At 65.0% G+C, this 55463-nt stretch carries 56 protein-coding genes and 1 riboswitch (1 of these 57 running past the window's edge); of the genes, 39 read left to right on the top strand and 17 right to left on the bottom strand.

The window, feature by feature from the left end:
- The 4 genes from BLT66_RS17060 to ssuD all read right to left on the bottom strand — a co-directional run.
- Positions 1–12, bottom strand: partial view of a carbohydrate ABC transporter permease gene (locus tag BLT66_RS17060; protein ID WP_092759304.1) — the start only. Its footprint begins 885 nt before the window's first position; the window shows 12 of its 897 coding nt (coding positions 1–12); the start codon lies at positions 10–12; the stop codon falls past the left edge of the window.
- 4 nt (positions 13–16) lie between these two features.
- On the bottom strand, positions 17–1384 hold the full coding sequence (locus BLT66_RS17055; protein WP_092759897.1) for an ABC transporter substrate-binding protein: 1368 nt from the start codon (positions 1382–1384) through the stop codon (positions 17–19).
- Positions 1385–1642: 258 nt separating this feature from the next.
- On the bottom strand, positions 1643–2848 hold the full coding sequence (locus BLT66_RS17050; RefSeq protein WP_092759302.1) for an acyl-CoA dehydrogenase family protein: 1206 nt from the start codon (positions 2846–2848) through the stop codon (positions 1643–1645).
- Positions 2845–4017, bottom strand: coding sequence for an FMNH2-dependent alkanesulfonate monooxygenase (gene ssuD / locus BLT66_RS17045; RefSeq protein WP_092759300.1), 1173 nt, complete (start codon positions 4015–4017; stop codon positions 2845–2847). The genes BLT66_RS17050 and ssuD overlap by 4 nt, the downstream gene beginning before the upstream one ends.
- Before the next feature lie 276 nt (positions 4018–4293).
- Between ssuD and BLT66_RS17040 the strand changes: the two genes are divergently transcribed.
- Together BLT66_RS17040 and BLT66_RS17035 are read left to right on the top strand one after the other, a co-directional pair.
- Positions 4294–5517: an acyl-CoA dehydrogenase family protein gene (locus BLT66_RS17040; RefSeq protein WP_369821610.1), complete on the top strand. Its 1224-nt coding sequence runs from the start codon at positions 4294–4296 to the stop codon at positions 5515–5517.
- A complete protein-coding gene (locus BLT66_RS17035) occupies positions 5514–6635 on the top strand; it encodes a sigma-54 interaction domain-containing protein (protein ID WP_092759296.1) in 1122 nt (373 codons plus the stop codon). Before BLT66_RS17040 ends, BLT66_RS17035 begins: the two co-directional genes overlap by 4 nt.
- Here the strand turns inward: BLT66_RS17035 and BLT66_RS17030 are convergent.
- Positions 6628–7110 (bottom strand): low molecular weight protein-tyrosine-phosphatase, encoded by a 483-nt coding sequence (locus BLT66_RS17030; RefSeq protein WP_092759895.1) that lies wholly within the window; start codon positions 7108–7110, stop codon positions 6628–6630. The two genes, BLT66_RS17035 and BLT66_RS17030, sit on opposite strands and share 8 nt — an antisense overlap.
- Positions 7111–7242: 132 nt before the next feature.
- Between BLT66_RS17030 and BLT66_RS17025 the strand changes: the two genes are divergently transcribed.
- Positions 7243–7569, top strand: coding sequence for a hypothetical protein (locus tag BLT66_RS17025; RefSeq protein WP_255406970.1), 327 nt, complete (start codon positions 7243–7245; stop codon positions 7567–7569).
- The gene (locus BLT66_RS26820; protein ID WP_176955077.1) at positions 7553–7897 is read left to right on the top strand and encodes a hypothetical protein; all 345 of its coding nucleotides are present in this window, start codon (positions 7553–7555) and stop codon (positions 7895–7897) included. Before BLT66_RS17025 ends, BLT66_RS26820 begins: the two co-directional genes overlap by 17 nt.
- Before the next feature lie 130 nt (positions 7898–8027).
- On the opposite strand, the gene BLT66_RS17015 is transcribed toward BLT66_RS26820, so the two are convergent.
- Together BLT66_RS17015 and BLT66_RS17010 are read right to left on the bottom strand one after the other, a co-directional pair.
- A complete protein-coding gene (locus tag BLT66_RS17015) occupies positions 8028–9026 on the bottom strand; it encodes a Bug family tripartite tricarboxylate transporter substrate binding protein (RefSeq protein WP_092759290.1) in 999 nt (332 codons plus the stop codon).
- A 48-nt stretch (positions 9027–9074) separates the two neighbouring features.
- Entirely contained in the window at positions 9075–9971 is an 897-nt protein-coding gene (locus BLT66_RS17010; RefSeq protein ID WP_092759288.1) for a DUF1932 domain-containing protein, read from the bottom strand.
- Positions 9972–10179: 208 nt separating this feature from the next.
- Here BLT66_RS17010 and BLT66_RS17005 point away from each other — a divergent pair, with 208 nt between their 5' ends.
- Positions 10180–11370 carry a LysR family transcriptional regulator gene (locus BLT66_RS17005; protein WP_092759286.1) on the top strand — a complete coding sequence of 397 codons (1191 nt, stop codon included), beginning with the start codon at positions 10180–10182 and terminating at the stop codon, positions 11368–11370.
- A 57-nt stretch (positions 11371–11427) separates the two neighbouring features.
- Here BLT66_RS17005 and BLT66_RS17000 read toward each other — a convergent pair whose 3' ends face one another.
- Both BLT66_RS17000 and BLT66_RS16995 read right to left on the bottom strand, forming a co-directional pair.
- Positions 11428–11769 (bottom strand): SMR family transporter, encoded by a 342-nt coding sequence (locus BLT66_RS17000; RefSeq protein ID WP_092759284.1) that lies wholly within the window; start codon positions 11767–11769, stop codon positions 11428–11430.
- Entirely contained in the window at positions 11766–12341 is a 576-nt protein-coding gene (locus tag BLT66_RS16995) for a TetR/AcrR family transcriptional regulator (protein WP_092759282.1), read from the bottom strand. Before BLT66_RS16995 ends, BLT66_RS17000 begins: the two co-directional genes overlap by 4 nt.
- A gap of 114 nt (positions 12342–12455) precedes the next feature.
- Between BLT66_RS16995 and BLT66_RS16990 the strand changes: the two genes are divergently transcribed.
- The 4 genes from BLT66_RS16990 (at position 12456) to BLT66_RS16975 (ending at position 17277) form a co-directional block, all read left to right on the top strand.
- Entirely contained in the window at positions 12456–12788 is a 333-nt protein-coding gene (locus BLT66_RS16990) for a FlxA-like family protein (RefSeq protein ID WP_092759280.1), read from the top strand.
- Positions 12789–13046: 258 nt separating this feature from the next.
- Positions 13047–13997 (top strand): ABC transporter substrate-binding protein, encoded by a 951-nt coding sequence (locus BLT66_RS16985; RefSeq protein WP_176955076.1) that lies wholly within the window; start codon positions 13047–13049, stop codon positions 13995–13997.
- A gap of 5 nt (positions 13998–14002) precedes the next feature.
- A complete protein-coding gene (locus BLT66_RS16980) occupies positions 14003–16219 on the top strand; it encodes a PAS domain S-box protein (RefSeq protein ID WP_092759276.1) in 2217 nt (738 codons plus the stop codon).
- Between the two features lie 116 nt (positions 16220–16335).
- Entirely contained in the window at positions 16336–17277 is a 942-nt protein-coding gene (locus BLT66_RS16975) for an ABC transporter substrate-binding protein (RefSeq protein ID WP_176955075.1), read from the top strand.
- A 106-nt stretch (positions 17278–17383) separates the two neighbouring features.
- Here BLT66_RS16975 and BLT66_RS16970 read toward each other — a convergent pair whose 3' ends face one another.
- Positions 17384–18280 carry a LysR family transcriptional regulator gene (locus BLT66_RS16970; protein ID WP_092759272.1) on the bottom strand — a complete coding sequence of 299 codons (897 nt, stop codon included), beginning with the start codon at positions 18278–18280 and terminating at the stop codon, positions 17384–17386.
- A gap of 133 nt (positions 18281–18413) precedes the next feature.
- Between BLT66_RS16970 and speB the strand changes: the two genes are divergently transcribed.
- The 4 genes from speB to BLT66_RS16950 are packed head-to-tail and all read left to right on the top strand — an operon-like array spanning position 18414 to position 22177.
- The gene (gene speB, locus BLT66_RS16965; protein WP_218922621.1) at positions 18414–19367 is read left to right on the top strand and encodes an agmatinase; all 954 of its coding nucleotides are present in this window, start codon (positions 18414–18416) and stop codon (positions 19365–19367) included.
- 15 nt (positions 19368–19382) lie between these two features.
- On the top strand, positions 19383–20258 hold the full coding sequence (locus BLT66_RS16960; protein WP_092759270.1) for a sugar phosphate isomerase/epimerase family protein: 876 nt from the start codon (positions 19383–19385) through the stop codon (positions 20256–20258).
- Positions 20259–20260: 2 nt separating this feature from the next.
- A complete protein-coding gene (locus tag BLT66_RS16955; protein WP_092759268.1) occupies positions 20261–21316 on the top strand; it encodes an isopenicillin N synthase family dioxygenase in 1056 nt (351 codons plus the stop codon).
- 51 nt (positions 21317–21367) lie between these two features.
- A complete protein-coding gene (locus tag BLT66_RS16950) occupies positions 21368–22177 on the top strand; it encodes a transporter substrate-binding domain-containing protein (RefSeq protein ID WP_255406969.1) in 810 nt (269 codons plus the stop codon).
- A gap of 71 nt (positions 22178–22248) precedes the next feature.
- Here BLT66_RS16950 and BLT66_RS26815 read toward each other — a convergent pair whose 3' ends face one another.
- On the bottom strand, positions 22249–22416 hold the full coding sequence (locus BLT66_RS26815) for a hypothetical protein (RefSeq protein WP_176955072.1): 168 nt from the start codon (positions 22414–22416) through the stop codon (positions 22249–22251).
- On the opposite strand from BLT66_RS26815, the gene BLT66_RS27435 reads away from it, so the two are divergent.
- From BLT66_RS27435 to BLT66_RS16935, 3 genes are read left to right on the top strand one after another with little or no spacing between them, the layout of a single operon-like run.
- Positions 22376–23905 (top strand): amino acid ABC transporter permease/ATP-binding protein, encoded by a 1530-nt coding sequence (locus BLT66_RS27435; RefSeq protein ID WP_092759266.1) that lies wholly within the window; start codon positions 22376–22378, stop codon positions 23903–23905. The two genes, BLT66_RS26815 and BLT66_RS27435, sit on opposite strands and share 41 nt — an antisense overlap.
- 1 nt (position 23906) lies before the next feature.
- On the top strand, positions 23907–24662 hold the full coding sequence (locus BLT66_RS16940; RefSeq protein WP_092759264.1) for a class II aldolase/adducin family protein: 756 nt from the start codon (positions 23907–23909) through the stop codon (positions 24660–24662).
- A gap of 12 nt (positions 24663–24674) precedes the next feature.
- Complete coding sequence (locus BLT66_RS16935) at positions 24675–25619, top strand: 2-hydroxyacid dehydrogenase (protein WP_092759262.1); 945 nt, start codon at positions 24675–24677, stop codon at positions 25617–25619.
- 10 nt (positions 25620–25629) lie between these two features.
- Here the strand turns inward: BLT66_RS16935 and BLT66_RS16930 are convergent, their stop codons facing one another.
- A complete protein-coding gene (locus BLT66_RS16930; RefSeq protein WP_092759260.1) occupies positions 25630–26580 on the bottom strand; it encodes an AEC family transporter in 951 nt (316 codons plus the stop codon).
- Between the two features lie 258 nt (positions 26581–26838).
- Here BLT66_RS16930 and BLT66_RS16925 point away from each other — a divergent pair, with 258 nt between their 5' ends.
- From BLT66_RS16925 to BLT66_RS26805, 9 genes are read left to right on the top strand one after another with little or no spacing between them, the layout of a single operon-like run.
- On the top strand, positions 26839–27834 hold the full coding sequence (locus BLT66_RS16925; protein ID WP_092759258.1) for a LysR family transcriptional regulator: 996 nt from the start codon (positions 26839–26841) through the stop codon (positions 27832–27834).
- Positions 27831–29312, top strand: coding sequence for a SidA/IucD/PvdA family monooxygenase (locus BLT66_RS16920; protein WP_092759256.1), 1482 nt, complete (start codon positions 27831–27833; stop codon positions 29310–29312). Before BLT66_RS16925 ends, BLT66_RS16920 begins: the two co-directional genes overlap by 4 nt.
- Positions 29309–30283: an ABC transporter permease gene (locus BLT66_RS16915; RefSeq protein WP_092759254.1), complete on the top strand. Its 975-nt coding sequence runs from the start codon at positions 29309–29311 to the stop codon at positions 30281–30283. Before BLT66_RS16920 ends, BLT66_RS16915 begins: the two co-directional genes overlap by 4 nt.
- Positions 30280–31179, top strand: coding sequence for an ABC transporter permease (locus tag BLT66_RS16910; protein ID WP_092759252.1), 900 nt, complete (start codon positions 30280–30282; stop codon positions 31177–31179). Before BLT66_RS16915 ends, BLT66_RS16910 begins: the two co-directional genes overlap by 4 nt.
- Entirely contained in the window at positions 31176–32198 is a 1023-nt protein-coding gene (locus BLT66_RS16905; RefSeq protein ID WP_092759250.1) for an ABC transporter ATP-binding protein, read from the top strand. Before BLT66_RS16910 ends, BLT66_RS16905 begins: the two co-directional genes overlap by 4 nt.
- Positions 32195–33220, top strand: a complete 1026-nt coding sequence (locus BLT66_RS16900) for an ABC transporter ATP-binding protein (protein WP_092759248.1) — start codon at positions 32195–32197, stop codon at positions 33218–33220. The genes BLT66_RS16905 and BLT66_RS16900 overlap by 4 nt, the downstream gene beginning before the upstream one ends.
- A 31-nt stretch (positions 33221–33251) precedes the next feature.
- The gene (locus BLT66_RS16895; protein WP_092759246.1) at positions 33252–34820 is read left to right on the top strand and encodes an ABC transporter substrate-binding protein; all 1569 of its coding nucleotides are present in this window, start codon (positions 33252–33254) and stop codon (positions 34818–34820) included.
- A 3-nt stretch (positions 34821–34823) separates the two neighbouring features.
- Positions 34824–36140: an acyl-CoA thioesterase/bile acid-CoA:amino acid N-acyltransferase family protein gene (locus BLT66_RS26810; RefSeq protein WP_176955074.1), complete on the top strand. Its 1317-nt coding sequence runs from the start codon at positions 34824–34826 to the stop codon at positions 36138–36140.
- 31 nt (positions 36141–36171) lie between these two features.
- Complete coding sequence (locus tag BLT66_RS26805; RefSeq protein WP_176955073.1) at positions 36172–37335, top strand: CMD domain-containing protein; 1164 nt, start codon at positions 36172–36174, stop codon at positions 37333–37335.
- Here the strand turns inward: BLT66_RS26805 and BLT66_RS16885 are convergent.
- The 5 genes from BLT66_RS16885 to BLT66_RS16865 all read right to left on the bottom strand — a co-directional run bounded on the left by BLT66_RS16885 (position 37332) and on the right by BLT66_RS16865 (position 40697).
- On the bottom strand, positions 37332–37967 hold the full coding sequence (locus tag BLT66_RS16885) for a PAQR family membrane homeostasis protein TrhA (protein ID WP_092759244.1): 636 nt from the start codon (positions 37965–37967) through the stop codon (positions 37332–37334). The genes BLT66_RS26805 and BLT66_RS16885 overlap by 4 nt on opposite strands.
- 133 nt (positions 37968–38100) lie before the next feature.
- A complete protein-coding gene (locus BLT66_RS16880) occupies positions 38101–38505 on the bottom strand; it encodes an ACT domain-containing protein (RefSeq protein WP_092759242.1) in 405 nt (134 codons plus the stop codon).
- Entirely contained in the window at positions 38502–39275 is a 774-nt protein-coding gene (locus BLT66_RS16875; protein WP_092759240.1) for an ABC transporter ATP-binding protein, read from the bottom strand. Before BLT66_RS16875 ends, BLT66_RS16880 begins: the two co-directional genes overlap by 4 nt.
- 11 nt (positions 39276–39286) lie before the next feature.
- Entirely contained in the window at positions 39287–40000 is a 714-nt protein-coding gene (locus tag BLT66_RS16870; protein WP_092759238.1) for an ABC transporter permease, read from the bottom strand.
- Between the two features lie 10 nt (positions 40001–40010).
- Positions 40011–40697 carry an ABC transporter permease gene (locus BLT66_RS16865; protein ID WP_092759236.1) on the bottom strand — a complete coding sequence of 229 codons (687 nt, stop codon included), beginning with the start codon at positions 40695–40697 and terminating at the stop codon, positions 40011–40013.
- Positions 40698–40832: 135 nt separating this feature from the next.
- Here BLT66_RS16865 and BLT66_RS16860 point away from each other — a divergent pair, with 135 nt between their 5' ends.
- The 14 genes from BLT66_RS16860 to BLT66_RS26505 form a co-directional block, all read left to right on the top strand.
- Complete coding sequence (locus BLT66_RS16860) at positions 40833–41729, top strand: LysR family transcriptional regulator ArgP (RefSeq protein ID WP_092759233.1); 897 nt, start codon at positions 40833–40835, stop codon at positions 41727–41729.
- 19 nt (positions 41730–41748) lie between these two features.
- Positions 41749–41962, top strand: a riboswitch (cobalamin riboswitch).
- A 193-nt stretch (positions 41963–42155) separates the two neighbouring features.
- On the top strand, positions 42156–43445 hold the full coding sequence (locus BLT66_RS16855; RefSeq protein WP_218922620.1) for a cobyrinate a,c-diamide synthase: 1290 nt from the start codon (positions 42156–42158) through the stop codon (positions 43443–43445).
- 20 nt (positions 43446–43465) lie between these two features.
- On the top strand, positions 43466–44035 hold the full coding sequence (cobO, locus tag BLT66_RS16850) for a cob(I)yrinic acid a,c-diamide adenosyltransferase (RefSeq protein ID WP_092759229.1): 570 nt from the start codon (positions 43466–43468) through the stop codon (positions 44033–44035).
- A 15-nt stretch (positions 44036–44050) separates the two neighbouring features.
- Positions 44051–44890 carry an ABC transporter ATP-binding protein gene (locus BLT66_RS16845; protein ID WP_092759227.1) on the top strand — a complete coding sequence of 280 codons (840 nt, stop codon included), beginning with the start codon at positions 44051–44053 and terminating at the stop codon, positions 44888–44890.
- Positions 44891–44920: 30 nt separating this feature from the next.
- A complete protein-coding gene (locus tag BLT66_RS16840) occupies positions 44921–45895 on the top strand; it encodes an ABC transporter substrate-binding protein (RefSeq protein ID WP_092759225.1) in 975 nt (324 codons plus the stop codon).
- Between the two features lie 14 nt (positions 45896–45909).
- On the top strand, positions 45910–46950 hold the full coding sequence (locus BLT66_RS16835) for a FecCD family ABC transporter permease (protein ID WP_092759889.1): 1041 nt from the start codon (positions 45910–45912) through the stop codon (positions 46948–46950).
- Positions 46951–46991: 41 nt separating this feature from the next.
- Positions 46992–48038, top strand: coding sequence for a cobalamin biosynthesis protein CobW (cobW, locus tag BLT66_RS16830; RefSeq protein ID WP_092759223.1), 1047 nt, complete (start codon positions 46992–46994; stop codon positions 48036–48038).
- Positions 48039–48060: 22 nt separating this feature from the next.
- Entirely contained in the window at positions 48061–51837 is a 3777-nt protein-coding gene (cobN, locus tag BLT66_RS16825) for a cobaltochelatase subunit CobN (protein WP_092759221.1), read from the top strand.
- Complete coding sequence (locus tag BLT66_RS16820) at positions 51834–52877, top strand: ATP-binding protein (RefSeq protein ID WP_092759219.1); 1044 nt, start codon at positions 51834–51836, stop codon at positions 52875–52877. Before cobN ends, BLT66_RS16820 begins: the two co-directional genes overlap by 4 nt.
- Before the next feature lie 89 nt (positions 52878–52966).
- Positions 52967–53563: a vWA domain-containing protein gene (locus BLT66_RS16815; protein WP_255406968.1), complete on the top strand. Its 597-nt coding sequence runs from the start codon at positions 52967–52969 to the stop codon at positions 53561–53563.
- A 22-nt stretch (positions 53564–53585) separates the two neighbouring features.
- Entirely contained in the window at positions 53586–53996 is a 411-nt protein-coding gene (locus BLT66_RS16810) for a DUF1636 family protein (protein WP_092759217.1), read from the top strand.
- Between the two features lie 70 nt (positions 53997–54066).
- On the top strand, positions 54067–54261 hold the full coding sequence (locus BLT66_RS16805; protein WP_092759215.1) for a CbtB domain-containing protein: 195 nt from the start codon (positions 54067–54069) through the stop codon (positions 54259–54261).
- A gap of 9 nt (positions 54262–54270) precedes the next feature.
- Complete coding sequence (locus BLT66_RS16800; RefSeq protein WP_092759213.1) at positions 54271–55083, top strand: CbtA family protein; 813 nt, start codon at positions 54271–54273, stop codon at positions 55081–55083.
- A 126-nt stretch (positions 55084–55209) separates the two neighbouring features.
- Positions 55210–55463: helix-turn-helix domain-containing protein (locus BLT66_RS26505; RefSeq protein ID WP_143029239.1), on the top strand; the 254-nt coding region annotated here is incomplete at its 3' end.

The raw sequence follows: 55463 nt of genomic DNA, 5'->3' as shown, positions 1-55463 counted from the left end.
CAGCGCGGCCATAGGTCTATGCGCTCAGCAGCTGTTCCCAGCGGGCCTGGGCGGCAGCCAGCGCATCACGCGGCTTCTTCTTGCCGGACACGATCAAGGCCAGTTGCTCGGTTAGCGCGTCCATCAGCTGCGGACTTTGGGCTTGCAGCGGCCAGGCCAGGGCGCTGCCGATGGTGGCCTGGATTTCGGCCTGCAGCGCAGGCGCGGCCTTGCCATACACCGGGCTGTTGAGCACCGAGCTGCGGTTCGGGTCGATGCCGCTGCCGGGCAGCACGTCCTGCTTGAGCGAAACATCCTTGCTGGTCGCCCATTTGATGAATTCCCAGGCCAGCTCGGTCTTCTTGGTGCCAGTGGTGATGCCCAGGCCGAAGCCGGCATTCAGGGCGGCCCGCGGCGTGGTGTTTTTACCGCCCACGGGCAAGGCCACCAGCGCCCATTTGTCTACGATCTGCGACGACTGCGGGTCTTGCGCGGTGACGCCCAGATCGGTCCAAAAGTCGATCATCGCGGCCTTGCCGGACAGGAAGGCGGGCAACGCGTGTTCGAACGCGGTCTCGGCCGGGGTGGGCAGGGCGTAGGGCACGATGCGCAGCAGCTCTTCGGCGGCGGCGATGGCTTCTGGGCTGGTAAGCGCGGGCTTGCCATCGGCGGTGAAGAAGCTGCCGCCAAAGCCGGCCAGCCGGTTGGCGTAGGACGAGCCCACGATCACCGGGATCTTGAAGCCCTGCACCGCGGCACCGTAGATGCCGTTGGCCGATTCCTTCTGGGTGATCAGCTTGGCAGCCTGGTAATAGTCTTCCCAGGTTTTGGGTGCGCTCAGTTGGTGGCGGGCAAAGATTTCCGTGTTGTAGAACAGCACATGGGTATCGCCGTCGTAGGGCAGGCCCCAGCGGCGGCCGTTGCGCAAGGTGTAGGTGTCGTACAGCGAGGGTAGGAAGTCGGCGGGCTCGATCTGCGCCTGGTCGCGTGCTATCCAGTCGGTCACGTCTACCACCACTTTGTCGGACACCAGCGCGCCCAGCGTATGGTAGAAATAATCGATCACATCGAACTGGTTGGCACCCGACTGCACGTCCAGCGTGGCCTGCGCATGCAGCTGGTCGTAAGGCACGGGAGTGATGTTGATCTTGGCGCCGGTCAAGGCCTCGAAGTCTTCGGCCAGCAGCTTGCCGGCCACGGCGTGGGGCTGGTTGAACAAGAGGTTCAACGACTGGCCCGCGTATTTCTTGGTGTCCGTGCTGGCGGCGGGGGCTGGTGCGGACGCAGCCGGTGTGGGTGCAGCAGGCTCTTTGCCGCAGGCGGCCAGCATGCCCGCTGCGCCCAGGGCGGATGCCGTGCCCAGGAAGCGACGGCGGTTGAAGGGGGATGCATCGAATGGAGCCATGGTGATCTCGCTGGGTTGATGTTGATATGCCGTCTGCATAGAAGCCGCGGTAAATTTGCGGTGCGTTGCATATATGCGAATGGCGTGCCAGTCCACTTGTCTTTATGAATCAAGAGCTTACGTATCCGGGAGATTTACTGTTTGCTGTGCCTGCAGCATGTTGCAAACAGATTGCTGCCAAACAAGCAGCCCGCCAAAGCCAAAGCGGGCCCACAGCTTTCGCTGTGGGCCCGCGGGGCCGGCAAGGGGGTGGATGGGTCAGGAATAGAAGCTGGGATGGGGAAGGGTTTCGTTCAGCGCCCAGTCGCCCAGCTCGCGCAGTTTGTAGTCCACCGGATCGTGCAAGGTGTGCACGCGCAGATTGCGCCAATAGCGGTCCAGCCGCAGTGCAGCCGTGGTGGCGCGGGCGCCGGTGACTTCGAACATCCTGTGCACGACATCCAGGCTGGCGCGGGTGGTGGCCACCTTGGCGGCGGCCACGGCAATGGCGACGGCGCCGCGCTCGACCTCGGTGAGCGCCGTGCCGCTGGCCCAGGCTTGGTCGAAGGCGGCTGCGGCGTTTTGCAGCAGCAGGCGCGAGCCTTCCAGTGCCAGCCAGAAGTCGCCGTAATGGCCTAGGATGTACGGGTCTTGCTGGGCTGACGCCGCGCCGGAGGCCATCCATGGGCGGCCTTGCTGCAAGGTGAATTGGCGGGCCTCGGCCAGTGCGCCTTCGCCCAGACCCTGGTAGATGTGGGCCAGGATCAGCTGTGCCAGCAAGGGGCGCAGGCAGGCGTAGGGCGTGGACAGCGGGCCGGGGTCGGTCAGCAACTCATCTGCGGCCACCGCCACCTGGTCGAAGATGACGCTGCCGCTGTCGGTTTGCCGCTGGCCCATATTGTCCCAGTCGTTCAGCACGCGGATGCCTGCGCGGGCGGTGGGCACCACGCTGATCAGCAGGCGGCCATGCACGTCCAGGGCCGAGGCCAGCAGCATGTCGGAGTCGCTGGCACCCGAGCAAAAGCTCTTGCGTCCGGTGAAGGTGTAGCTGCCATCGGCCTGCTGCAGCGCATGGGTGGATTTGTCCAGCGGGTTCAGTGCATTGCCCCAGAACCAGCGCTGCGCCAGGGTTTGCTCTATCCATGGCTGCCACTGCGCCGGGCGGCCAAACAGTTGCGTGGTGGCCAGCAGCAGGTGGTGGAAGGCGAACAGATGGGCCAGCGCGCTATCGACCCGCGCAAAGCCGCGCACCACCTCCAGCGTCTGTTGCCAGCTGGCGCCCAGTCCGCCGAGTGCGGTGGGCACGCTCAGGCCCAGCAGGCCGCTGGCGCGGATGGCATCGCGCTCGGCCTTGGCGGTGCCACCGCGTTGGTCGCGGGCCACGGCGGTGGCGGCCAGCGCCTGGGTGACGGACTCCACGCTGTCCTGCCAAGGCAGGCGGGCCTCACCCTCGCCTTCTCCGGTCTCCGACTGGAAATGCTTCATGCAGCGGTCTCCTCGCGCGCGGCTGCATGCGGTGCGCGGGCGGCCGGGGGCACGATGTCGTTGGCAATCACCTCGCCAAACGGGCCGGTGATGTTGGCCGTGCCGGGTGGGCGGGCATTCTCCAGGGGCAGCAGCGGGAACAGCAATTCCGCGACACGGTACGACTCCTCCAGATGCGGATAGCCCGAGAAGATGAAGGTATCGACGCCCAGCGCCGCGTATTCCTGGATGCGGGCCGCCACCTCCTGCGGATTGCCCACCAGCGCCGTGCCGGCACCGCCGCGTACCAGGCCGACACCGGCCCAGAGGTTGGGCGATACCTCCAGGTTGTCGCGGCGTCCGCCGTGCAGGGCGGCCATACGTTGCTGGCCTACCGAGTCGAAACGCGAGAAGGCTTTTTGCGCAGCTGCAATGGTGTCGTCGGTGACGAAGGAGATCAGTTCGTCGGCCGCACGCCAGGCTGCCTCGCTGGTCTCGCGCACGATCACATGCAGGCGGATGCCGAAGCGCAGCGTGCGCCCATGCACGGCGGCGGCGGCCCGGGCTTTGGCGATTTTGTCGGCCACATCGGCGGGCGGTTCGCCCCAGGTGAGGTACACATCCACCTGCTCGCCGGCCAGGGCAATTGCTGCGTCGGACGAGCCACCAAACCACAGCGGCGGATACGGCTTCTGCACCGGGGGATACAAGGTTTTGGCGTTCTCCACGCGCAGGTGCTTGCCGCTGAAATTGACGGTTTCGCCGGCGGCCACACCGCGCCAGATGCGCAGGAATTCATCGGTGACTTCGTAGCGCTCGGCATGGGTCAGAAAGCTGCCGTCGCCATGCTGTTCGTCCGGGTCGCCACCGGTCACCACGTTGATCAGCAGGCGCCCATTGGAGAAGCGGTCCAGAGTGGCCGCCTGGCGCGCCGACACCGTGGGCGAGATGATGCCGGGGCGGATCGCCACCAGGAACTTGAGCCGTTCGGTCCACGCGGCCAGCGACGACGCGACCACCCAGGAATCCTCACAGGACCGGCCCGTGGGGATCAACACGCCCTCGTAGCCCAGCTCATCCGCCGCCTGCGCCACCTGCCGCAGATAGTGGTGGCTGACGGTGCGCGCACCGCGCGAAGTGCCCAGGTAGCGGCTGTCGCCGTGCGTGGGAAGAAACCAGAAAATCTGCATGGCAGGCCTTTGTAGAGATGTCGCTAACGTGAAAGCTGATGCCATGGATCAGCAGTAAGCATGCCAGTGCGGCATCCCCTGGGTGGCGTGGCCGTCGATGTGTTTTTCTGCTGCTACAGCAGCAGTCCATCACCAGCATTGCTGGCGTCTACGCAGGATAAAGGCTGGGTTGCTGCTACAGACGCATTTCGCCTATGCATATCTGAATTGCGTGCTTGGTCTTGCGCCCGAAACCCGCAGAATCTGCTGGATACGCAGCAACCCAAGGTTACGCACGTGAGTACTGTTTTGATGGAAGCCACCCCGCCTGTTCTGGATGCCGACGCGGCTGCTGCGCAGCCAGCATCGCCGCAGCAAGTTGCCCAGCAGCTGGCAGCCATTTTTGCTGCCACGGCTGCGGAGCGGGACGAGCGTGGCGGCACGCCCAAGGCCGAGCGCGATGCCTTGCGCAGCAGCGGCCTGCTGGCCTTGAGCATTCCGGCCGAGTTCGGCGGCATGGGGGCCAACTGGCGCGAAACCCTGGAGGTGGTGCGGCTGCTGGCCCAGGCTGATAGTTCGCTGGCACATGTGTTCGGCTTCCACCATTTGATGCTGGCCACAGTGCGCCTGTTCGCCCAGCCGCAGCAGTGGCAGCCCTGGTTTGAGCAGACCGCGCGCCGGCGCTGGTTCTGGGGCAATGCGCTGAATCCGCTGGACGACAGAACCCTGTCGACCGTGCACGGTCCCTGGCGCGAGTTCACCGGGCAAAAGAGTTTTTGTTCGGGCGCGCTGGATTCCGAGATGCTGATCGCTTCCGCCCGTGAAGCCGATACCGGGGCTTTACTGGTTGCGGCGCTGCCCACCGGCCGTTCGGGCATTTCGGTATCGCCCGACTGGAACAATATGGGCCAGCGCCAGACTGACAGCGGCAGCGTGACGTTTGAAAAAGTGCGCGTGGAGCACCATGAACTGCTGGTCGACCCCGGGCCCTTGTCCACACCGTTTGCCTGTCTGCGGCCTTTGGTGTCGCAGCTGGTGCTGGCCAATGTCTACCTGGGGATTGCCGAAGCGGCCTTCAACGACGCCCGCTACTACACCTTGCATGAAGCCCGGCCCTGGCACGCGGCCAAGGTGGCGCAGATGACAGACGATCCCTATGTGCTGGGCCACTACGGTGACTTCTGGGTGGGCCTGGAGGGTGTGCGCGTGTTGGCCGACCGCGCAGCCGAGCGCCTGGATACAGCCTGGCTGCGGGGTGCGGCGTTGACCGAAAAAGAACGCGGCGAGACGGCGCTGGCGGTCGCCACAGCCAAGGTGGCCGCCACCCATACCGGGCTGGATATCTGTACCCGCATGTTCGATGTGGCGGGTGCCCGCGCCACCCATGGTGGTCTGCGGCTGGACCGCCACTGGCGCAACCTGCGCACCCATAGTCTGCACGACCCGGTGGCCTACAAGCTGCGCGAGATCGGCGAGTGGGCGTTGAAACAGCAATATCCCGTACCGAGCTTTTACTCATGAACATACAGTCCAGCTACCTGCACACACCGGATGTCTTTGAGCCCGCAGATCGGCTGTGGGAGCCGCCGCAACTGCTGACCTTGCCCGACCCGCGCAAGCTGACCACCTCCATCCGCGCGACCGCCCAGGTATTTGAAGACCCGCGCTCGGTGGCCTTGCTGGAGCGCATCCGCATGGTGGCGCCCAGCGATGCCAGCGTGTTGATCATCGGCGAGACGGGCACTGGCAAGGAGTTGATCGCCCGCCATGTGCACGACCTGAGCCAGCGCCGGAGCCGCCCGTTCGTAGCGGTCAACTGCGGGGCTTTCTCCGAGACGCTGGTGGAGAGCGAGTTGTTTGGCCACGAGAAAGGCGCGTTCACCGGCGCCTTTGCGGCCAAGACCGGCTGGTTTGAAGCGGCCAATGGCGGCACCTTGTTTCTGGACGAGATTGGGGACTTGCCGCTGTCCATCCAGGTCAAGTTGCTGCGGGTGCTGCAGGAGCGTGAAGTGGTGCGGCTGGGCTCGCGCAAAAGCGTGCCCATCGACGTGCGCGTGGTGGCGGCCACCAATGTGCGGCTGCAGGACGCGGTGGCCGCTGGCCATTTCCGTGAAGACTTGTTCTACCGCCTGCATGTGGTGCAACTGGCGCTGCCCACGCTACGCGATAGGCCCGGCGACATCCTGCCGCTGGCGCGCCATTTCATCGAGGAATACCGCGGCCGACTCGGCTATGGTCCGGTGCGGCTGGATGCGCAGGCCGAACGCAAGCTGGGCGAGCACAGTTGGCCCGGCAATATCCGCGAACTGGAAAACGTGATCCACCATGCGTTGTTGATTTGCCAACATGGTGTTTTGGGTGCGGACGACCTGCATCTGTCGTCGATGCAGATCCAGCGTCGCCCCGCAGAGAGCGAAGCGCCCCAGGGCACACCACAGCAGGCGCTGGAGGCGGCACTACACGGCTTGTTCAACAAATCCCATGACGATCTGTTCGAACAGATCGAAGACACCGTGATGCGCGCGGCATTCGAGTTTTGCCACCGCAACCAGGTGCAGGCCGCCAAGCTGTTGGGAATCAGCCGCAATATCTTGCGCGCCCGCTTGATCAAAAGCCGGGAGATTTCCGCACTCAAGTAGCCAACTGGCGCCGCACATATTTGAGCAGACCGTCGCAGGCATCTTCGACCAGGTCCAGTACCTCCTCAAACCCGCGGTCGCCGCCGTAATAAGGGTCTGGCACCACCGGGCTGTTGTGGCGCTCGCAGAACTCGGTCAAACGCCGGATCTTGGCGTGGTGGCGGGACGGGCTTTCGCTTTGTGCCAAGGCCAGGTTGTCCCAGTCCATCACCAGGATCAGGTCGTGGGCTTCAAAGTCCGCGTCCAGCATCTGGCGGGCCCGCAGGCGCGACAGGTCGTAGCCGCGCCGGGATGCATGTGCTTGCGAACGGGTGTCCGGTGGACTGTTCGGATGGTAGTTGTGGGTGCCGGCAGAATCCACCTGGATCTGCTGGCCCAGGCCGAGCGCGCTCACCTTGTGCTGGAACACGCCATGGGCGGTTGGGCTGCGGCAAATGTTGCCCATGCAGACAAACAAAACAGAGAAGGTTTTCATCATCCGATAGTGTGAGAGGTGCGAAAGTGGCGGCCCGGATCGAGCCCAACCCACGGTAGCAGAAGTCGCTCCCACAGGTATGCGTACGGGGTTTAATGCTGTATATTAATACAGTATTTTGTAAATCCCCGCATGCAAGGAACCCGTATGGAAGCCCTGATCGAAACCCTGTACACCGTCACTCTTACCGACTATCCCGACCTACCCACCAAAGAGCGGGTTGCCGCGGAGGCGCGCTACTGCAAGGCGCTTGAGCGGCGTATCGGCCCGCCAGAGGATGTTGTGCATGCACTCAAGGCGGTAGAGCGCCTGGCGGACGATGGCGATGTGTCCGAGCTCACCGACGAAGCCCGTCGGCTGGTAAGCCAATGGCATCTGGCCTGCAACACGGCACGTACGGCAGGCCTGCAAGGCCTGGGCGATCTGCCCGAGGCCTGGTTCGATGTTCGCGTTTCGTGAGCATCCTCTAGCTTTTAGGGCGGCGGTTGACCCACAATCTTCTGAAACTTTGAAAGGCCGCGGCTGTTTGGATGGAGAGCAATTGCTAGCTTCGAAATACCAAATTCCGAACCCCATGTTGAACATAGCCCTGATGTCTTTTACCGCTGTGCTTGCTGCCGCAGGTGCGTTCGCTGTGGCGCCGCTCTGGTTGGGGCGCAATCTCAGCCTTTGGGAGGACTTGCTGTGTGGCGGCTTCGCGTGGCTTATCGCCGGCCTGGTGTTGCGCTACCGGAAACGCCAAGAGCGCAAACGGCTGATTGGCATGCGCGACTCTGCTCTTTGGTAGGTTCGTCCTTATCTTCATTTGCTATTTAAACGATAGCTGCTTGCGCTTATGTAATAAGCGCTGGACGTCGGTTTTGTTCTAAATTCCTGACAATGTGGGCTTAGCCCGTCTGGGCCACTGCGCGCAAGCTTCACTCCACCTTGACGCCGCCTTTTTCGATCACCGTGCGCCAGCGCGAGAGTTCGCTGACGATCAGGTCGGCAAATACCTTGGGCGGGCTAGGCATGGCCTCGGCACCTTCGCTGGCCAGACGGTTGCCGATTTCTGGCGAGGCCAGTGCCTGGTTGATCTGCTGGTTCAGCTTGGCGATGATGTCGGGTGGGGTTCCGGCGGGTGCCACTACCCCGTACCACTGGTCGGCTTCAAAGCCTGGGTAGCCGCTGGCAGCGACCGTGGGCAAGTCGGGCACCGCCTTGACGCGGTTCGGCGACGACACCGCCAACGCCCTCAGCTGCCCGGCCTTGACCTGGCCCATCACTGCCGGTACGCCGGTGAACATCAGCTGGATCTGCCCGGCTACCAGGTCGGTCACCGCGGGTGCGGTCCCTTTGTACGGCACGTGCTGCATCTGGGTACCTGTCTGCAGCTTGAAGTATTCGGTGGCGATGTGCGCTGCGCTGCCGTTGCCGCCCGATCCGTAGTTGATCTTCCCTGGGTTGGCCTTGGCATAGGCAACCAGCTCCTGCACTGTCTTCACCGGCAGCGAGGGGTGTACCACCAGCACGTTGGGCACCCGCGCGACCCAGGCTACCGCGGCGAAGCTCTTGATCGGGTCATAGGGCAGGCGCGGATACAGCGACGGCGTCACCGCCAGCGTTCCGATATGGCCCATCAACAAGGTGTAGCCGTCGGCTGGCGCTTTGGCGACCTTGTCCGCGCCTATGCTGCCCCCGGCGCCGGGCACGTTGTCTATGACCACCGACTGGCCCCAGGCCTGGGTCAGCTGCTGGCCTATGGTGCGGCCGAGGATGTCGGTCGAACCGCCGGGCGTGAAAGGCACCACCATGCGGATCAGCTTGTTGGGGAAACTGCTTGCGGTCGACTGCGCCGCAGCGGACAGCGGGAATGCGGAGGCCAGCAGCGCCAAATTGAAGTGGCGGCGGGACGCCGAGGTATTGAGGGTTTTCATATGCTTGTCTCCTTGGATTTTTACGGGGAAGAGTGGCGCTTGTAGGTATCAGGCCTTGCCTGCGTGGGCGATAAGCCGGTCTGCATAGGCTTGCCAAGGGGCTTTGTCGGCGATGCCGTCGAATACACCTTCGCGTGCCAGTCCGGCCACCCAATCCTGCTTCTCGGCGATGGCACTGGCCATCACGGGAGCGAAGCCGCCTTCTTCTACGGTCAGGGCCGATTCGCGCATCTCCTCGGCCCGGCGTTTGCCATGCTGCACAACCCGGCTGAAGAAGTAGGCGCCTTGCACCTCCCAGTCGACCTGGGGAAAGGTTTCTTTCAGCGTGGGTAGCACATGGTCTTCGACGCCATAGCGGCGGGCGTTGGTATAGCTTTCCACAACCAGGGCTTCCAGGCCCTTGATCATGATGCTGCGGCTCATCTTGATGGCCGAGGCGATGCCGAGCTTGTCCGACACCGCCTTCGCATCCATGCCCCAGGCCGTAAGCTGGGGTGCCAGGGTTGCAGCGTGTTCGCCACCCAGCAGCATAGGCACGCGGATGCCATAGGGCGGTACCGAGGTCATCACACCGGCTTCCACATATTGCGCGCCTGCCGCCTCCAGCGCTTGGGCCGCACGCAGCTTGGTGCCGGGCGAAGCGGAATTCAGATCCAGAAACACCGTGCCCGGACGCACATGGCGCGCGGCTTCCTCCGCGACCGCCCAGGTGTTCGATGCCGTCACTGCCGACACCAGAAAGTTGCTGCTCGCACACAGGGCCGCCATGTCGCTTGCGACTTGCATGCCGTGCGCCTGCGCGGCTGCGCGTGCCTGCGCGCCCGAGGTACCGGCGAACTTCAGATCCCAAGCGTGGACCGATGCCACTCCGGGTTTGCCGCGCAAGCCGCGGCCAAAAATGCCGCCCACCTCGCCGTAGCCGATGATGCCGAGAACCGTGTCCATGCCTGTCTCCTTGTTGTAGGGATAAAAGTTGCGTTTTATCAATGCCTATCCCAGCGGAATGGTGCTGTTGCTGTCCCAGTCGCTGGATGGCATTGTGTGCAGCCTTGTCCCATCCAAGGTTGCTTTATCGCCGTGGCACTGTTCGAATCGGATGATGGGGTGAATCAAAAAGCATGGCACGATGGCGCTTTTTTTGACGCTGTGATCCATGCTTTCCTTGCACAAGCTCCGGACCCTTGGCGCCGTCGTGCGTCTGGGGGGCATCCGTCCTTCCGCTGAACCTCTGCTGCGTGCTGCGTCCGCCGTCAGCCGGTCGGTGGGGCTGCTCGAGGCTTCGCTGGGCACGGCGCTGTTTGAGCGCAAGGGGCGGGGCATGCTGTTGACCCCGATGGGGGAGCTGGCCCACCAGCGCTTCCTGCGTATCGAGCAGGAACTGGGCACTGTGTTGGACGAGGCCACGGCGGGACGAGACTCTTTGACTGCTGCGGCGGTCGATGCTCTCTACGACGAAAAACGCCTGCTGGCCGTTTCCCTGCTGGCCGAAGTCCACCACATGCCGACGGTGGGGCGGCACCTGGGGGTTTCACAGCCGGCCGTCAGCACGGCGGTGGCCCGGCTGGAGAGCGCACTGGGGCACAAGCTCTTTCTGCGCACCGCACGCGGCCTGATGCCGACCGATGCAGGCGCCCGATGGGTACGCCGTTTCGACCGGGTACTGGCCGAACTGCGCTATCTCGAAGACGATGTGGCGGCGGCCAGGGGCGATATGGAAGGTGTTATTACTGTCGGAACATTGCCGCTGGTCCGCACCCATGTGCTGCCATGCGCCATCAGCAGCTTGCTGGCGAAGCACCCCCGCTTGCAGGTGCGGTCTGTCGAAAGCCCTTACGAGCAGCTGTGCGCCGGACTGCTGAGCGGCAAGGTGGATTTCATCCTGGGCGCGTTGCGTCCTTTGGTCGACAAGGCGCTGACCAGCGAACCCTTGTTTGCGGATCGGCTGGGTCTGATGGCTTCTGCCCATCACCCGTTGAATCGGCGCCGCCGCATCCGGTTCCAGGATCTGCGGGAGTTCCCGTGGGTGCTGTCACGCTCCGGCACGCCCTTGCGCGAATCGCTGGACACCTTCTTTGCGGCGCATGGCGAAGCTGCGCCGATCCCCGCGGTGGAAACCGGCGATCTGGCAATGGTGCGGGGCCTGCTGTTGCAGGGACCGATGCTGACGGTCTTGTCCACCCACCAGTTGCGCTACGAAGTGGACGCCGGCCAGCTGTGCGTGCTACGGTTCCCGATGGAGGGCTTGCAGCGCCATATCGGCGTCACCACGCGGGCTGGTGCCCATTTGTCGGTGGCGGCATTGGCTTTGTTGGCGGCGATACGGGAGTGCTCGCCAGCCGCGTGAGCGTCGTTGTCGAGGCGGGCCTGCAGCTGCAGGCTTTGGCGAAGCCCCAGTCGGGTGTCAGTGCGTCATGCTCTTGGAGAACAGATTCACCACCAGTACACCGGCGATGATCAGGCCCAGGCCCAGCATGGCCGGAAGGTCCAAGCGCTGGCCGTAGTAGATCCAGCTCACAGTCGAAATCAGCACGATGCCCGCACCCGACCAGATGGCGTAGGCAATCCCGATAGGCAGGGTCTTGAGTGTCAGCGACAGCACATAAAAGGATGCTGCGTACGCCACCACCGTCACCAGACTGGGTACCAGGCGTGTAAATCCATCAGACGCCTTGAGGGCCGTGGTTCCAGATACTTCCGCCAGGATCGCGATGCCCAGCAGCAGATAGCTTGTGGTCAGGTTCATTTCACCGCCTCGTCACATAAACGTAAAAGTACAAGAAGAATGCTGGCCTTGCGTGGCTCGTCCAGGTCGTAGGCATCCAGCATTTGGGCGAACCAGAAGCCGTCGGCCGCCAAGCGGCAGACCAGCAGCAGATTGGCGACCTCTGGGGTAGATCCATCCTGGCTCAGAGCCAGCCGCATCATGGTGTTCCAGCGCTCGCGGCACTCGGGCAAGCTCAAGGCGAGCAGGGCGATGGCCCGCTGTGTTTCCACCTGCTTGCAATCGCCACCGCTGTCAAAGCAGGTGCGTATGTAGGCCCGGGCATGCCGGCCCGGGGCTTCGTCCTCGATGCTGAGCGCGTGTTCGTAGCGCTCTTCAAATTCTTCAAAAAGCTGGTCGCACAGCGCATTCAGCAAGGCCTGCTTGCTGCGAAAGTGATGCTGGAGACCGCCTTTGGTGACGCCTGCGCGCTTGGAGACGGCGTCCAGGGTCAGCGCCTGCGAACCTTCAAGCACCAGCAGCTCCCGCATGACGGCCAGCAATTGGCTGCGGACCAGTTCGGGCTGTTTTTGTCGTTGGTGGGCTAATGTCATAAAGAAACCATCTGGATGGAATGTTTATTGTAGCTGCAAACAAATTTTTGCGCTTGGTTTACTTTACGCAGCGGTAGCTCTTCAGACTTTGCTGTTTCTGCCGATAACAGCTGTATGCAAGTTTCCTCAACAACTTCGACGGGTGGGCTGGGTTCCAAGGCTGGCGGCGACATCGCTGCGCTGCAAAAGCAGTTGCGTCAGCTAGCAGACCAGCTGAAGAACGTGGCATCGCTGGATATGGAGCCCAAAGCCAAAGAGGAAAGGGTGAAACTGATCCAGAACCAGATCCAGATGGTGCAGCAGCAGATTGCCGCCATACAGCGGCAAAGCCAGCAAGATCAGATGAGCAAACAGCTCGCGGCCCAAGCTGCCAAGCAAGTGAAGGCCAACGATGCAAGCTCGGCCCGCACACCGGGCCTGGGTGGGTCTGTAGACGTCTACGTGTAAGTCTTAGAACTTGCGGCGTCTAAAGGCGCCTGTATGCAGCGATGGGCCGCTGCGCCGGTCATGCTCGTCCACTCCTTTTGGGTGTCTACCCCGGCGACGCAGAATTTGCGCGCTACTTCGCTGCATGGCGTGCAAGAATAAGTCACAACACACCATCCCATTCCAAAATCCTGGGGCGACGCCATGCAGCTATCGAATTGTTTTCGACGCAACCGTTGGACGAAAGCCGGTCTTCGTTTGTGCGGTGGCCTATGCCGTATGGGAGTGCTTGCCTCGATGGCTGCCGGTGCTGCTGCCGCGCAGGCCGAGGCCTTGAATATTGCCGTCGCCAAGACGCCTTTGTCGCTGCCGATCTATATCGCCAGCCAAAAAGGATTCTTCGCGGATGAGGGGCTGGACGTGACACTGACCGAGTGCAGCGGCGGCCACCGCTGCTTGCAGCTGGTACTCGAGGGGCAAGCCGATGTGTCTACATCGAGTGAGTTGCCCATCGTCTTTAACAGCTTCGAGAGAACCGACTTTGCCGTGATCGCAACCATGGTCACAACCAGCCAGGACGTGAAGCTGTTGGCCCATACGCGCTCCCGCATCGCCAAGCCTATGGACTTAACGGGCAAGCGTGTCGGGGCGGTTGCCCGTACCTCCAGCCAGTACTTTCTGGAACTGTATCTGCTGACCATAGGTCTGAACCCGCAAAATCTGACCGTGGTGAATATGCAGCCGGAGGACATGTCCACCGCCCTGCAGAATGGGCAGATTGACGCCGTCGCCCTATGGGAGCCGTATGCCTATTCTGCCATCAAGGCACTAGGCCACAATGCTGTCGTTCTGCCGCCCAACCGGGCCTACATCCTGACTTTCAACCTGGTGGCGCATCGCAACGTGGTCAAACAGCGCGACAACGACCTGGTGCGGCTGTTACGTGCCGTCGAGCGCGCCGAACGCTTCATCCGGGACTCGCCCGCAGATGCCAAATTGGTGTTGCGCAACGCGTTAAAGTTGGACCAAGGCTTCGTCGACTGGGTGTGGGCTGGTGCCACCTACCGGCTGGGGCTGGACCAGTCCCTCATCAGCACCATGGAGGGCGAGGCCCGATGGGCCCGCCGTGAGGGCCACGTAACCGGGGCCGCGACGCCCAATTTTCTTGGATTAATGCATATGGCCCCTCTCAAGACGGTCAACCCGTCGGCGGTAGGCATCCACCCTTAGCTGCTATGCGCGTGAGAACCCAGCTGATTGCCGCGATTTCTTTGACCTTGTTGGTGGGCCTCGTTGTGGCCGTGTTTACCGTCAGTGCCGCCCGTGACGAGAATGCCGCCGACGAACGCCAGTCGCGCGCGCAGACCGCCTCGCACGAGGTGTCGGGCCTGCTGGTGTTGACGCAGGAATATGTGCGCCATGCCGAGGACCGTTCGGCCCAGCAATGGCGGCAGCGCCACGGCGAAATCGTGGATTTGCTGCAGGAGGAATACACGAAGGCTGGCATCGGCCCGACTCTGCTGGAGTTCCGCTCGGTGGTGCAAGCGCTGCCAGAGTTGTTCTCCAGCCTGCAGCAACTGCCCCAGGACGCCGATAGCTTCAACCAGCGCCGCAAGGAGTTGCTGATTGACCAGCTGCTGACCAGCACCCAGGCCATGAGCGATCTTGCGTACCAGTGGTACCAGGAGGCTGCGCGCAACCGGCGCCAGGCTGAACTGCGGTTCCAGGCGCTGGCCATTGCATCTCCGCTGGCGATGCTCGCCATTCTGGTGGCGGTATCTCTGCTGGTGCGCCGGCGCGTGCTGGGCCCGCTCAGCCAGCTGGACGATGCCACGGCTGCTGTAGCGCGTGGCGACCTGACCGTCCGCACCGCCTACAACCGCAATGACGAGTTCGGCCAGTTGTCGCGCCGGTTCAACGAAATGACCGTGGCGCTGGCTAAAAGTTTGGAGAAGATGCACCGCACGCAAAAGCAGCTGAAAGCGGTGGCCGATAACCTGCCGGCACGCATAGCCCATGTCGATGAGGAAGGGCGCTACACCTTCACCAACGCGGGCTTGCAGCAAGCCATGGGGCAAGACGCCGACGCCTTGTTTGGCCGCAAAGTGGTGGACGCCCATGGTGGGCCGGATACGGATATAGCCGTGCACGTAGAGGCTGCCTTGCGTGGCGAGCGTTGCGCATTTGAGCGCAAGGTCCAGCATGCGCAAGGCGACGTTTACTACCACTCGGTCTACATTCCCGACACCGACGCAGAAGGCCAAGCCAACGGCTTTTACGAAATGACTTTCGACATCAGCGAGCGCAAACGTGCGGAGCTGGCGCAGGCGCAAAGCGAGCAGCGCATGCGCAGTATCCTGACGCACGCCCCGGACGCCTTCATCGGTATCGATGCCGACAGCCGCGTGCATGAATGGAACCGCCAGGCCGAGATAACCTTTGGCTGGCAGCGCGACGAGGTGCTGGGCAAGCCTTTGACGGAGTTCTTGATTCCACTTGAGGCGCGCGCTGCCCATACCCACGGAATGGATAAGTTTGCCTTGACCGGCGAAGGCCCGATAGTCAACCGGCGCATCGAAATCCAGGGGCAGAACAAGCAGGGCCAGCTGATCCCGATTGAACTGTCGGTGGCAGCAGTCCGTGACGGTGAGCGTTATGGCGCCAATGCATTCCTGCGCGACATTACCGAACGCAAACGGGCCGAAACCCAGCTACTCGCCAGTGAACGCCGCTTGCGGGACATCACCGACCATATCCCCGCCATGGTGGGCTATTTCGACCGGGATGAACGCTGCCTGTATGCCAACAGCACCGTGCTCCGGGTCTACGGCATCAAGGCGGAAGATACCGAGAGCTACACGCTGCGCTCCGGTCTTGGCGAAGAGGCTTATGCCATCCATGAACCCCATGTGCGGCAGGTGTTGAAGGGCGAGGTAGCCCATTTTGAAGGGCATATCCAGCACAAAGGCAAGGGCGCTTACTTCCAGGCGCACATGGTGCCGGACAGGGCCGAAGATGGTTCGGTGCGCGGTTTCTATGTGATGACGTTTGACGTGACCCGGGGGCGGCGTGCCGAGGTGGAGCAGGCGCGCAGCGAGCAGTTTTTGCGCGCCATCACCAACAATGTTCCGGTGCTCATTTCGTACATCGATACCGGGCACCACATCCAGTTTGCCAACGACACCTACCGCCTTTGGCTGGGCGCCGATCCGGCAAGCCTGATTGGCATGCACCTGCGCGAGGTGGGCGGTGTACCGCTGTATGAGCAACGCCTGCCCTACCTACAGCGGGCTTTTGCCGGTGAGCGCGTGGAGTTCGATAGTGAGATGGCGATGCAGGGCGTCACGCGCTCCATGCATACCTCTTACGTCCCCGATCCGCATCCGGACGGCGGCGTGCGCGGCTTGTATGCGCTGACCGTGGATGTTTCGTCCCTCAAAAGGGGGGCATAACACTGGCCCCCCAGCGCGTCCTTCTGTTGGCAACTTTAAGATGCCAGAGAGCGTTTTACAGGAGGGCATCGTCAATGGGTATTCCGCGCAGGCTTGCTGTTTTCTGGAGCGTATGCATGCTGCTGGCTACCGCCGGCGGGTCTGCCGCGGCGGCCGGCTTGAGCGTGGCGCTGGCGGAAGGGCCGGTGTCGCTGGTTTTCTATGTTGCGCAGGCCAACGGCTACTTTGACAGCGAAGGTGTGGCGGTAACCACCCGCAGCTGCAGCAGCGGCCGTGACTGCTACCGGTTGATGGCGGATGGCAGCGTGCAGCTGGCCACCGCGGCCGAGCTGGTGGCCACGGTCAACAGCTTTACCCGGCCAGACCTGGCTTTTATCGCGTCCATCAGTTCCTCGGCGAACCAGATCAAGGTGGTGGCGCGCCGCAGTGCCGGCGTATCGACGCCCGCCAGCCTGGCAGGCAAGCGCATCGGCACGGTGGTGGGCAGTTCGGCAGAGTACTTTCTCGACAGCTGGTTGCTGTTTCACAACCTGAGCGCGCGCAACGAAACCATTGTTTCCTTGACGCCCGACAAGATGGTCCGGGCGCTGCAACAGGGCGACATTGACGCTGCCGCCATCTGGGAACCGGTGGCCACCAACGCCTTGGCGGCCTTGGGCGCCAATGGTCTGCTGCTACCGGCCCCGCGCGTCTATACCCAGCACTTTGGCCTGATCACCACCCGCGCCACGCTGGACGCACAGCAGGCCGATTTGCTCAAGCTGCTGCAGGCCTTGCTGCGCGCCGAGCGCTTTATTGCGGAGCAGCCTTTGAAGGCGCAGCAGGTGCTGATGGCACGCCTGGGCTTGGGCCAGGCGCTGGCCGAGGCCCATTTGCGCGAGCACGATTTCAGGGTACGCATGGACCAGTCGCTGAGCAACACCATGGACAGCCAGGCGCGCTGGGCGGTGCGTGAGGGCCATGTGCCCGCCAAATCCAAACCCGAAGACCTGATGTCGGTGGCGGAACCCGCATTGCTGCGCAAGCTCGCACCGAATGCGGTGACCATTGTTCGATAGGCCACCTGGGCTGATTTTCCGTAAAGTCTGTTTGCTATTGAATTTATAGCTGGTTGCGCATGCTAAATATGCGCTAGGCACCGATTTCTTATAGATTTTTGCCGTCCTAGCGCTTGCTGCCGCGCTTGCCGGGCTGCAGCAGTTCGCGCATGGCCTGCAGCGGTAGCTCACGGCTGCGGCCGCGGCGCAGCACCAGGGAGAACTGCGACTGGTAGCCAAACTCGGCGGGCAGCAGCACCTTCAGCCGGCCCTGCTCGACCCAGGACTGGGCGTAGTGCTCGGGCAGGTAGCCTATGTAGCCGCCCGACAGTATCAGGATCAGCTGGGCTTCCATGCTCTCCACCGTGGCCACGCTGCGCTTGAAACCGTGCCGGCCCAGCTCGGTCTGGCTCCAGTAGCTGCGGCTCACCACATTCAGCTCGGACACCACCGCCGGCAGCAGGTGCTTCTGGGCAAAGCAAGGGTGCCTGTCGCTGCAGTACAGCCACTGCTGCTCGCGGTACAGCGGGTGGTAGACCAGGCCATTGGCCTTGGCCGGGAAGAAGCCCACGGCGATATCCAGCTCGTTGTCGAGCAGGCCCTTCTGCAGTTCATACGGGCTGCGGATCAGCAGGCTCAGGTGCATGGCCGGGTACTTGCTGGAAAACACCCCGATCGCCTGGGCCAGCGGCAGTGAGGCATCGGTTACCGTGGTGTCGAGCACACCCATCTTCAGCGTGCCGCCGAGTTCGCCCTTCAGCGACTGGGTGTAGCGCTCAAAGCCGTCCAGCTCGCCCAGCACGCGCAGGGTTTCCGACAACAGCAGCTCGCCCTTGGCCGTCAGCGCAAAGCCGCCGCGACCGCGCCGGCACAGCGAAAAGCCCACGTCGCTCTCCAGCTGGGCCATATAGGTGCTGATGGCCGAGGTGGTGAGGTTCAGCTCCTGCTGGGCGCGGGCAAAGCCCTGGTGGCGGGCCACGGCCGCAAAAATCCGCAGCAGCTTGAGATCAGCGCCTTGTGCCATGGGATAAGCCTGTGTTTAGTTATGAAATTTACAAACTGATTATTTGTTTACTGCTATTTTTCCATAACCCAGACTGGCTAAAGATCAGCCCATCGCAGCACGTAGGCGTGCTGCCAGATGAAAAGGCTGATGCATGGTGTCCAAAGTTCTGTACCAACCCCAAAGCGGCAACGAGATGCCGCGGTTTGCCGGCCGCTCCACCATGATGCGGCTGCCCGCCATGGAAACCGCCGAGGGCCTGGATGCTGCCTTCATCGGCGTACCGCTGGACATCGGCACCTCGCTGCGCGCCGGCACCCGCTTCGGGCCGCGCCAGATCCGGGCCGAATCCGTGATGATCCGGCCGTACAACATGGCCACCGGCGCCGCTCCGTTCGATTCGCTGGCCGTGGCCGATATTGGCGACGTGGCCATCAATACCTACAACCTGCTGGAGTCGGTGCGCATCATCGAAGACAGCTACACCCAGCTGCTGCAATACCCGGTAGTGCCCATGACCCTGGGCGGCGACCACACCATCACCCTGCCGATCCTGCGGGCCATCGCGCGCAAGCACGGCCCGGTGGCCCTGGTGCATGTGGACGCCCACACCGACACCAACGAAGACATGTTTGGCGAAAAGATCGCCCATGGCACCACCTTCCGTCGTGCGGTGGAAGAGGGCTTGCTGGACTGCAGCCGGGTGGTGCAGATCGGCCAGCGCGCCCAAGGCTATGCGAGCGGCGACTTCCAGTGGGGCGTGGACCAGGGTTTTCGCCTGGTGCAGGCCGAGCAATGCTGGTACCAGTCGCTGGCGCCGCTGATGGCCGAGGTGCGGGCCCAGATCGGCGACAAACCGGTGTATTTGACGTTTGATATCGACGGCATCGACCCCGCCTGGGCACCGGGTACCGGCACGCCCGAGGTCGGCGGCCTGACCGCCATCCAGGCGCTGGAAATCGTGCGCGGCTGCCGCGGCCTGAACATCGTTGGCTGCGACCTGGTCGAGGTCTCGCCACCGTATGACGTCAGTGGCAATACCTCGCAGCTGGCAGCGAACTTGCTTTACGAAATGCTGTGTGTGCTGCCGGGTGTGGCATACCGCTAACCGATTTTTTTGTCCATGGAACTCAAGATATTCCGCTCTACCTGGGGCGCCCAAGGCGATATGGCTGCCACCGTGGCCCAGCTGCGCGAAGCCGGCTGCGCGGGCCTGGAAGCCCGCCTGCCCATGGATGCGCCAGCACGGCGCCTGCTGCGCGACAGCCTGCAGGCCGATGCTCTGGCCTACATCGCAACCGTGTTCAGCGGCGCCGACGTGATTCCGCGCCAGCAGGATGGCCCCGAGGTGCATTTGCAGCACCTGGCGCGGGCCTTCGACGCCGCCACTGAGCTGGCTCCACGTTTCGTCAACCTGCTGGCCGGCAACGACCGTTGGCCGTTGGCCGCGCAGGTAGATTTTCTGGGCCGTGCGCAAGCCCTGGCCGATGCGGCGGGCGTGGCCTGCACTTTTGAAACCCACCGCGCGAGCTCGCTGTACAGCCCCTGGGTCACGCTGGACATTGTTCGCCAGCTGCCGCAGCTGCAGTACACCGCCGATATCAGCCACTGGGTGGTGGTCTGTGAGCGCCTTCTGGACGATCCACTGGACGACCTGACCCCGTTCCTGGAGCGTGTCCACCACATCCAGGCCCGCGTGGCCTATGCCCAGGGGCCACAGGTGCCCGATCCGGCCGCACCCGAATACACCGCCGAGCTGGCGTTTCACCAGCGTGTCTGGGAATCGGTGTGGGCGCTGCATCTGCGCAAGGGCTACGCCACCACCACGCTGACCCCTGAGTTTGGTCCCGACGGTTATATGCATTTGCTGCCCTACACCTGCAGCCCGGTGGCCGACCTGTGGTCGGTCAACCGCTGGATGGCGCTGGAGGAGCGACGGCATTTCCAGCGCTGGTCGCAATACAACATTTCCCAACCCCCCACCACGGCAGGACTTTGAGCATGCAACCCGGACCACGTAATTTCACGGCCCTGCCCGTGATCAACATCAGCGGCCTCTACAGCGACAGCCTGGCCCAGCGCCAGACGGTGGCCGATGCCTTGGGCCAAGCCGCGCGCGATGTGGGCTTTTTCTACATCGTGGGCCACGACATCGATGCCAAGCTGATTGCCGGCCTGCGCGAGGCCAGCCGCACGCTGTTCGCCCAGCAGATGGAATGGAAGATGCGCTACTACATCGGCGAATCCTGGGGCCACAAAGGCTATGTGCCCGAGGGCGAAGAGGTGTATTCCAAAGGCCGGCCCGACCACAAGGAGGCCTTCGACATCGGCTTTGAAGCACCCGCCGACCACCCGCTGGTGCTGGCTGGCACGCCGCTGATCGGCAACAACAAATGGCCGGATCTGCCAGGCTTCAAGGCCGCCGTGGCCAGCTACTACGCCGCCGTGTTCGCCCTCGGCCGCCAGCTGTTCCGCGGCTTTGCCTTGTCGCTGGGCCAGCCGGAAGATTTCTTTGAGGCAATGGTCACCTGCCCACCCTCCAAGCTGCGGCTGATCCACTATCCGGTGGACACCGAGGCGGTCGATGCGCCCGGTATCGGCGCGCATACCGACTATGAATGTTTCACCCTGCTGCTCGCCGACCAGCCGGGCCTGGAAGTGATGAACGACCAGGGCGTCTGGGTGGATGCGCCGCCGTATTCCAAAGCGGCCGAAGAGGCCTTTGTCATCAACATCGGCGACATGCTGGAGGTGATGACCGCCGGTGCCTTCCCTGCCACCTCGCACCGCGTGCGCAAGGTGCAGCACGAGCGCTATTCCTTCCCGCTGTTCTTTGCCTGCGACTACCACACCCGCATCCGGCCGCTGCCGCAGTTTGCACGTGCGTCTGCCACCGCCAGCTACAGCGAGCTGTCGATTGGCGATCACATGTATTCGCAAGCCCAGCAAACCTATACCTACCTCAAGCGCAAGGTGGAGGCCGGTGAAATCGCCTTGCCCGACGGCGCCTTGAAGCCCAATAGCTTTGGCCACCTGAAGTCCCAGGCCACGGCCTGAACCCTGTTTCCGTTTCCCTTGTTTGTCCACCCACCCCAGGAGTTAAGCACCATGATGAAAACCATCCGCACCGCATCCCTCAACCGCAGCCTGCTGGCTGTTGCCCTGGCGGCCTTGCTGCCGGTGGCTGCATTCGCCCAAACCATGGTGCCCGGCCAGATCAAGGTCGGCATGGAGATCACCTACCCGCCGTTCGAATCCTGGCAGGGCGACAAGGTCGTCGGCTTTGACCCCGATGTGGCCGAGATGCTGGGCCGCGTCATCAAGGCCAAGCCGGCTTTTGTGGACACCAAGTTCCCCAGCCTGATCCTGGGCCTGGGTAGCGGCCAGTTTGATACCGTGATCTCCGGCATGTACATCACCCCTGAGCGCACTGCCCAGGCCGATGCCATTGCCTATGCGCGTACCGGCGCCTCCATCATGGTCGCCAAAGACGGTGGCGTGACCCCCAAGACCGAGCAGGATTTGTGCGGCATGAAGGTTGGCCTGCAGGCCGGCACCAGCTGGGTCAAAGCCCTGGCAAAGCTGTCTACCGAGTACTGCGTACCCAATGGCAAACCCGCCGTAGCCGTGAGCGAATTCCCCACCGCCCCCGAGGCATCGCAAGCCCTGCTGTCCAAGAATATCCAGGCCCAGCTGGAAATTGCCGGTGCCGCCAAGATGCTGGCCGAGCGCAGCAAGGGCCGCATCGTGGTCAGCTCGCCGGCCCTGGTGTATCCGCAAACCCTGGGCATTTACGTGAAGAAGGGCAACACCGCGCTGTACCAGGCGATGGAGAAGGCCCTGGCCGCCGCGCAAGCGAACGGCGAATACGCAGCCCTGATCGCCAAGTACGAGCTTGAGCCCGTGGCAGCAAAGTAAGCACACCCCCAGGCTGCAGAGCTTCGCTTCTTTCGCCAACCCCCTTGCAGGGGGCGATACCAGTGGCCCGGCTAAGCCGGTTCCACGGTATCTCTGGAAGGGGTGGCGTTTCGCACCTGGGTTTGCTGCTGATTAAGAAAATGAGAGGCGTAGTGTTGCTGCGCCCCTTCTAGAGTTTTTGCCTGCTGGAGCATCCGCATGGATTTAGATTGGTCGTATTTCTGGTCCTTGTTTTCCATGGGGATTTTCTGGCGGGCCTGCGTGACCGTGGTGCAGCTGGGCTCGCTGGCCTGGGGGCTGGGCCTGGTGCTGGGCTTCTTTCTGGCCTGCGCGCGCATTTCCACAACCCGCTGGATCAGCGCGTTGGCGGGGGCTTACATCTGGCTGTTCCGCAGCGTGCCCTTGCTGGTGCTGGTGGTGTTTGTGTTCAACCTGCCGCAGATCTTTCCCGCGAGCCGCAGCGTGATAGGCGAGCCCTTCTTTGCCGGCCTGGTCGCCATGGTGCTGACCGAGGCCGCCTACATGGCCGAAATCCACCGCGGCGGCCTGCTGTCGGTGGCGCGCGGCCAGCGCGAGGCGGGCAGGGCGCTGGCCTTTGGTCGCTTTGGCGCTATGCGCCTGATCGTGGTGCCGCAGGCGTTTCGCATTGCGTTGCCCACGCTGATCAACGAATTCGTCACCATCATCAAGCTGACCTCGCTGGTGTCGGTGATCTCGCTGCCCGAGCTGCTGATGACCGGTCTGCGCTTGTATTCGCAGAATTTTCTGGTGATGGAAACCCTGCTGGGTGTGGCGGTGTACTACGTGATGCTGGTGACCATCTTCAGCACGCTGCTGGGCTGGCTGGAAAAGCGCCTGGACCTGCAACTGCGTCGCCCGACCACCTTGGACGATGCAGCTTGCGCCGCCCTGCGCAACAGCCTGGGCGGCCCGGCGGCGCTACACCCGGTGGTGGCTGCACCCGGCCAGCCCGCTGCGCTGGAGCTGCGCAATATCCATAAAGCCTATGGCGCCCACCAGGTGCTCAAAGGCGTGAACCTGAAGGTCGGCGCGGGCGAGGTGATCTCCATCATCGGCCCTTCGGGCTCGGGCAAGACCTCGCTGATCCGCACCATCAATGCGCTGGAGAAGATCGACCAGGGCGAGGTCATTCTGTTTGGCGAGAGCTATATCCACGCCAACGAGTCGCTGGACAGCAGCCGGGTGCGTAACGGCGTGCGCCGCATCGGCATGGCCTTCCAGAGCTTCAACCTGTTCCCGCACCTGAGCGTGCTGGACAACGTGCTGCTGGCGCCGCGCTACCACGGCCAGTCAGCCGATGCCAGGCTGCGCCAGACCCAGGCCCAGCAGTTGCTTGACAAGGTCGGCCTGCTGGCGCACCAGCACAAGTACCCGCACCAGCTGTCCGGCGGCCAGCAGCAGCGCGTGGCGATTGCCCGCGCGCTGGCCATGGCGCCCGATGTGATGCTGTTCGACGAGCCGACTTCGGCCCTCGACCCGGAGCTGGTCGGCGAAGTGCTGAAGGTGATCCAGGACCTGGCGCAAGAGGGCATGACCATGGTGATCGTGACCCACGAGATGGACTTCGCGCTGGCTATCTCTGACCGCGTGCTGTTCATGGAAAACGGCCTGATCCAGCTCGACGCTGCGCCACAGCAGATACAACAACCCGACGCGCCCGATGCCACCACCCAGCGTGTCCGTCGCTTCATGGGACTGGAATCTTGATATGACGACTACTGCTGACGAAGCCACCCTGCGCCGCGACCTGGCGGCCGCCTACCGCCTGGCCGCGCTGTTCGGCTGGGACGACACGCTGTACACCCATTTCTCGGTGCGCTTGCCGCGTGCGGCCGGTGCGGCACCGGAAGACGACCGCTTTCTGATCAACCCCTTCGGCCTGCTGTTCGAGGAAGTCCGGGCCAGCGACCTGCTGGTGGTGGACATGCGCGGCCGCGTGGTGTCGGGCAGTGCCGACTACAACGTGGCAGGGTTCACCATCCACAGTGCCGTGCACATGGCGCGCGACGACGCCCACTGCGTGCTGCACACCCATACCCTGTCGGGCATGGCGGTGGCGGCCTGCGAGGGTGGGCTGCTGCAGTTGAACCAGATCAGCACCGAGTTTTACCAGCGCGTCGGCGTGCATGCCTACGAGGGCGTGGCGTTTGACCTGGGAGAGCGCGAACGCATCCAGCAGTCGCTGGGCGCGAACATCGCCTTGCTGCTGCGCCACCACGGCTTGCTGTCGGTAGGTGCCAGTGTGGCCGACGCCTTCTGCATCATGTTCTACCTGAACCGCGCCTGCGAGATCCAGATGGCGGCCAGCCAGATGGCCGCCACCGCCGGGCCGGTCACAGCGATCCCCGCGCACCTGAGCCAGCATGCTTGCGAGCAGCTGCAAAGCGTGGAGCACGAACGCCAGATACTCTGGCAGGCTTGGCTGCGCCGCCTGGACCGCATCGACCCTTCTTACCGCGATTGACCTCTGATTTCTATGCCGACTCTGCTGCTCTGTAGTGCCACCGATGACCTGAGCGACCTGTACCCGCTCTTCCGCGACGAGGCCGCGCGCCGCATGCCCGGCCTGCAGGTACGCCTGTGGCCCGATATGCCCGACCCCGCCGATGTAGAGGCCGTGGCCGGCTGGTATCCGCCGGCCGGACTGATGCAGACCCTGCCGAACCTGCGCCTGGCCTCGTCGATTGCCGCGGGTGTCGACCATGTGCTCGGCCCGGCCCAGCCGCGCCCCGAGGTGCCGGTATGCCGCATCGTCGATCCCGGTCTGGCCGCCGGCATGGCCGAATACGTGCTGTGGGCCGTGCTGTACTACCACCGCGCGCTGGACCAGGCAGTCCAGCAGCAGGCGCAGCGCGTGTGGAAGATGCCAGTACAAAAAGCCGCTCCGCAAACCCATGTCGGTCTGATGGGCCTGGGCGCGCTGGGCAGCCACCTGGCCCGCGTGCTGCGCGCCCAGGGCTTTGCCGTCAGCGGCTGGTCGCGTTCGGCCCACGCCATCGACGGCGTGACCACCTATGCGGGGCCAGAGGCGCTGAATGACTTTCTGCGCGCGCCCGATGTGCTGGTGTGTCTGCTGCCGTTGACCGATGCGACCCGCGGCATATTGAACCGCCGGCTATTCGCCAGCATGAAGCCGGGCGCGGCCCTGGTGCATTGCGGCCGGGGCGAGCATCTGGTGGTCGATGACCTGCTGCAGGCGCTGGACCAGGGCAGTCTGCGCGGCGCGGTGCTGGATGTGTTTGCCCAGGAACCTTTGCCTGCCGCCAGCCCGCTGTGGGCGCACCCGCGTGTGGTGGTCACGCCGCACATGGCTTCGGGCGCGCAGCCCGCAGTCATCGTCGGCCAGATCCTCGACAACCTGCAGCGCGTGCGCAGCGGCCAGCCGGTGCTGAACACGGTGGACCGCAGCGCCGGCTACTGAGTTTGTTGGCTTAGCCGTAGAGCCAGGCCACAAACGCCATCACGGCCGACACCGTCACCAAGGCCAGCAGGGTGGACACCGCCACGCTGGCGGTGATCAGCTGCTGCTTCACCTGGTAGCGCTGGGCGAACAGGAACACGTTCGCGCCCATGGGCAGGGACGCGGCCACCACCATCACGGTCAGCGGCAGGCCGCCCAGGCCCAGCAGCCAGCCGATGGCGACCACCAGCAGCGGGTGCAGCAGGTTCTTCACCAGGGCCAGGCCCATGGCGCCGCGCAGGTGTGGGCCGATGCGGTTCTGCGCCAGGGTCACGCCCACCATCACCAGTGCCAGCGGGCCAAAGGCCTGGCCCAGCAGCATCAGCGGCGTGTCGACTACCGCCGGGATGGCCCAGCCGGTCTGCGCGAACAGCAGGCCCGCCAGGATGGGAATCGGCACCGGGTGGATCACTGCGTTGCGCACCGCCTGCCAGACCAGTAGGGCGACGTGGCGGCGCGGGCCGCCGCTCTGGGCTTCCTCGTGGGCCACGGCCAGCTCTACAGATACGGTGGCCATGGTCAGCAGCACCAGGGCGTGCAAGGCCACCAGGGTCAGCAGCGTCACCATGCCGGGCGCGCCGTAGGCCAGGCCGATCAAGGGGATGCCGATCATGGCCGAGTTGCTATAGGTATTGGCCATGCCCAGCACTGCGGCCGTGCGGTTGAAGCCGCGGACCAGCAGCGTGCCCGCAAAGATCAGGCCGGCAGCCAGAAAGTACGCGGCCACCGGTTTCAGGTTCAGCTCTTCCACATGCACCTGGCTCATGGCCCGGAACAGCAGGGCCGGCGACAGCAGCAGGAACACCAGGTTCGACAGGTCTTTGACCGAGCCCGCGCCAATCCACTGGCGGTGGCCGGCCAGCCAGCCCAGGCTGATCAGCAGCACCACCGGCAACAGGGAGGAAAGGATGAGGTGGTTCACAAGCGGGTCCGCGGGGTTGCGTGTGGCCGCAGTGTAAACAGCCTCTCGGCTGCGGGTCGTGTGTGATTTGCTACTAAAAAAGTAGCTGCTTGCGCAGGAGGAATATGCGCCAGAGCCATTATTTTCATAAATTTCGGTGCCGCATGGCGGTGCTTCTGGCCGCGCAGTTGGCCGATTTCCGCATATGCACATGCGGATTTATTATTTGTAAATGGCATGCTAAATGCGTCATGATTCATTATTTGGATAATACGAGCGATGGAATTCCGACAACTTGAGGCCTTTGCCGCGGTCATGTCCACCGGCAGCATTACTGCTGCGGCCCAGCTGTTGGCGCGTTCCCAGCCGGCGGTGACGCGCTTGGTGCAAGAACTCGAGGCCGAGATCGGCTATGCACTGTTTTCGCGCAACGGCCCGCGGGTTACGCCCAGCGAGCAGGGCTTTTTGCTGTACGAAGACGTGGAGCGTGCCCTGGGCGGCCTGCGCCAGATCCACCAGCGAGCCGCAGAAATCGCCCGCGGCGATGCCCAGCCGCTGCTGCTGGCCGCCACCTCGGCCCTGTCGGTCGGGCTGCTGCCGCAGGCGCTGAAGCGCGTCGAGACGCAGACCGGCGCGGCTCCGATCCAGCTGCGCACCGCCTCGCCCGAGCAGGTGGTGCATGCCGTGCTGACCGGCGCGGTGCAGCTGGGCGCCAGCAGCCTGCCGCTGGAACACCGTGGCCTGGACGTGCACTGGATCGCCCAGCTGCCCTGCGTGGCCGTGCTGGCGCAGGACGACCCGTTGGCCGTCCATGCCACCGTGCCGCTGGCGGCGCTGGCCCAGCGCCGCATCATCACCATGAGCAACCCGTTTCGCCTGCGGCACCGGCTGGACGCCGTGCTGGCGCGTGCCGGTCGGCCACCCGAGCAGCGGGCCGCGCTGATCGAAACCAATTCCTCGATGAACGCCCAGGCCCTGGTGCGCGCCGGGCTGGGCGTGGCCGTGCTGGAGCCGCTGACAGCCCACGGCGCGCCATTGGATGGTGTGGTGGTGCGGCCCATCGACGTGGATATCCCGTTTTTCTTTGGCGTGATCACGCCCCAGTCCCGGCCGCTGACCGCCGCCGTGCAGGCCGTAATCGACGCGCTGCTAGCCGTGGCCTCCGCGCTGCCCGGCTTTGTGCAGCACGACGCCTCCAACCACGCGGCCCTGCTGCAAGCCATTTACGGCGACGAGGCCGGAGCGCAAAAAGTTTCCCGAAAGGTGTCCCGATGAATTCCCGCTCTCCCGACCTGGCCGCTGCCACCGGCCTGCCCGCGCTGGAAGCCCGCCTGCGCCAGGACCTGCAGTGGCTGGGCCTGCCCGCGCGCCGCTGGGTGCCGCAGCGCAGCTGGGACGGCGCGCCGGTGCTGGACGTGGCCATCGTCGGCGGCGGCATGGCTGGCCTGGCGCTGGCCGCTTCGCTCAACCACCTGGGCGTGCAAGCCCGTATCTTCGACCGCGCGCCTGCGGGCTTTGAAGGCCCGTGGGCCACCACGGCGCGCATGGAAACCCTGCGCTCGCCCAAGGAGCTGACCGGCCCAGCCTTGGGCCTGCCGGCGCTGACCTTCCGCGCCTGGTTCGAAGCCCAGTTTGGCCTGGCCGCCTGGGACGCGCTGGACAAAGTTCCGCGCCTGCAATGGGCCGAGTACCTGCGCTGGTACCGCCAGGTGCTGGCCCTGGACGTGCGCAACCAGCAGCAGGTGCTGGCCGTGCGCCCGCGTGCCGACGGCCTGGTGCAGCTGGACCTGGCCGATGGCACGCGTGACGGTGCTGCCTACCAGGTGCTGGCCCGCCACGCGGTGCTGGCCACCGGCCGCGACGGCCTGGGCGGCCCCTGGGTGCCCGACTGGGCGCAGGCTTTGCCGCGCGCGGCCTGGGGCCATTCGGCCGAGAACTGGGATGCGGCGACCCTGGCCGGCAAGCGCGTGGCCGTGGTCGGCGGCGGCGCATCCGCCATGGACAGCGCGGCCACTGCGCTGGAAGCCGGTGCCGCCCGCGTCGACCTGCTGGTCCGCCGGGCCGAGCTGCCGCGCATCAACAAGGGCAAGGGTGCTGGCAGCCCGGGCATGGCCCACGGCTTCCAGGTGCTGCCCGACGACTGGAAATGGCGCATCCGCCACTACATCAATGTGCAGCAGGTGCCGCCGCCGCAGGGCAGTACGCTGCGCGTGTCGCGCCACGCGAATGCCCACTTCCACCTGGGGGCGGCGGTGCAGTCGGCGGCGCTGCGGCCCGACGGCGCACTGCGCCTGGAAACCGCCAAGGGGCCTATCGCCGCCGACTTCGTGATCTTCTGCACCGGCTTCCGCAGCCACTGGGACCTGCGCCCCGAGTTCGCCGCCTTCGCGCCCCAGGTGCGGCTGTGGCAAGACCGCTACCAGCCCGCTGCCGGCCAGGCCGATGGCGAGCTGGCCGAGTCGCCCGACCTGGGGCCGCTGTTCGAGTTCCAGGAAAAGACCCCCGGCGCCTGCCCGGGCCTGGAGCGCGTGCACTGCTTCTGCTACCCGTCGGCGCTGACGCACGGCGCGGTGTCTGGCGACATTCCGCAGATCAGCGACGGCGCCAAGCGCCTGGCCCAGGGTCTGGCGGGCAAGCTGTTCAGCGACGACGTAGCCCTGCATTTCACCGCGATGGAAAACTACGCCGAACCCGAGCTGGTGGGCGACGAGTGGACGCCCGCCGAATTTCCGGCTTACGAGGAGCGGACATGACCGGCTGGCTGTTGCGCCGCATCGGACAGGCTGCGCTGGTGGTGCTGGCGATGACCATCATTGTTTTCGTCGGCCTGCACGCCATCGGCAACCCGGTGGACATCCTGATCGGCGACGACCTGAACCAGCAGGAGCGCCTGGCCGCCATCGCCCGCCTGGGCCTGGACCAGCCGCTGTGGCAGCAGTATTTCGCCTTTGCCAAAGGCGCGCTCAGCGGCAACCTGGGCAAGAGCTTTGTCTACCAGGAAGACGCGGTGCGGCTGATCTTGCAGCGCCTGCCGGCGACGTTGGAGCTGGCGGTGTCGGCGCTGCTGCTGGCCGTACTGCTGGGTGTGCCCATGGGCCTGTTCGCCGGCATGAAGCCCGACCACGCGCTGTCCAAGGCCTTGATGGCGACCAGCATCGTTGGCTTCTCGCTACCGGCCTTCTGGGTGGCGCTGATGCTGATCATGCTGTTCAGCGTGCAGCTGGGCTGGCTGCCGGCCAGCGGCCGCGGTGAGACGCGTGTGTTCCTGGGCATTGCCTGGTCCTGGCTGACGCTGGATGGCCTGCAGCACCTGGTACTACCCGCGTTCAACCTGGCGCTGTTCAAGATTTCGCTGGTGCTGCGCTTGACCCGGGCCGGCGTACGCGAGGTGCTGCCGCAGGACTTTGTGAAGTTCGCCCGCGCCAAGGGCTTGTCGCCGCTGCGGGTGATGCTGGCCCATGTGCTGCGCAACACCTTGATTCCGCTGGTGACGGTGCTGGGCCTGGAGCTGGGCTCGACCATCGCCTACGCAGTAGTCACCGAAACCATCTTCGCCTGGCCGGGCGCCGGCAAGCTGATTCTGGACAGCATCAACTCGCTGGACCGCCCGGTGGTGGTGGCCTACCTGATGGTGGTCGTCGTCCTGTTTGTCTGTATCAACCTGGTGGTGGACTTGCTCTACCGCCTGCTCGACCCGCGTGCGCGGCTGGAAGGTGCCAAATGAAGCCGGCGCGTAATTTTGACGAGCGCTCCATCTGGTGGCGCGTGGCTACCGATTTCGCGCAATCGCGCATCGCCCTGGGCGGCTTGGCGGTGCTGGCCCTGGTGCTGCTGGCAGCGCTCTGCGCGCCCTGGATCACGCCGCAGAACCCGTATGACCTGATGCAGCTGGACGTGATGGACGCACGCCTGCATCCGGGCACGGCCAACGGCCTGGGTAGCTTCACCTACTGGCTAGGCACCGACGGCCAGGGCCGCGACCTGTACTCGGCCATCGTCTACGGCCTGCGCATCAGCCTGCTGGTGGGCATAGGCTCGGCGCTGATCGCCGGCATCCTGGGCACCCTGGTGGGCCTGCTGGCCGCCTATGCCGGCGGCAAGGTCGATGCGCTGCTGATGCGCCTGGTCGACTTGCTGCTGTCCTTCCCCACCATCCTCATGGCCTTGATGATCCTGGCCTATGTGGGCAAGGGCGTGGGCAATGTGATCCTGACCCTGGTGCTGCTGGAATGGGCCTACTACGCGCGCACCGCCCGCGGCCAGGCACTGGTAGAGGGCCGGCGCGACTATGTGGAAGCCGCCCGCGGCCAGGGCATCCCGGCCTGGCGCATCGCCATCGGCCATGTGCTGCCCAACTGCATGCCGCCGCTGATGGTGATTGGAGCGCTGCAGGTGGCGCGCGCCATCACGCTGGAGGCCACGCTGTCCTTTCTGGGCCTGGGCGTGCCGATCACTGAGCCCTCGCTGGGCCTGCTGATTTCCAACGGCTACCAGTACCTGCTGTCGAACGAATACTGGATCAGCTTCTTCCCCGGCGTGGCGCTGCTGGCCACCATCGTGGCGATCAACCTCGTGGGCGATCAATTACGCGACGTACTCAATCCAAGGTTGCAGAAATGAATACCTCCGCAACATCAACCGCCGAAGTCCCGCTGCTGGAAGTGCGCGGCCTGCGCACCCAGTTCAACACCCGCGCCGGCGTGCTGCCGGTGGTCGATGGCGTGTCGTTCACGCTGGGCCGTGGCAAGGTGCTGGGTCTGGTCGGTGAATCTGGTTCGGGCAAATCTGTCACCGGTTTTTCTATCATGGGCCTGGTCGATGCGCCGGGCAAGGTAGTAGGCGGCGAGGTGCTGTTCAAGGGCCAGGACCTGACGCAGATGCAGCCCTCGGCCCTGCGCCAGCTGCAGGGCGACCGCATCGCCATGATCTTCCAGGACCCGATGGCCACGCTGAACCCGGTGCTGCGTGTGGACACGCAGATGGTCGAGGCGGTGCGCGCCCACCGCAAGGTCTCGCACGCCCAGGCCTGGAACCATGCGCGCGACACCCTGGGCTTGATGGGCATCGCTAGCCCGGAGGACCGGCTGCGCGCCTATCCGCACCAGCTGTCGGGCGGCATGCGCCAGCGGGTGGCGATTGCGATTGCCATGCTGCACGGGCCGGACCTGATCATTGCCGACGAGCCCACCACAGCGCTGGACGTGACCATCCAGGCGCAAATCCTGTCCGAGGTGCAAAAGCTGGTGCGCGAGCGCGGCACCTCGCTGGTCTGGATCAGCCACGACTTGTCTGTCGTGGCCGGCCTGGCCGACGAGATCGCGGTGATGTACGCCGGGCGCATCGTCGAGCATGGCTCGGTGGACGACGTACTCGACCACCCGCAGCACCCCTACACCCAGGGCCTGATCGGCAGCCTGCCCAGCGCGAATCGGCGCGGCGCGCGGCTCAAGCAGATTCCCGGCATGGCACCCAGCCTGCTGGACATGCCCACGGGCTGCGCGTTTGCGCCGCGCTGCGCCCGCGCGTCCAGCGCCTGTGCCGTGCCGCCCGGTTTGACGCAGCCACGCGCACAGCAGACCGGCCACCAGGTGCGCTGTTTTCACCCCGGGGCCGTGGCCCCCGCCAAGGAGTTTGCATGAGTGCCGTGTCTGTGGAAGCAACCCCGCTGGTCGAGTTGCGCGGTGTGGCCAAGCGCTTTGGCGCGGCACCGCCGCCCGGCCCGGTCGGCCGCGCCTTGCGCACGCTGGGCCTGACCCAGCCGCCGGTGGTTACGCATGCGCTGGACGGTGTGGACCTGGCGGTACGGCCCGGGGAGGTGATCGGCCTGGTGGGCGAATCCGGTTGCGGCAAGTCGACCCTGGGCCGCATCGCCGCCGATCTTCTGGCGCCGACCGAAGGCGAGGTCTGGGTCGGCGGCACACCGCTGGCGCAGCAAACACCGGCCCAGCGCCTGGCCGCGCGCTTGCGCATCCAGATGGTGTTCCAGGACCCGTTCGCCAGCCTGAACCCGCGCCTGCGCATCTCCCGCATCGTCGGCGAGGCGGCGCTGCTGCACGGTCTGACCGATGCTGCCGGCTATGACGACTATGTGTGCGCCCAGCTGCAGCGGGCCGGCCTTGACCCGGCGCTGCGGCACCGCTACCCGCACCAGTTCAGCGGCGGCCAGCGCCAGCGCATCGGCATTGCACGCGCGCTGTCGGTGCAGCCCGGCCTGCTGGTCTGCGACGAAGCGGTGGCTGCGCTCGACGTGTCCATCCAGGCGCAGATCCTGAACCTGTTCATGGACCTGCGCGATCAGCTGGGCCTGACCTATTTGTTTATCAGCCACGACCTGGGCGTGGTTGAGCATGTGTGCGACCGGGTGGTGGTGATGTACCTGGGCCGGGTGGTGGAGAGCGCGCCGGTCGAAGAGCTGTTCGCCCGCGCCCACCACCCCTATACCCGCGCACTGCTGGCCGAGATTCCGCGCATCGATGCGCGCCGCACCCGCTTCAGCGCGCTGCGTGGCGAGATCCCCAGCCCGATTGCGCCGCCCCCGGGCTGCCACTTTCACCCACGTTGTCCGCAGGCCATGCCGCGCTGCCGCACCGAGGTGCCGCGCCTGCGTGGCATCGCGATCAACCACCAAAGCGCCTGTCATTTGGATGACGACGCGGCCTGACCTTTCTCTACTTTTTACCTGAAGGATTGCCATGCACCCCCTGAAGCTTTCTCCCTTGTTCGCCGCTGCCTTGCTGGCCGTGGGCGTGTCGGCCTCGGCCCAGACCTTGTCCATCGGCTTTGCCGACCCGATCTCGTCCGCCGACCCCGAGCTGAACAACCACGCGGGCGACCGTTCGCTGGCCTTGCATTTCTGGGACTCGATCATCAGCTCGCGCGACGGTGGCAAGCTGGAGCCGGCGCTGGCCAGTAGCTGGAAGTCGCTGGACGACAAGACCTGGGAATTCAAGCTGCGCACCGACATCAAGTGGCAGGATGGCACGCCGTTCAGCGCGGACGACATCCTGTTTTCGTTCCAGCGCGCACGCAATGTGCCGGGCAGCGTGGCCTCCTATGTGGGTGCGCTGCGCACGGTGGAATCGGTCACCGCCAAAGATGCCAGCACCGTCATCATCAAGACCAATACGCCGAATCCCAACCTGCCGCTGGAGATCGCTTCGGTCTATATCGTCAGCAAGCACATCGGTGAAAAGTCCAAGACCGAGGACTACAACGCCGGCCGCGCCATGGTCGGCACCGGGCCTTACAAGTTCATTTCCTATGTGCCGGGCGACCGCGCGGTGTTCGAGCGCAGCAGCAGCTACTACGGCCCCAAGGCCGCGTGGGAAAAGGTCAACTACCGCTACATCAACAACGGCTCGGCGCGCACTGCTGCGCTGCTGGCCGGCGATGTGGACGTGATCGACAAGGTGGCGGTGTCCGACGTGGAGCGCCTGAAGAAGACGGCCTCGGTCAGCGTCTACACCTACCCTGGTCTGCGCGTGCTGTTGTTGCAGCCCAGCTTCCGCCCCGGCACCAACGAGTTCATCACCGACAACGCCGGCAAGCCGCTGGAGAAGAACCCGCTGCAAGACCTGCGCGTGCGCCAGGCCTTGTCACTGGCGATCAACCGCAAGGCCATCGTCGACCGCATCCTGCAAGGCACGGTGACCGAGGCCAACCAGTGGATGCCCAAGGGCACCTTCGGCTACAACGCCGAGGTCAAGGACATCGCCTACAACCCCGAGCAGGCCAAGAAGCTACTGGCCGAGGCCGGCTTCCCGCAGGGCTTCCAGATCACCATCCATGTGCCCGGCGACCGCTATCCGCAAGCACCCGAGACCGCCCAGGCCGTGGCCCAGTTCTGGACCCGCATCGGGGTGAAGACCCAACTGCAGGTCGTGCCCTGGTCGGTGTATTCCGGCCGTGCCAACAAGAACGAATACGCCGTCACCGCGCTGGCCTGGGGCAATGGCACGGGCGAGGCGGGCTATGGTCTGTTGAACGCTTTTGCCAGTGCCGACCCCAAGCGTGGCCGTGGCGCTTCCAACTGGGGCCACTACAGCAATGAGTCGGTGGACAAGGCGCTGGACGCCGCCACCGTCGAGTTCGACGCCAAGCGCCGCGAAGCCATGCTGCGCCACTCGGTGAAGCTGGTGACCGACGACGTGGGCGCGATTCCGCTGTTCCACTACCAGAACATCTGGGCCGCCAAGAAGGGCCTGAAAGTGGTGCCGCTGCTGAGCGACCGCACCACCGCCATGCAGGTCAGCAAGCAGTAGGCCATGGCTGCGCTGTCGATAAGCCCGGCGGATGCGCTGATCGATGTGCCGCGGCGCATCGCGGTGCAAGGCCTGGTGGCGGGTGAAGAGATTCTTGTCTCCAGCCGCACGCTGCGCGGCCCGGGTGTTGCCTGGCTTGCCGAAGCCCGCTTCCGCGCCGATGCCGATGGCACGGTGGACCTGGCGCGCGATGCGCCGCTGTCGGGCAGCTACGCTGGTGTCTCCGCCATGGGCCTGGTCTGGTCGCAAGCGCCTGAAACAGCCGGTGCCTCGCGCGAGGTATTCGCGGCCGAACCGGGCGCCGCGTTGGAGACGTCTGTCCGCGTGCAGCGCAGCGACGGTAGCCAGCTGCAGGGCGGCTTCGTCCAGCGCCTGGCCGGCGAGGGCGTGACCCGGCGCGAGATCCGCGAGGAAGGCCTGGTCGGCACGCTGTACCTGCCGCCTGGCGCGGGGCCGCACCCGGCGGTGCTGGTGCTGAACGGCTCGGGCGGTGGCATCAACGAGCCGCGCGCTGCGCTCTATGCGTCGCACGGCTATGCGGCGCTGGCCCTGGGCTATTTCAAGGCACCGGGCTTGCCGGACTACATCTCGAACACGCCGCTCGAATACTTCGAGAAAGCCCTGTACTGGATGCACCGCCGGCTGCGGCCCGCGCAGGGCTTTGTGGCCCTGAGCGGCCAGTCGCGCGGTGGTGAACTGGTACTGCTGCTGGGTTCGCTGTTCCCTGAGTCGGTGTCGGCCGTCATTGGCTATGTGCCGGGCGCCGTGGTGCACAGCGCGCAGAACGCCTGCGACCCGACCACGGGGCGCGATGGCCCGGCCTGGATCTACCGCGGCCAGCCACTGCCGCACTTGTGGGAAAACAACCGCACCGCGACCTGGGCACCGTGGGACGAAGGCCCGCAGCCACGCCGCCACGCGAACGCGCTGTTGACAGCGTTGCAGGACCCAGAGGCTGTCGAGCGTGCCCGTATCCGCGTAGAAAACATCCGCGGCCCGGTGCTGCTGTTGTCGGCCAGCGACGACGGCTCCTGGCCTTCCAGCCGCTATAGCCGCATGGTGGTGGAGCGGCTGGAACAGCACCAGCATCCACATGCGGTGGAGCACCTGGATTTCGCAGATGCCGGCCACTCCATTGTCTTCCCCTACGTGCCCACCACCCAGCTGGTCTACGCGCACCCGGTGTCGGGCCGCACCAGCACCAGCGGTGGTGCGCCTGCGCCAAACGCTCTTGCCGATGCGCAGTCCTGGCCGGCGGTGCTACGGTTTTTGAAGCATGCCGTGCAGATGCAATCTGCGCCAGAACCCGAAAACGCTTGAAGAATTGAATTCCCCCAGATTGGAGACACAGATGACTTTGACCACAAGCACCGCCGACGTGGTGGACAGCGTTGCCGCTTTGTCCAATGCCAGCGCGACCTACGCCGTGCGCCACCAGCGCGACAAGGTGGTGACTGCCACCCAGGGCAGCTACGACGGCTTGTTCGATCCCGCGCTGAGCGGCCCGACCCTGGCCGAACGCCTGCTGGCCGCGCACAGCATCGCTCGCCTGGCCGGCAGTGCGGTGCTGCTGGCGCATTACCTCGAACGTCTGGCAGCTTTGCCCGCCTTGACGCCCGCCCAGCAAGCCGCCATCGATGGTGAAGCGCCCAGCAGCGACCCGCGGCTGCAGGCCATCCTGACTTTCACCCGCACGCTGACCGAGCGCCCGGTGGACGGCGACCAGGCTGCCTTGTTGCAGCTACCGGCTGCCGGTTTGACTACACCCGAAGTGATTGCCCTGGCCCAGCTGGTGGCCTTCGTGGCCTACCAGTTGCGTGTGGTGGCTGGCCTGCAGGCGCTGGCGGCATTGGGTGACGATGGCGGTGCCGCGCCGGTTGAAGCGGCGGATGCACCTTTCGTGCATCCGGCGAATCTGCCCAAGCCCGGCGAGGTTTTGCGCGTGAACGGCTACACCAGCGAGACCTTGGGCTGGAAGGCCTGGCTGCCGGTGGTGGATCTGGAGCAGGCCACCGCGGCACAACTGGCGGTGCTGGAGGCCAGCCACCCCAAGGCCAAGACCAGCGACTACTACCGCGTGCTGGTGCACCAGCCGCGGATTCTGGAAGAGCGCTCTACCGTGTTCAACGCCATCATGTACGCGCCGGGCGGCCTGTCGCGCGCCGAGCGCGAGCTGGCCAGCGCCGTGGTGTCGCGCATCAATGGCTGCGTCTACTGCGCCTCAGTGCACGCCCAGCGCTTCGAGCAATTGGCCAAGCGCAATGACGTGATTTTTCAGGTGTTCACCGAGCCGCAGGGCGCGGGCACGAATGCTCGCGAACGCGCCATCGTCCAGGCTTCCATTGACCTGACCTTGCGCCCAGCGCAGTTCGGCGCAGCGCAGTTGCAGGCGGTGCGCGCCGCTGGCTTGTCGAACCTGGAAATTTTGGACCTGGTGCACGCCATCGCCATCTTCGCCTGGGCGAACCGGCTGATGCTGAACCTGGGCGAGGCGGTGTTTCCCGAGACGACTTAAGCCGCGTAGCCGAGCACGGCAAAGAAGTGGAAGGCCGTGCCGGCCGTCACAAAGCCGTGCCACACCGTATGGGCGTAGCGCACTTTGTTGTCCAGCATGAAGAACACCACGCCCAGGGTGTAGGCCAGGCCGCCGGCAACCAGCAGTGCCACGCCGGCCGAGGGCACGCGCTGCACCAGCGGCACGGCGGCGATCAGCACCAGCCATCCCATGGCCAGGTACAGGCCTGTGGACAGCCAGGGGTGCGACAGCCGGTTGAAGGCTTTCAGCAAGATGCCCATGGCGGCCATCGACCAGACCAGGCCAAACAGCGTCCAGCCCCAGGGGCCTTTGAGTGCGCCAAGTGCAAACGGCGTGTAGCTGCCGGCGATGAACAAATAGATGGCGCCGTGGTCCAGCTTCATGAAGACTTGTTTGCCGCGGCCTGCGGGCAGGGCGTGGTACAGCGTGGATGTTAGGTACAGCAGCACCATGGTGAAGGCAAACACGGCGGCACCGACCAGGCTGGCGACCGACAGTTCGCGGGCCGACAGAATCAGGAACGGGGTTCCGACGATGGCGGCCAGCAGGGCCACGCCGTGGCTCACGCTGTTGGCGATTTCTTCGCCAAGGGTTTGGGGGCGCTCAGTCATGGGCGAATTTTCGCACCCACAGGTTACAGAAATGTAAAACTGCATCCATGGCCCTACGGCGCCCACTGGCAGGGTTGGGGCGATGTAAAGAAAAAAGGCCGCTAGCGCTTATTTCACCTGCGCCAGCTGCTATTTAAAGCGTAGCGTTGTGCTGCAGCTGTCGCAGGGCAGCCATCGCATCCTGGGCCTGGTCTACCGGCACAAAGATGTGGTCATGGCAGGCGCCAGCGACTACGTTGCAGCTGATGCCCGCATCTCCTAGCGCCCTGGCAAACGCCGCAGTCAGGCCGACAGCCTGCAGGTCGGAATGTACGGTCAGCGTGATCCAGGTGCAGCGGAACAGCACGGTCAGTTGCAACTCCAGCGCCCGCGCTTCCGGCAGCACGACGGACAGGCCTTCGGGCTCGCGTACCGTGGCGACCACATCGCCGAGGGTGATGGCGCTGCCCGGGTCCACGCTGCAGAACGCATAGGTCCCGGGGTTCAGCGTGGGTTCCATGCGGGCCAGCAGCGTGGGCAGGTCGCTGATCGCACTCACTTCAAGCTACCCGACAAAAACTGCTGCAGCCGCACGCTCTTCGGCTGGCTCAGCACCTCGCGCGGTACACCTTGCTCTTCGATGCAGCCCTTGTGCAGAAACACCAGGTGGTTGGCCACTTCGCGGGCAAAGCCCATCTCGTGGGTCACCACCACCATGGTCCGGCCTTCCTGGGCCAGGGTCTGCATTACCTTCAGCACCTCGGACACCAGCTCGGGGTCGAGCGCGCTGGTGGGCTCGTCGAACAGCATTACCTCGGGCTCGATGGCCAGGGCACGGGCAATTGCCACCCGCTGCTGCTGGCCGCCGCTCATGTGGGCTGGGTAGCTGTCTTCCTTGCCCTGCAGATCGACCAGCTTTAAATACTTGCGGGCGCGTTCGATCGCTTCGTCCTTGGACACACCCAGCACATGGATGGGGGCTTCGATGATGTTCTGCAGCACCGTCATATGGGCCCACAGGTTGAAGTGCTGGAACACCATGGCAAGCCGGGTGCGCATGCGCTGCAGCTGCTTGGCCTCGGCGGCCACCAGCTCGCCGTTCTTGTCGGCCACCAGTTTCAGTTCTTCACCGGCTACGACGATGCGCCCGGCGTTGGGCTTTTCCAGCAGGTTCATGCAGCGCAGAAAGGTACTCTTGCCCGAGCCCGAGCTGCCGATGATGCTGATCACGTCGCCGGCGCGGGCTTCTAGCGACACGCCTTTGAGCACCTCGTTGGAGCCAAACTTCTTGTGGATGTCGATGGCCTGGAGTTTCAGGGAGGGGGTCATGGGTTGCGTCCTTACTTTCTACGCGGGGCCAAATAAGCCAAGAAATGCCGCTCGGCCAGCCGGAACATGGCGATCAGCGCAAAGGTGCCGACCAGGTAGATGGCGGCGGCAAACAAATACGCCTCGAACGGCAGGTAAAAGTCCGAATAAATGCGGCTGGCCGCTGCCGTCACATCCAGCAGCCCCGGTACCGCACTTGCCAGGCTGGTGCTTTGCAGCATCATCACCACCTCGTTGCTATAGGCCGGCAGGGTGCGCCGCATGGCGCTCGGCAAAACCACCCGGGCCAGGATCTTGAAGCGGCCCATGCCAAACGACTGCGCCGCCTCGATCTCGCCCGCATTGGTCTCGCGGATCGCGCCGGCCAGCATCTCGGCGGTATAGCCGGCGGTGTTCAGTGCAAACGCCAGCAGGGCGCAGAAGAACGCGTCCTTGAAGTAGATCCACGGCCAGATCGTGTCCCAACGCGCCTGGATCCAGTCCAGCTGGGCCAGGCCGTAGTAAATCAGATACACCTGGATCAGCAGCGGCGTGCCGCGGATCACAAAGGTATAGGCCCCCACCACCCGGCGCAAGAAGGCGCTGTTGCTGGTCAGCGCCAGCGCAAACAGCAAGGCCAGCACCGCACCAATCGCCACCGAGGCGCACAGCAGCCACAAGGTGGTCAAGATGCCTTCGCCGAACATCGCCAGGCTCTCGGCCCGGAATATGACTTCCCAATTCATCGTGCAGCCCTCATAGCGTAATCCTCTTGGTACCGAGGCTATAGCGCTCATTGAGCTTGCGCAGCACCTGCAGCGACACCCAGGTGTAGACCAGGAACAACCCACCCGCAAACAGCAGGAAGGCAAACGGCGAGCGGGTGGCCGCGCTGGCCTGCTTGGCCAGATAGGTCATCTCCTGCAGGCCGATCAGGCTCACCAGGGCCGTGGCCTTGATCAGCACCAGCCAGTTATTGGTAAAGCCGGGCAGGGCGTAGCGCACCATCTGCGGCGCGGTGATGCGCAGAAACGCCTGCTTGGGCCCCATGCCAAAGGCTGCCGCCGCCTCGAACTGGCCGCGCGGGATCGCCATGATGGCGCCGCGGAAAGTCTCGGTCATGTAGGCACCGTAGATGAAGCCCAGGGTCAGGACCCCGGCAAAGAACGGGTTCAGGTCCAGCGTCGCCTCGCTGCCTGCCATCTCCAGCAGGGCATTCACGCCAATCGTGCCGCCGTAGAACACCAGCAGCATCAAGACCAGATCGGGGATGCCGCGGATCACTGTGGTGTACAGGGTGGCGGGGATCACCAGCACTGGCCGTCCCGAGAGCTTGGCGGCTGCGCCCAGCAGGCCCAGCAGCACCGAGACCACCAGCGCGGCCAGCGAGACTCCGACTGTCAGGCCTGCGCCGTGAAGAATGGATACGTAGTAATCGTTCAAAGGAGGTCCTTTGGAAAAACAAACAAGCGATGGCCGCTACGGATACACCGCCGGTCGCCAGGGAGCCGCAGGTTAGTGGCAAAGCAAAAAGAAATAAAACTAATTTTTTTAACGATGGTTTAGTATTTCTAAATAATGAAGATAGACAACGCCCATCTTTCGGCCTTTGCGACCGTGCTGCGCGAGGGCAGCTTCGAGGCGGCGGCCAAGCGCCTGCACGTCACACCCTCGGCCATCAGCCAGCGCGTCAAGCAGCTGGAAGCCCATCTTGGCCAGGTGCTGCTGCAGCGCTCCACACCCACCCAGGCGACCAGCGCCGGCATGGTGCTGGCCCGCCATGCCGAGCAGGTGGCGATGCTGGAGGCCGAGATGCTGAGCGAGGTCGGCGCACCCGAAATGCTGGGCGGCGCCACCCAGCGGGTGCCGATTGCGGTGAACGTGGATTCGCTGGAAACCTGGTTTCTGCAGGTATTCGAGCTGCTGCCACCGGGCCTGCCGGTGTGCCTGGACATCCGCGTCGAAGACCAGGACCATTCGGCCATCCTGCTGCGCGAGGGCACGGTAATGGGGGCGGTCAGCTCCAGCGCCGAGCCCATCCACGGCTGCACCGCCGAGCCCCTGGGGGTGATGCGCTACATGGCTGTGGCCTCGCCGGGCTTTGCGCAGACCTACTTTGCGACCGGCGACCGCGAAGAAGCACTGCACCGCGCGCCGATGCTGGGCTTTAACCGCAAGGACAGGCTGCACGACCTGTTCGTCGCCCAGCGGCCCAACACCGCCCAGCTGTCGCCCACCCACTACATCCCCTCGGTGCGCGGCTTTGTGCATGCGGTGAAGCGCGGCCTGGGCTGGGGCCTGGCGCCTGAAGCCCTGGTGGCCGAGGGCATTGCCGCCGGCGAGCTGCTGGACATCCTGCCCAGCCTGCACCTGGACGTGGCCTTGTACTGGCACCGCTGGCGCATGCGCTCGGCCTTCCTCGACCTGATCGGCGCGGCGCTGAAGCAGGCGGTGCAAACCGGGCTGCGGGTCTAGCCTGCGGGGCGGCTGGTACACTCGAAACACGTTAGCAGGTGTCTTCTAGCCCTCGGGTTTGGAGGATTAAACGGGAAGTCGGTGCGATGCCGACGCTGCCCCCGCAACGGTAAGCGAGCCAAAGCGCGGCCCTATCTGCCACTGTGCATTCACTGCATGGGAAGGTGGCCCCGCAGAAAAGTCCTTCTTTTCCCTCGTGAGCCCGGATACCGGCCTGCCAACCATAGCGTGACCTTGCGGTGGGCAGGTGTCAGCGGGCTCCATGGCGTGCCGGACATTGCTCCGTCTGCGCCTGCGCCTTCTGATCTCTTTGCCCCCGGGTCACACCGATCCATCTTGTCGCGCGGCGGGCGTGTGGGGCTGAACCATGTACTACCAAATTCATAGCTGCTCGCGCAGGCAGAATATGCGCTGGCGAGCGATTTGATGCCTAAATTGTGCGATGCACTGCTGGTGTCGGCCCCGGCGTCCGGCCAGGGCAAGACCACGGTCACGGCCGCTTTGGCCGCCTGGCACCGCAGCCAGGGCAGGCGCGTGCGCGTGTTCAAGACCGGCCCCGACTTTCTGGACCCCATGGTGTTGGAGCGCGCCAGCGGCCAACCCGTCTACCAGCTGGACCTGTGGATGGTGGGCGAGGCCGATTGCCGGGCGCTGCTGCATGCTGCAGCGGCCGAGGCCGATGTGATCCTGGTCGAGGGCGTGATGGGTTTGTTCGACGGTACGCCCAGCAGCGCCGACCTGGCCCAGGCTCTGGGCATTCCGGTGTTGGCAGTGATCGACGGTTCTTCGATGGCGCAGACCTTTGGCGCCGTGGCCCACGGCTTGTCTACTTATCGATCGGGCTTGCAGTTTGCTGGCGTGCTAGCCAACCGCGTCGGCAGCGACAGCCATGCGCAAATGCTGAAAGACAGCCTGCCCGCCGGCCTGCGCTGGTTCGGCGCGATGCCGCGCTCCGCCAGTTTCGCCTTGCCCGAACGCCACCTGGGCCTGGTGCAGGCGTCTGAAGTGGCGCAGCTGGACGAGCGCATCTCGCAGGCCGCCCAGGCCATCGGTCCCAGTGTGGAAGGCATGGCCAGCCCGGTGCGTTTTGAGCCGGTGGTGGCCGAAGCCTTGCCACCGCTGCTGGCCGGCGTGCGCATCGCGGTGGCGCGCGACGCGGCCTTTTCCTTCTTGTACGCAGCCAATCTGGACTGCCTGCGCGCGCTGGGCGCCGAGCTGGTGTTCTTCTCGCCGCTGGCCGACGCCGCGCTGCCCGATGCGCACAGCCTGTACCTGCCCGGCGGCTACCCCGAGCTGCACCTGCACACACTGCACGCCAACACTGGGATGCGCGAAGCCATCCGTAGCCACCACGCGCAGGGCCGGCCCATCGTCGCCGAGTGCGGCGGCATGCTGGCGTTGCTGGACAGCCTGGCCGGCCACGATGGCGTGCCAGTGGCTATGTGGGGCTTGTTGCCCGGCACCGGTGTCTTGCAAAAGCGCTTCGTGAATCTGGGCATGCACGCGGTGCAGCTGCCCGAAGGCCGGCTGCGCGGCCACAGCTTCCACCACGCGCGCATGGACAGCCCGCTGCCCGCCGTGGCCTTCACCGCGCCGCAACGCGAACGCAGCCACGCCGAGCCGGTGTACCGCAGCCAGCGTCTGCATGCCTCGTTCATGCACATGTACTTTCCGTCCAATCCCGGCGCCGTGGCCCAGCTGTTTGCGCCCGGCTGACTCTTCACAAGGACACACCCATGGAAATCGAATCCCCCCCGCTGCTGCGCGACACCCCCAAGCCCCAGGGCGAGCGGCGCGGCCTGGTCATCGTCCACACCGGCACCGGCAAGGGCAAGAGCACGGCCGCTTTCGGCCTGGCCCTGCGCGCGCATGGCCGGGGCAAGACGGTCAAGGTCTACCAGTTCATGAAGGTACCGACTGCGCGCTTTGGCGAGCACCGTTTGTTCGAACAGCTGGGCATTCCCATCACCGGGTTGGGCGATGGCTTCAGCTGGAAGAGCCGCGACCTCGACCATTCCGCCGAGCTGGCCCAGGCCGGCTGGGCCCAGGCCGAAGCCACGGTGCGCGCTGGCGAACACTTCATGGTGGTGCTGGACGAAATCATGTACCCGCTGCGCTACGGCTGGATCGCGCTGGAGCCGGTGCTGGCCTGCCTGCGCGAACGCCCGCCCCATGTACACGTGGTGTTGACCGGCCGCGGTGCGCCCGCTGAATTGGTCGAGCTGGCCGACACGGTGACCGAGATGACGCTGATCAAGCACCATTTCAAGGCCGGCGTGCCCGCGCAACGCGGCATCGAAGACTGAGCGTTGGCCACAGCCATGACCACCCCGAATAACCCCGCCCAACCGCTGCTGGAAGTGCAGGCCGTGTCGCTGCAGCGCCAGGACAAGGCGGTGCTGAGCCAGGTCTCGGTGTCCGTGCCGTTTGGCGCACACATCGCGCTGGTAGGGCCGAACGGATCGGGCAAGACCAGCCTGTTGCAGGTGATGGCTGGCCGACTGCAACCCAGCCAAGGCCGGGTGCTGGTGGGCGGGCAAGACCTGGAGCACCTGCCCGGCCCGCAGCGCGCGCGCCAGCTGGCGGTGGTGCACCAGCACGAGCAGGTGCATGGCCAGCTGCGGGTACGCGACTATGTGGCCCTGGGCCGCACGCCACATACCGAGGCCAGCCGCGACGAGAACGCGCAGGTGGTCAGCGACGCACTGCAGCGCTGCCGGCTGGACGCGTTGCAAGACCGCCTCATGCGCAGCCTGTCGGGCGGCGAGCAGCAGCGGGCCGCCATCGCCCGCGCCATCGCGCAGCAGCCGCGCATCCTGCTGCTGGACGAGCCCACCAACCATCTCGATCTGCGCACCCGCGCCGATATGCTGGACCTGCTGACCGGGCTGGGCGTGACCGTGGTGGCCGCCCTGCACGAGCTGAGCCTGGTACAGCGCTTTGCCCACCGCGTGTTGCTGCTAGGGCAGGGCCGGGTGGTGGCCGAAGACCTGCCGTCCAAGGTGCTGACCAAGGAGCTGGTGCTGGGCAATTTCGGCATGGATGTGTTCTACCTGCCGCTGCCGCACCGCGAGCACGAGATTGCGGTGTTCGAATCACCACAGGCCGCGCACAAACCGCTGCATGCCACGCGCCCCCATGCCCGGCCGCGGGCGCATTGATTTTTAACCGCTGAAGCAAAGAAAAGAACCATGGCATTTACCGTGCGTCGTTGGAAGTTTCGTCCCCCTGTGCATCTGCTGCTGGGCGCTGTATCGCTGTGGGCTGCCGGTGTGCAGGCCCAGACCTTCCCGGTGACGGTGGATAGCTGTGGTGAAAAACTCACCTTCGCCGCACCGCCCAAGGCCGCGCTGATCCACGACATCAACATGACTGACATGGCGCTGTCGTTAGGCCTGCAAAAGAGCATGGTGGGTGTCAGCGGCATCAGCGGCTGGTACAAGATGAGCCCCGAGTTCAAGCAGGCGCTGGGCAGTGTCCGCGAGATCGCACCCAAGCAGCCAACGCTGGAGAACGTGCTGGCCGCCAACCCCGACTTCTTTTTTGCCGGCTGGAACTACGGTATGAAGGTGGGCGGCGATGTCACGCCGACCACGCTGCAGAAATACAAGATTCCGACCCTGGTGTTGTCCGAGAGCTGCATCCACGTGGACAAGGCACGCCCGCGCGCGTCCATGGATTTGCTGTACGGCGACTACCTCAAGCTGGGCAGCATCTTCGGCAAAGAAGTCGAGGCCAAGGCCCAGATAGCGAACTGGAAACAGCGCCTGGCGCGTTTGCCCAAGGCCGCGGGCAAGCAGCCTCTGCGCATGTTCCTATTCGACTCGGGCGAAGACAAGCCCTTCACCGCGGGCAAGTACGCCATTCCCACCGCGATGATGGAAGCCGCTGGTGGTCGTAATGTGATGGACGATGTCCAGACCAGCTGGGGCACGGTGTCATGGGAGGCGGTGGCCGCGCGCAACCCCGAGTTCCTGGTACTGCTGGACTACCAGAACGATGGTGGTGCCGACAAGCTGCTGCAGTTTCTGCAAAAGCATCCGCTGATGCAGCACACCGATGCGGTAAAGCACAAGCGCTTTGTGGCCCTGCGTTATGAAGAGCTGACGCCCGGCCCGGCCAATATCGGCGCCATCGAAAAGATCGCCAAGGCAGCCACGCGTTGAGCACCTCGACCACCATGCCGTCCACGCTCCGCTGGTTGACCGGCGGGCCTGCGTTCGTGCGCGTGGCTTTGCTGTTGCTGGCCTTGGTGGGCGTCGGCATGGTGTCGGTGGTTTCCGGTTCGACCGCGGTGAGTTTGTCGCAAGTGGGCCATGGCCTGGGCTTGTTGCTCAGCGGCGCAGACGATGCGCGCTACAGCATGGTGGACCGCATCGTGGTCGATCTGCGCATGCCGCGCATGCTGCTGGCGATTCTGGTGGGTGGTGGCCTGGCGTTGGTGGGCGCCTTGCTGCAGACCGCCACGCGCAATGACTTGTCCGACCCGTATCTGTTTGGCCTGTCCTCCGGCTCGGCCGCTGGCGCTGTGGCGGTGATCACCTTGACCGGCGAGGTACTGGGCATCTGGACATTGCCGCTGGCGGCGTTTGTCGGTGGCATGGCCTCGGTGGCGGTGGTCTTGCTGCTGCTGCGCCGCTATCGCAGCCACACGCCGGAGCGCATGATCCTGGCCGGCCTGTCGGTATCCTTTTTGTTCACCGCACTGACCTATTACTTCACATTCCTGGGTGACCAGCGGGCCGCGCAGTCGGTGCTGTTCTGGACCATGGGCGGCCTGGGCTCGGCGCGCTGGGACAATCTGTTTGTGCCGCTGATCGGCCTGCTGGTGCTGGCGATTTTTTGCTGGCGCAAGCTGGCCGCGCTGGATGCGATGTTGGCCGGCGAGAACACCGCGCACAGCCTGGGCATAGACCCGCAACGCCTGCGCATCCAGGTATTCGTGGTCTGCGCATTTGCCACCGCCTGCTTTGTGGCGGTGTCGGGCGTGATCGGCTTTGTCGGCCTGATGGTGCCGCACCTGGCGCGGGCGCTGGCTGGCGCCTTGCACCGTGGCATGCTGGGTCTGGCGGTGCTGATGGGCGCGCTGCTGCTATTGCTCAGCGATGTGGTCTGCCGCACCGTGCTGGCGCCGCAGGAGCTGCCGGTGGGCATCATCACCGCCAGCCTGGGCGCGCTGTTTGTGATGTACACCTTGATGCACCAGCCTGATGCGGCGTGACGGCACTCCCTATTTTTGAATTCTGTTTTGAAAGACTGACCATGCAAACCCGCAAGATCCCCGCCACCATCGTCACCGGTTTTCTGGGCAGTGGCAAAACCACGCTGCTGCGCAACTTGCTGACCAACGCCCAGGGCCGCCGCATTGCCGTCATCGTCAATGAGTTTGGCGAACTCGGCATCGATGGCGAACTGCTGCGCGGCTGCGGCATTGGCTGCGATGAAAACGGTGTGGAGAACGGCCAGCTGTTCGAGCTGGCCAACGGCTGCCTGTGCTGCACGGTACAGGAAGAATTTGCCCCGGTGATGGAGCAGCTGGCTGCACGCCGCGACCAGATCGACTATCTGGTCATCGAGACCTCGGGCCTGGCCCTGCCCAAGCCCCTGGTGCAGGCCTTCCAGTGGCCCGCGCTGCGCAACGCCTTCACTGTGGACGCGGTGATCACCGTGGTGGACGCACCGGCCGTGGCCGCTGGCGACTTTGCCGATGACCCGGTGGCTGTGGACGCCCAGCGCCGCGCCGACGACAACCTGGACCACGATTCGCCGCTGCACGAATTGTTCGAAGACCAGCTGGCCACGGCCGACCTGGTGATCGTGCACAAGGTGGACGGCATGGATGCTGCCGCGCTCGAAGCCGTGGAAGCCACCATCCGCGCAGAAGCGCCTGCCGGTGTGAAGCTGGTGCGCGCATCGCACGGCAATGTGCCCATGGACGTGTTGCTGGGCCTGGAGCGCGCGGTGGAAGACGTGATCGACGCCCGCAAAACCCACCACGATGCGGAAGAAGACCATGACCACGATGCCTTCGACTCGGTGTCGATCGCGCTGGATGTGACTGATCGCGCCAAGCTGCTCACCGCGCTGGCCGCCCTGGTGCAGCGCCACGAGATCTACCGCGTCAAAGGCTTTGTGGCCGTGCCGGGTGCGGCCATGCGCCTGGTGGTGCAGGGCGTGGGCCAGCGCTTTGACAGCTATTTCGACCGTGCCTGGCGCGCGGACGAGCCGCGCGTAACCCGCCTGGTGTGCATTGGCGACCACCTGGAAGCTGCCGTGCTGCAAGCAGAACTGCAGGCCGCGCTGGTTTAACCATTCACCTTAAAGGCTCCCCATGCATTTGCTTTCCACCCGCCCCGGCGGCCACGTTGAAGACGACGGCCTGGGCGTGGTGCGCGTGGAGCAAACGCCGGGCGACATCGTGGTGCTTACCGTGGCGGACACCACGCTGTCCTTGCTGGCCGAGGTGGCCAGCGGCCTGCCGGACGGCTTCCCCAGCGTGCGCCTGGCCAACCTGATGTGGCTGCGCCAGCCCGCGTCCATCGACCTGTACATGGACGATGTGCTGCGCCACGCCAAGGCCATCGTCATCGAACACCTGGGCAGCCCCAGCGACTGGGCCTACATCGTGGACCAGGTCTGCGCATCGGCCCAGGCGCGTGGCCAGTGGCTGGTGATGGTGTCGGGCGAATCTGTGGAAGACGCGCAGCTCTTGCTGCGCAGCACCGCTAGCCAGAACGATTGCAGCCACCTGTGGCGCTGCCTGCGCGAAGGCGGACGCGACAACGCCAAGAATTTTTTCCAACTGATTGCCCACGCCGCATTCGGGCAGGGCGAGCGCCCCGCGGCCGCAGCTGTGCTGCCCGCCGCCCTGCGCTACGAATCCGCGTTGCCCGTGGCTGCGTGGCACGATGGCGCACCCGTGGCCCTGCTGGTGTTTTACAAAGCGCATTTGCAGGCGGGCAATACGGCGGTGTTCGATGCCATGCTGGCTGCGCTGGCCGACGAAGGCCTCAACACCCTGGCCGTGGCGCTGGATTCGCTCAAGAACCCCGGCAGTATGGCGCTGCTGCAATCGCTGGCCCAAGAGCACAAGGTGGACGTGGTGCTCAACGCCACCAGCTTTGCCGTGGGTGCCATCGACGGGCAGGATGACACGGCCCAGCCTGTGCTGCTGGCAGGCGACGCGCCGGTGTTGCAGCTCATCACCGCGGGCTGCTCGCAAGCGCAGTGGCAAGACGACCCGCACGGCCTCACCCCGCGCGACCTGGCCATGCAAATCGTGCTGCCCGAGGTGGACGGCCGCATCGGCACCCGGCCCATCAGCTTCAAGGGCCTGGCCTGGCGCTGCGAGCGCGCCGAGATCGACGTGGTGCGCTACCAGCCTGAGCTGGAACGTATAGCCTTTGTGGCCGCTAGCGCAAGTAAATGGTGTGCATTGCGCTATAAAAAAAATAGCAATAAGCGCATCGCCCTGGTGTTGGCCAATTACCCGAACGACGACTCCCGCTTGGCCAACGGCGTAGGGCTGGACACGCCCGCGTCCACCGTGGTCATCCTGCAAGCCCTGCAGGCCGCCGGTTATGCCACGGGAGATGTGCCGCAAGACAGCGACGCGCTGATGGCCGACCTGGTGCGCGGCATCACCAACAAGCTGGACGCCAACGACCACCGCCCCGCAGGCCAAAGCCTGGCGATGGCAGATTACCTGCAAGACTTTGCGGCTCTGCCACCCGAGAGCCAGGCCGCCGTCAACACGTTATGGGGCCAGCCAGAGCAGGACCCGCTGGTACGCGCCGGCCGCTTCATGGTGTCGGGCCAGCGCTACGGCAATGTATTTGTGGGCAACCAGCCGGCCCGCGGGCGCGACTTGGACCTGGTCGCCACCTACCACGATGCCGACCTGGTGCCCACCCACAACTACCTGGCCTTTTACTTCTGGCTGCGCCGCGCCTACGCGGTGGATGCGGTGGTGCACGTGGGCAAGCACGGCAACCTGGAATGGCTGCCCGGCAAAAGCGTGGCCCTGGGTGCTGCCTGCTGGCCCGATGCCATCCTAGGCCCGCTGCCGCATCTGTACCCGTTTATCGTCAACGATCCGGGCGAGGGCGCGCAGGCCAAGCGCCGCACCCAGGCCGTCATCATCGACCACCTGATGCCCGCTATGACCCGGGCTGAAACCTATGGGCCCTTGCAGCAGCTCGAAGGCCGCATGGACGAGTACTACGAGGCGCTGTCACTCGACCCGCGCCGCGCCAAGCTGCTACGCGCCAGCATTCTGGAGCAGGTGCTGGCAGACGGCCTGCACGAGGAACTCGGCTTCACCAAGCCTGCCGACGATGCACAGCGCGACGCTCTGTTGCGCCGCCTCGATGCCTACCTGTGCGAGATCAAGGAATCGCAGATCCGCGATGGCCTGCACATATTCGGCCAGTCCCCCACCGGCCGCCAGAGGGTGGATACGCTGGTGGCCCTGGCCCGCTACCCCGGCGGCGCGGGTGCCGCGCAAGGCAGTCTGACGGTCGCCTTGGCGCAGGACTTGGGCCTGCAAGACTTTGATGCGCTCAGCCCTGATTGGGCTGCACCCTGGACTGGCGAACGCCCAGAGGCTTTGAAATCTCTGAGCGTCGACCCCTGGCGCCACGCGGGCCACACCCGCGAACGGCTGGAGCTGCTGGCCGTGCAGTTGGTGCAAGACGGCGCACCACTTGCGCCAGAGACTTGGCCCCAAACTGCCCAGGTGCTGGAGCGCCTGCACACCACACTCGCCCCACGTCTGGATGCCTGCGGTGCTAACGAAATCGGCCAGCTGCTGCGCGGGCTCGACGGGCGCTTTATTCCCCCCGGCCCCAGCGGCGCACCGTCGCGCGGCAGGCCGGATGTGCTGCCCACCGGGCGCAACTTCTATTCGGTGGACACCCGTGCCATCCCCACCCAAACCGCCTACGCCATGGGTGCTAAGGGCGCAGACCAGGTGGTGGAGCGCCACCTGCAAGACCACGGCGCATACCCCACGGCCATGGGCTTGTCGGTATGGGGCACCAGCACCATGCGCACCGGGGGTGAAGATGTGGCCCAGGCTTTCTCGCTGCTGGGTGTGCGGCCCAAGTGGGCAGCGGGCAGCAACCGCGTGGTGGACATCGAAGTGATGCCCATGACCGTGCTGGGCCGCCCTCGCGTGGACGTGACGCTGCGTGTCTCTGGCTTCTTCCGAGATGCGTTCCCCAATGTGATCGACCTGTTTGACACTGCCGTGCGCGCTGTGGCCGCCATCAGCGCGGACGACGAGCCAGACGACGTGAACCCCATTCGCGCACGCGTGCAGGCCGAGATGGCAGCCCAAACGGATGAGCGCGCAGCCACCTGGCGCGTGTTCGGCCCCCGGCCCGGCGGCTACGGCGCGGGCTTGCAGGCCAGCATCGCCAGCGGCAAATGGACTGAGCGGTCAGAGTTGGCCGAGTCCTATTTGCGCGCCGGTGCCTTCGCCTATGGCCAAGACGCACACGGCACCGCTGCGCCCGAGGCGTTTGCCCAGCGCATCGCCGGGCTGGACGCGGTGCTGCACAACCAGGACAACCGCGAGCACGACATTCTGGATTCCGGCGACTACTACCAGTTCATGGGCGGCATGGCCGCTGCGGTGGAGCACCTGAGCGGCACACCTGCTGCGCTGTACCACGGCGACTTCAGCGTACCCGGCGCGCCACGCATCCGCACGCTGGGGGAAGAAGTGGCCCGGGTGGTGCGTTCGCGCGCGGTCAATCCCAAGTGGCTCGACGGCGTCAAGCGCCACGGCTACAAGGGCGCGTTCGAGATCGCTGCCACCGTCGATTTTCTGTTTGCCTTTGACGCCACCACTGGCGTGGTCGGCGACCACCAGTACGCGCTGGTGGCCGACGCCTATCTGCACGACGACGCCACCCGCGACTTCCTGCAGCAGCACAACCCGGGTGCCCTGCGCAGCATCGGCGAGCGCCTGCTGGAAGCTATGGACCGTGGCCTCTGGGCCGAGCCGGGCGAGCAGCGCGCACGCATTGAAGACCACCTGCTGGCCTTGGAGCAGCAGTTGGAAGCATCTGAAGAAGTATTGGAAAAAGGAGCTATGCGATGAGCACTGTTCAATCTGCCGCACGCGTGGCATTCCCGTTCACCGCCTTGGTCGGCCAGCCGTTGCTGCAGCGCGCGCTGCTGCTGGTGGCTATCGACCCGCGCATCGGCGGTGTGCTGGTCAGCGGCCCGCGCGGCACCGCCAAATCCACGGCTGCGCGCGCGCTGGCTGCCCTGCTGCCGGACGCGCCGTTTGTCACCCTGCCGCTAGCCGCCAGCCTGGAGCAGTTAGTGGGCACGCTGAATGTGGAAGACGTTTTGCGTGATGGCCAGCTGCGCCTGGCTCCGGGCCTGGTGGCGCGCGCCCACAACGGCGTGCTGTATGTGGACGAGGTCAATCTGCTGCCCGATGCGCTGGTGGACGCGCTGCTGGACGTCGCCGCCAGCGGCATCAACACCGTCGAGCGCGACGGCATCTCGCAGCAACATGCCGCGCGTTTTGCGCTGGTCGGCACGATGAACCCCGAAGAGGGCGAACTGCGGCCCCAACTGCTCGACCGTTTTGGCCTGTCGGTCTTGCTGGGCAACCCCACCGACCCGCAACAGCGGCAGGAGATTCTGCGCACCCGCCTGTCTTTCGACGAAGACCCGCAGGCGCTGACCGCAGCGCATGCTGCGCAGTTGAGTCAGCTGTCGGACACCGTGGCCTCGGCCCAGGCCGTGCTGCCAAGCCTGGCGTGGTCAGACGCCGTGTTGCAGCATGCCGCCGCGCTGGCCCTGGCCGCTGGTGTCGATGGCATGCGTGCCGACCTGGTGATGCTGCGCGCCGCGCGGGCATTGGCCGCCCTCGAAGGCCGCGACGCGGTGAGTACGCAGGACGTGGACGCAGTGGCCGAATTGGCGCTGGCGCACCGGCGCACGGTGGAGCCCTCCGCCAACCGTACGGCACCTTCTGCGAACGACAACAGCGGCCCGCGTTCAGACAAGCCATCCGCCCCCGCTGCGACGCCCACCCCCGAGGGCGATTGGGGCGCGCTGCCGCCGCAGCCCACGCCCACCACCCGGGTACTGTCCACAGGAGCCTGGCCCGCAAAAAAAGCCTGAGCCACCACACCCGCCGGCCGCCCAAATCGGCCGGCAGTGTGCGGTGGCGCAAACCCTCCACAAGCGCATCGCCGCCTCTGAAGCCGGCGGTGCAAGCGCTGGGCGATGGCGCGGCGATTGCCTGGCTGCGTACCCTGCTGGTCAAAGGCCCGCAGGCGCTGCAGCGCGACCATCTGCGTTACCAACCCCACGTGGCTGCCGTGCCGCGGCTGCATCTGATCCTGCTGGACACCTCGGGCTCGATGCGCCAGGGCGGCCAGGGTGGTCGTTTGGCGCTGGCCAAGGGCCATGCAGCCCACCTGATCGAGCAGGCGGCGCGCGCCGGCGACCATGTGGGCCTGCTGTGTTTCGGCGGTAGCGGTGTGGAATTGGTGGTGCCACCGGGCCCGGCGCGGGCCGCCGGCGCGGCACGGGTACGCCAATGCGGCGGCGGTGGTGGCACGCCGCTGCGGCAGGCTCTGAACATGGCGAACACCTTGCTGGTGCAGGCTAAGCGGCGCAGCGGTGGACCGGCCTGGCTGTGGCTGCTGACCGATGGCCGCACCCTGGAACAGCCCGCCGCACCGCGGGGCACGGAGCACGCGGTGGTCATGGATTTCGACGACCGCTCGCCAGCGATTGGCCGCTGTGCCGCCTGGGCCGAGCACTGGGGCGCAGAGTACCGCCTGGCCAGTGCGTCCATTTAATTATTCAAACACTCCGATACGCATGACCGAATTTGTTTCTGAACCCACCGTGACCGAGCTCATCATCTGCACCACCTGCAGACCCGCCGGTGTGTCGCGCGACGTGCCCGCGGCCGGCGAGGCGCTGCTGGAAGCCGTGCAGGTCGCCACCTGGGACCTGGATGCTACCCAGCAAGCCCGCATCCGCGTGCGCGGCCTGGCCTGCATGAGCGGCTGTGCGCGTGCCTGCACCGTGGCATTGCAGGCTGCGGGCAAGTACACCTACTATTTTGGCGATCTGGTCGCCGATGAGCTCACCGCCGCTGAGGTGCTGGCCTGCGCGCAGTTGCACGCCGACAGCGCCGACGGTAACCTGCTGCGCAAGGAGCGACCCGAGCGCCTGCGCAGCGGCATCCTGGCGCGCCTGCCTCCGCTGGGGTTGGCGGCTAGTTAGCAATAGTTTTTTCGCAGCGCATCCGTAGCCCCACGGGTGCATTTATCTGGTTTTTCAAAAGGAGCATCGCATGCAGCCATCCAACCCGTCCACTACCACCGAACTGCCCCGCACCTCCAGCGCGACGCGCAGCCTGTTGTTGCAACTCGCCGCCGGCGCCGCCCTAGGGCTTGTCGTGCTGTACGGCGTGGCTTTTGCCGAAAGCCCGCTGATGCACAACGCCGCACACGACGTGCGCCACATCACCGTCAAGCCCTGCCATTGAGGGGGCGCCATGATTTTTCAAAAATTGGTATGGGCGGCGCTGGCCACCGCCGTGGTGGTGGGCAGTGTGCAAACCGGTGTTCAGCACCTGCAAGCTGCGCCGCTGATTTTGGCTGCCGAGGTGTACGAGTCGCAAAAAGCCGAAGCGCCTGAAGCCGTGGCTCCCAGCGCCCACGTGCATGCTGAAGCGGCGGCCCATGACCATGATGCTACTAACGACTGGGAACCCGAAAACGGCCTGGAGCGTACCGGCTGGACCTGGGTCGCCAACACATTGCACGCTTTCAGCATGGCGCTGCTGGTGTTTGCGGTGATGGGTGTCTGCCTGTGGCGCGGTGTATCCCTGCGCGCGCTGCCCCTGGCACTGTGGACGGCGGCTGCCGGTTGGCTGGTGTTCCACTTCTGGCCGTCTCTGGGCTTGCATGCCGAGATCCCGGGCATGGACGCCGCCCGCCTGGGTTCGCGTCAGGGCTGGTGGCTGTTGGCGGCAGTGAGCGCAACGCTGGCCTGCGCGTCTATCGCCGGGCTGCGTAGCCACCTGCGCTGGCTGGCCGCCGCTGCTTGGCTGGCACTGCCCTACGTGGTGGGTGCACCGCACATCAGCACCGACCCCTTAGCAGGCTTTGGCCCCGAGGCCCAAACCGCCTTGCGTCAACTCGGCACCCAGTTCATCTGGGCTACAACCTGGATCTCGCTGTCGTTCTGGGCCAGCATAGGTTTGGTGGGTGGTCTGGCGTTCCAGCGCTGGGTGCAGCCGGGGTTGTTGGCTGTTGTGAAAGGTGCGGGCGTGGCGGATGCGGGAGTGGTGAACGCTGCTCGTTAGGCCGTGTGCTTGACGTACCCAATTGGGGTTGGAACATACCCATATTGGGTATTTAAGCAAATTGGCCTCTAGCGCTTGGCGGACTCAAATCTGAAGTGCAACACCTTATTCAACTAAGGTGCAGAAATGACAAAAGTCCTCCATTACCAGCAACTCCAGTCAGACGAACGCATCGCGCTGGGGCAGTACCGAGAGCAAGGCTTTGGTATCCGCGCCATTGCCCGCTTGCTGCACCGTTCGCCCTCTACCGTCAGCCGCGAGATTGAGCGCAATGCGCCAGTGGCCGTCTACAGCGGCACCTTTGCCCAGAAGCGTTGTACCCGTAGACGCAGGCTGTCGCGTCCAGCACCTAAACTTGTCCGCACTGGGGCCCTGTTTGC

Origin of the sequence: Rhodoferax sp. OV413 (assembly GCF_900104385.1) — a bacterium.
Classification (GTDB): Bacteria; Pseudomonadota; Gammaproteobacteria; order Burkholderiales; family Burkholderiaceae_C; genus Rhodoferax_B.
This window is presented reverse-complemented; position numbering and strand designations above follow the sequence as displayed.

What these genes read in the sequence shown, in the direction of transcription:
- BLT66_RS16905 (WP_092759250.1), top strand. Translation starts at nt 31,176, where the DNA reads ATGAATACCTCCGCAACATCAACCGCCGAAGTCCCGCTGCTGGAAGTG.
- BLT66_RS16980 (WP_092759276.1), top strand. Translation starts at nt 14,003, where the DNA reads ATGCGCGTGAGAACCCAGCTGATTGCCGCGATTTCTTTGACCTTGTTG.
- BLT66_RS17030 (WP_092759895.1), bottom strand. Translation starts at nt 7,110, where the DNA reads ATGAAAACCTTCTCTGTTTTGTTTGTCTGCATGGGCAACATTTGCCGC.
- BLT66_RS16925 (WP_092759258.1), top strand. Translation starts at nt 26,839, where the DNA reads ATGGAATTCCGACAACTTGAGGCCTTTGCCGCGGTCATGTCCACCGGC.
- BLT66_RS16860 (WP_092759233.1), top strand. Translation starts at nt 40,833, where the DNA reads ATGAAGATAGACAACGCCCATCTTTCGGCCTTTGCGACCGTGCTGCGC.
- BLT66_RS16985 (WP_176955076.1), top strand. Translation starts at nt 13,047, where the DNA reads ATGGGAGTGCTTGCCTCGATGGCTGCCGGTGCTGCTGCCGCGCAGGCC.
- BLT66_RS16875 (WP_092759240.1), bottom strand. Translation starts at nt 39,275, where the DNA reads ATGACCCCCTCCCTGAAACTCCAGGCCATCGACATCCACAAGAAGTTT.
- BLT66_RS16995 (WP_092759282.1), bottom strand. Translation starts at nt 12,341, where the DNA reads ATGACATTAGCCCACCAACGACAAAAACAGCCCGAACTGGTCCGCAGC.
- BLT66_RS17035 (WP_092759296.1), top strand. Translation starts at nt 5,514, where the DNA reads ATGAACATACAGTCCAGCTACCTGCACACACCGGATGTCTTTGAGCCC.
- BLT66_RS16955 (WP_092759268.1), top strand. Translation starts at nt 20,261, where the DNA reads ATGCAACCCGGACCACGTAATTTCACGGCCCTGCCCGTGATCAACATC.
- BLT66_RS16975 (WP_176955075.1), top strand. Translation starts at nt 16,336, where the DNA reads ATGCTGCTGGCTACCGCCGGCGGGTCTGCCGCGGCGGCCGGCTTGAGC.
- cobN (WP_092759221.1), top strand. Translation starts at nt 48,061, where the DNA reads ATGCATTTGCTTTCCACCCGCCCCGGCGGCCACGTTGAAGACGACGGC.
- BLT66_RS16950 (WP_255406969.1), top strand. Translation starts at nt 21,368, where the DNA reads ATGATGAAAACCATCCGCACCGCATCCCTCAACCGCAGCCTGCTGGCT.
- BLT66_RS16900 (WP_092759248.1), top strand. Translation starts at nt 32,195, where the DNA reads ATGAGTGCCGTGTCTGTGGAAGCAACCCCGCTGGTCGAGTTGCGCGGT.
- BLT66_RS16990 (WP_092759280.1), top strand. Translation starts at nt 12,456, where the DNA reads ATGCAAGTTTCCTCAACAACTTCGACGGGTGGGCTGGGTTCCAAGGCT.
- BLT66_RS16960 (WP_092759270.1), top strand. Translation starts at nt 19,383, where the DNA reads ATGGAACTCAAGATATTCCGCTCTACCTGGGGCGCCCAAGGCGATATG.
- BLT66_RS16920 (WP_092759256.1), top strand. Translation starts at nt 27,831, where the DNA reads ATGAATTCCCGCTCTCCCGACCTGGCCGCTGCCACCGGCCTGCCCGCG.
- BLT66_RS17000 (WP_092759284.1), bottom strand. Translation starts at nt 11,769, where the DNA reads ATGAACCTGACCACAAGCTATCTGCTGCTGGGCATCGCGATCCTGGCG.
- BLT66_RS16910 (WP_092759252.1), top strand. Translation starts at nt 30,280, where the DNA reads ATGAAGCCGGCGCGTAATTTTGACGAGCGCTCCATCTGGTGGCGCGTG.
- speB (WP_218922621.1), top strand. Translation starts at nt 18,414, where the DNA reads ATGGTGTCCAAAGTTCTGTACCAACCCCAAAGCGGCAACGAGATGCCG.
- BLT66_RS16820 (WP_092759219.1), top strand. Translation starts at nt 51,834, where the DNA reads ATGAGCACTGTTCAATCTGCCGCACGCGTGGCATTCCCGTTCACCGCC.
- BLT66_RS16895 (WP_092759246.1), top strand. Translation starts at nt 33,252, where the DNA reads ATGCACCCCCTGAAGCTTTCTCCCTTGTTCGCCGCTGCCTTGCTGGCC.
- BLT66_RS26815 (WP_176955072.1), bottom strand. Translation starts at nt 22,416, where the DNA reads ATGGAAAACAAGGACCAGAAATACGACCAATCTAAATCCATGCGGATG.
- BLT66_RS16935 (WP_092759262.1), top strand. Translation starts at nt 24,675, where the DNA reads ATGCCGACTCTGCTGCTCTGTAGTGCCACCGATGACCTGAGCGACCTG.
- BLT66_RS16810 (WP_092759217.1), top strand. Translation starts at nt 53,586, where the DNA reads ATGACCGAATTTGTTTCTGAACCCACCGTGACCGAGCTCATCATCTGC.
- BLT66_RS27435 (WP_092759266.1), top strand. Translation starts at nt 22,376, where the DNA reads ATGGATTTAGATTGGTCGTATTTCTGGTCCTTGTTTTCCATGGGGATT.
- BLT66_RS16805 (WP_092759215.1), top strand. Translation starts at nt 54,067, where the DNA reads ATGCAGCCATCCAACCCGTCCACTACCACCGAACTGCCCCGCACCTCC.
- BLT66_RS26805 (WP_176955073.1), top strand. Translation starts at nt 36,172, where the DNA reads ATGACTTTGACCACAAGCACCGCCGACGTGGTGGACAGCGTTGCCGCT.
- BLT66_RS16855 (WP_218922620.1), top strand. Translation starts at nt 42,156, where the DNA reads ATGCCTAAATTGTGCGATGCACTGCTGGTGTCGGCCCCGGCGTCCGGC.
- BLT66_RS16835 (WP_092759889.1), top strand. Translation starts at nt 45,910, where the DNA reads ATGCCGTCCACGCTCCGCTGGTTGACCGGCGGGCCTGCGTTCGTGCGC.
- BLT66_RS16870 (WP_092759238.1), bottom strand. Translation starts at nt 40,000, where the DNA reads ATGAATTGGGAAGTCATATTCCGGGCCGAGAGCCTGGCGATGTTCGGC.
- BLT66_RS16885 (WP_092759244.1), bottom strand. Translation starts at nt 37,967, where the DNA reads ATGACTGAGCGCCCCCAAACCCTTGGCGAAGAAATCGCCAACAGCGTG.
- cobO (WP_092759229.1), top strand. Translation starts at nt 43,466, where the DNA reads ATGGAAATCGAATCCCCCCCGCTGCTGCGCGACACCCCCAAGCCCCAG.
- BLT66_RS16970 (WP_092759272.1), bottom strand. Translation starts at nt 18,280, where the DNA reads ATGGCACAAGGCGCTGATCTCAAGCTGCTGCGGATTTTTGCGGCCGTG.
- ssuD (WP_092759300.1), bottom strand. Translation starts at nt 4,017, where the DNA reads ATGCAGATTTTCTGGTTTCTTCCCACGCACGGCGACAGCCGCTACCTG.
- cobW (WP_092759223.1), top strand. Translation starts at nt 46,992, where the DNA reads ATGCAAACCCGCAAGATCCCCGCCACCATCGTCACCGGTTTTCTGGGC.
- BLT66_RS26820 (WP_176955077.1), top strand. Translation starts at nt 7,553, where the DNA reads ATGTTCGCGTTTCGTGAGCATCCTCTAGCTTTTAGGGCGGCGGTTGAC.
- BLT66_RS16940 (WP_092759264.1), top strand. Translation starts at nt 23,907, where the DNA reads ATGACGACTACTGCTGACGAAGCCACCCTGCGCCGCGACCTGGCGGCC.
- BLT66_RS16800 (WP_092759213.1), top strand. Translation starts at nt 54,271, where the DNA reads ATGATTTTTCAAAAATTGGTATGGGCGGCGCTGGCCACCGCCGTGGTG.
- BLT66_RS17055 (WP_092759897.1), bottom strand. Translation starts at nt 1,384, where the DNA reads ATGGCTCCATTCGATGCATCCCCCTTCAACCGCCGTCGCTTCCTGGGC.
- BLT66_RS16915 (WP_092759254.1), top strand. Translation starts at nt 29,309, where the DNA reads ATGACCGGCTGGCTGTTGCGCCGCATCGGACAGGCTGCGCTGGTGGTG.
- BLT66_RS17015 (WP_092759290.1), bottom strand. Translation starts at nt 9,026, where the DNA reads ATGAAAACCCTCAATACCTCGGCGTCCCGCCGCCACTTCAATTTGGCG.
- BLT66_RS16840 (WP_092759225.1), top strand. Translation starts at nt 44,921, where the DNA reads ATGGCATTTACCGTGCGTCGTTGGAAGTTTCGTCCCCCTGTGCATCTG.
- BLT66_RS26810 (WP_176955074.1), top strand. Translation starts at nt 34,824, where the DNA reads ATGGCTGCGCTGTCGATAAGCCCGGCGGATGCGCTGATCGATGTGCCG.
- BLT66_RS17005 (WP_092759286.1), top strand. Translation starts at nt 10,180, where the DNA reads ATGCTTTCCTTGCACAAGCTCCGGACCCTTGGCGCCGTCGTGCGTCTG.
- BLT66_RS17050 (WP_092759302.1), bottom strand. Translation starts at nt 2,848, where the DNA reads ATGAAGCATTTCCAGTCGGAGACCGGAGAAGGCGAGGGTGAGGCCCGC.
- BLT66_RS17025 (WP_255406970.1), top strand. Translation starts at nt 7,243, where the DNA reads ATGCAAGGAACCCGTATGGAAGCCCTGATCGAAACCCTGTACACCGTC.
- BLT66_RS17010 (WP_092759288.1), bottom strand. Translation starts at nt 9,971, where the DNA reads ATGGACACGGTTCTCGGCATCATCGGCTACGGCGAGGTGGGCGGCATT.
- BLT66_RS16845 (WP_092759227.1), top strand. Translation starts at nt 44,051, where the DNA reads ATGACCACCCCGAATAACCCCGCCCAACCGCTGCTGGAAGTGCAGGCC.